Source organism: Deltaproteobacteria bacterium (assembly GCA_029860075.1).
Taxonomy (GTDB): Bacteria; Desulfobacterota; JADFVX01; order JADFVX01; family JADFVX01; genus JAOUBX01.
In genome coordinates this window covers 1-50,218 of the sequence record JAOUBX010000028.1, presented here as the reverse complement: position 1 = coordinate 50,218, position 50,218 = coordinate 1, and the positions used below count along the sequence as shown (strand labels likewise).

The window sequence follows — 50,218 nt, the reverse complement described above, 5'->3', positions numbered from 1 at the left end:
AAAATCAAAACTACTTTCTTCTTTACTCATGTCAATTCTCCTTTTTTAGCTGAATATATCAGCTTTGGTTAAATTGACACAGAATTTTGAACACCCTCCTTCCTGCCGGTAGACCCGATCAACGGTCAAGTTAAACTTTGAACCATAGGTGCTCCCTATAATTTCCACATAAATATTTGTACCCGACGGCACTGATGGTTCCGTAAGGCAATATTCATCAACAATACCGGTGTTATTCGATGTGCATAACAAGGCAGTATGACCAATGTCGTCATAAACATTGAGCGTAATATCACCACTAACGGTGGAAAGCCCGACTCGATACAGTTTACCGGTGTTAACAGGAATTTCATATTGAGAAGATGTATCATCAACCTGACCTGCATAGGGAGTGTCTTTATCGGGTGTTTCCAATAAAGTAGTGTTTTCTGCCGTATAAGCAGTGGAAGTGACATTTAGGAAATATTCGGTTCCAATTCCTCCATTAGGGGTCATTCTTATATATAAAGTCGAAGTTGTAGCGGGTTCGAATCGACAAACGACATCTTTTGTAGGATTGCTCCCGGAGAAATCACTGCAATCCCAGGAATTAAAATTAGAAATATTACCTGCATATAGTCCTAACTCACCATCGAGACCACTTCCCCGAACTTCATAAGACTGGTTTGGTGTCACATTTACGCTATAGTAGCTATTTATGCCTCCCACGTGTCCGTGGTAAGGCATTGATCCTGTTATGTCTATTGGTGATACGACTGTTCCTTCACTGATGTATGCCCCATGATCTTCAGTTACAGTCAAGGTATAAGAGGCGCCGACAAGAGTATTGACTTCATCAACACGGATATAAGCGGGCGTCCTTTCAGTCTGGAAAGAACATGCTTCATCAGCTGTCCCTGCATTGTTGGAAGCACACAAAACTTCGCTTATGGAAGATAAAACCACCATTTCTACATCACCTGTGAGACTGGTAATATTCACCGTATATCGTCCGGTAGGAGTAACCGGTATTTCATAAAAACTGATACCATACATCAATGGAGTGAATGCCTCATCATCGTACACATAACGCCCTATTTGGCCGTTATAGGGAGTATTTAAAGGAACAATTATATTATCTGAAGCAGGTTCATCCATGTAGCCGGGTCGAACCGTCAGTGTGTAAGAGGCGCCCCGGTCTGATGTGTCCCTTGTCCCGTTGCCATCGACAATAATATAGAAAATACCCGATACCGGCGCAATTGCAACGCAAAGCTCATCAGCAGTTCCACCCTTGTCTGATGTACATACCACGTTGCTAAAGGCTGCATCATCATAGATCTTAAGACTCACGTCTCTGCTTAGATTCTCAAGGAAGAAATAATAGGCATTATCGGGAGTGACATTTACCGTATAATAACTGTAACCATTAACAGACGGGCCACCGAAGTTTACCTCTCCATTGTGTGCCACATCTTCCGTAATGACGGCAGGTGAGTCAATACTGCCTTCCAGGCCGTAGCTTGACACGTAGACAAATTTGATATCTGAGAGTCCACTGCTGACATGCGTAGCGGTAATACGAGAACTGGAAAAAGTAGCAGTATGGGCAGTTACCAAGCCCGTGGGGGAAAAGGTAATTCCATTTAAAGTGCTGCCAAGCCATGTAACTTCACTCGTAAGATCTAGCTGACCACCATCACTATAATTACCTATGGCATATAATTGAAGGGTTTCGCCTACCTTAACAACAGAGCCTTGAGGCGTAATAGCAATTGATGTGAGCGTGGCTCCTGAGCCTGGTGGCGGATCAATTGAGGGTGGGGCAGGCCCTCCGCCACCCCCCCCCTCCGCCGCCACAAGCGGTCAGGTTTAGGGCCATAGCAATAGCCAGAAGGTAAAAGAATGTACTCAACTGTTTCTTTATCAAAGCGCGCTTATTCATTTTTTCCCTCCCAATCATAAAATTTTAATATGTAAAAACAAAAAAAGCCGCCAAAGGATTTATATTCCTTTGGCGGCTCGACTGGCTTGTCCTGAATGGATTTAGCCTCGTGGCTCTGCGCCCTCAGGTTTCCCGGAGTTTGCTCTTAGCAAAGGATCATTTATAAGCGATAAATATGTTTTTAACGTTTAATTAATGATCAGTTTATATTTATAGCACAAAAAATAAAGTTTGTCGCGATATATATTGCTAAATATGCAACATATATTGCGCTCTTAATACTTTTTTGTTTTGTTGATTGATGAAAAGAAATTGCTGATTCGCAGTTGAAAGTGACTACCTTTCATAGAAGGATGACATTGTTTGGTGCGTGAAGTTATATTTATTTAATTTAAAAGGTCGCTTTTTATTTGGATGCGGTACCGTTCTCTATAATTTGAATAGTTGCGTCAATTCTTTTTACAAAATTATCCCTATTAATAATGGTATCAAATAAGGGGGCAGATAAATTCTGGGATAGTCTAGGTTGAGAAGCGAGTTATCAGCAGCCGGGTTAAAGGCAGGCTTATGTTTTTGATAGTAATGCCGAACCGGTACCGATCATTACAGTGCCTGCAATTTTGTTTATGTTCTGATTGGCTTTTTTACTTTCAAACAGTTGTCTGGCATGAAATGCCGTATATGCATAAAACAGTAAAACTGAAGCAAGCACAAAGGAAACAATAATAGCAATATCAACAGTAGAGAGCTTATCGAGTTCAAGGAAAGTGGGAAGAAAGCCTAAGTAGAAAAGGATTACCTTTGGGTTTCCTAAGGTGATTGATAAGCCGCTCAGGAAGTTGAATTTACCTGACGAGGCGTTTAGGGGAATACCCGATTGTATAGAACCGGATTGCCATAATTTTAAGCCATACCATATTAGATATGCACTGCCAAAATACTTGATGACCGTGAATAAAGTACTGAATGTTTCAGCAATTGCATGTAAACCGTAGATTGCAATGAGAAGGAAGATTAAATCTCCTGCAATAATGCCAATTATGACAGGGATAGATAATTTAAAACCGGAAACAAGCGCTTTGGCTACAGTAGCAAAAACACCGGGACCAGGCGTTACCACTAATATAAACATTGCCATTGCAAGACTGAATATATTAAGTAGAGTCAAATTATTTATCCTTGTATAAATGATTTTGGTCATGCATAGAAACACAGCCAATAATTATAAAGATGTTAGATACTATTATTAATTTTCTAATTATAGTTAACATACAACCTTCCGCCATTGTCTTGAACTGTCCAATCTCTAATATCATCAAAATCAGCATTTAATAAAATGGTTAGATCAATAACGGTCGCTGTCCCTGGTTTCTCTGGTTTCTACCCAGCTGTTATTAATATCCTCGAGGCCGGCGGTAAGCCCACTTCTCAGCCACAACCACAGAATTATCAATAGTCCACGTAAAAAGGTTATTGCGAAATTTGTCCACCATAAAATGGATCTTTACCGTAGCAAACCGTTGCCATTTATCATATTTGTGGCGACGCCAGTAAAAATGTTGTGTTTCATTCCGTTTGGCAGGCAGACGCGGCTTATTTTTTTCCATTGCCTTTAGTACAAGGTTATGTGGGGTTTCTATATGGTCAGTAAATTGATCAGGCTTTTTGCTTCCTTTTACCCCAAGTACCCACACTGATTTGCCTACAGAAGTATTATTAAACTTAAAGTCATCACGGTCTATTGTTAATTTCTCAGTAATAAGTGTTCCTTTAAGACATTGTGCAGTTCCTCCCTTGGAAATCTTGAGCTTGTGTGTAAATTTCGCACCATAGCTCAAAAAGTTTTTTGAAGATGTGCTATCTATGCCAATTGGGTGGGTAAGGGCGCAAAGGAGAGAAATAGCATGTCCATGCGGAAAGCCGGCCTGTAAAGTTCCAGACTGCTCCACCTTTGACAAGGGCCATCCTCTATCTTTGAAAGAGTTGATTTGTGTTTCAGGTCCTCCTCTACGCATAATCATATCGGCAGAACGATCTACCTCCTTTTCATAGTTGTCATTAGGCTTACCAGATCCAAGCAATCGCCCCACAGCCTGATTGCCAACGGAACGTTGCAGGTTCATAATTTTGTCATATGGCTTATTGACGGTGCACTCAAAAGTTTTTTTGGTGCTATTGGATACAGAAGCAGATGATTTTGCGTCTGACCTTTTAGCATAAACAAAGGCTTGTTTTCCCATAATATTTTCTCTTGTCTTCCAGAAAACTTTACTCACTATATATCGTTTAGATTGTGTGGAGGTAACGGGATTTCGCCCGTTACCTCCACCCGATCCCGGCTAACCCCTATTTACCACATATTCTATTTCTTCCTTTTGATAACAAATGGCAAAGTTTCTCAGAGAAGAATATTAAGAAAATCCCGACTGCAATTTTCACAATATATTTTGTAATAAAACCTTTCGAGCCGGCAACCATTTGAGCTTTAGATACGGCATCTACTTCAAATGTGCTAATAGTACGATGATAGGCCACCATGTTTGCAAGAGCCGGGATAGAAACAGCGACCAGTATTACCCCGATAGTTGAAAAAATTAATGATTCTACCTGCCGGCCTTCAAGACCCTCTGGATGTTCAGATGAATTAGTTGAATCCTTAACCATGACTTTTGATAACCGTGGTGCGGAGAACCATAAAATGGTGGAAATGACAAACGTTGTAAATTCATGTGAAATTAAGAACATTACAGGATCAGCAGTACTGATTAAAACTGACATGGGTAAAATAGCAAGAGCCTGCAGCAGCATATATGCTGCTAAAACCCGGATCAGAATTATGGCAATATCTTGTTTGGTAATCATATTTTTAGCCTATAAACGTTTGAATTGTGGGACGGTTTTCTTTTAGGTCTTTTAAAGCTTTTCATATTGGAAAAACAAAAAGCGGAAACTGCTCACATCCGCCATTGACCTTTAAAAGGAACCAAAAGGACTAAACCATATTTGGAGAGAAATTGCAACTTTCTGGTTGTAAGCTGTTGCTTTTTAAGGAAGGTTAATTTTCGTAATTTGAGGCAGTAGATAACAAAAAAGAGAAATGTCCCCTTTTCTGTGCAGGAGTTAACTGATAAAGTACACAAGCAGCTAAATACATAGTTGCAAGCTGTCAATTTCGAGGCAAAACAAAAAATGAATAATAAAAAATCTCTCCCTTTGGCCGAAATGACAGTGTTATTACAAAAACAGGGACATCCATAAAGTAAAGTCAACCTGTAACAGCCCGAATGCGCTTGAAAAAACAGGTCTGCAAACAGGCAACATTGAAAACCATAAGCGAAAATATCTGCATTTTGTTGAACTGTCTGGAAAAGGGAGCTAGACTTATATGATGATGGCCTTTATTGGGGAAGGCAGAAACCGATAGGTTCATTTGGGTTGTTACACCTTAGGCCGTCTCTTCATCTACTATACCGCATCGAGCATCTTCCTGCGTGATTGCCGCCGGCGCCAAAACAGAGCACCTTTACCAAATTTAAAAACAACTAATTAAGTGGAGGTAATTATTATGCAAAAACGTTTATCTATTGTCGCTTTGCTCATAGTATGTATGACAGTGGCCGGCCCGGCTTATTCCATTAATCCCATAAGTGGCATAATCGTGAAAGATACGGTGTGGACATTGGAAGGGAGTCCTTACACTGTCGTCGGCAGTATTCAGGTAGCCCCGGGCATAACCTTGACCATTGATGGCGGGGTTGAAGTGAAGTTTATGGGTGTGCTTGTTCAAACCCATCAGACCCATTTTGATGCTGCCGGCAAAGGCCCGGGCATAACGGGATGCAGTACATGCCATAATTATTCCAAATTCGCCGATGGCCTGCCTTTCGAAACCACCACGGTTTGCGACCAATGCCATAGTCCGGAAGGCGCCTACAACGGCGTCGACTCTACCGGCCTCTCTCAGGGTGCAAAGGATAACTGGCGGGAAGGCGGGGTATATAATGCCGACAATACCCTCAAGCCGGGTAAAGAGATGTGGTGCCTGGGCTGTCATGATGACGACCCCGGCACAACAGAAATTAATGAATCTTCTTATATTCAGGGAATTTTTGCGCCGAACATTGCCGGCGGTTTCTATAATGGAAATAGCTATGGATATTTTGATAAGGGACATGGAAAAAGCCTTGGAAACTGTCTTGATTGCCATGATGCCGGAAAAAGGCATATCGATGGTAATGCGCGGACCTATGAGGTGGATGAATCATCATCCCCCCCTTATGTAACGGTCAATCCCTGGGGAGACAGCTACCGCTTAAAATCGACATCAACGGAACATACGAAAGACTTCTGTCTCGATTGCCATAATGGAAATGAAGTTTTGGGGACATCTTTAGAGGATAAGAGTCACACAAACCTCTGGGATATTAACGCCGATATCCAACCGCCAAGAAATGCCCACAGACAACATTTATCAATGAACTTCGTTACAGCCGATGGAGATTGGGATGGGGTCAAAGGCGCCGATGGTAAGGTCATTCCCGATTCAAAGATGAGCTGTGTTACCTGCCACAATCCCCACGGTTCGCCAACGGGACCGATGATCAGGCATGGTGAGCTTATCAGCGCCCCCGGCACAGTCGATAAAGTACCGGCCCTGAATTTTTCCTATATAGCCGGAAACCCTCCGCTAAGGGACCCTGACGCCACATTGGCTGAAAGTTCGGGAGCCAGTATTGACCCGGCAGGCCAGGGACTCACCAAAAATAATGTCTGCAATACCTGCCACATTTATAAAGACTATACAAGAACTCCATTCCTTGGACCCAAGGTCATCCTGTCAAATATCGAGTCTGCCACCGTTTTAAATGACGGCGCCGGATCAACCGTAATAACGGTTTATGTGGTTGATCCTGACAATGATCATAATAGCATCAGTGTTGAAATTGATCTTACCCCCATTGGTGGCAATTCTAACCAGGCCATGACCTATAATGGTGATAAAAGCTACAGCTACGAGGTAAACATCCCCGCCGGGAGCAGTGATACGTCCAGAGCCTTTGAGGTGACGGCATGGGATATTGACGGTAACATGAGTACCAATAGCGTAACTATCTTTGTGGCGGTTCCGGGCAGTCTCTATCTAAATGACCCGGAGGCAGTCTATGTTGACAGCTGGCCATCGGTTGAGGGGATTTCCAATGCCCATGGGGGTGATGAACATTACCGCACAGCCGGGGATGGAAGCGCAACGGCTACCTGGACGCCGGTTGTTCCGCAGACGGGCCTTTACAATGTCTACGCCAGATGGCCTGCCCATATCAACAGGGCTGACAATGCCCCTTTTAAGATCCAATACGATGGCGGTTCTGCCGTCGTGAGGGTGAACCAGGAAATCAATGACAACCAATGGGTGCTCCTGGAAACCTGTCATTTCACCGCCGGCACATCGGGTTATGTGCAGCTGAGCAATGATGCCAATGGGTATGTTATTGCTGACGCCATCAAGCTGGAACCGGTACCATAGGAGCCTGTCGGACTTAGGAAATGAAATAGAGAAATATCACGCATTCATTTTAATTTAAACATTGAGTTGGAAGACCCTGCCCGGAAGCGCTTCCGGGCAGGCTGTTTTCTTTTTTACGCACGCTGTTGTCATCGCCCTCCCCGACCATGTGCACGCGAAAAGCCTTTTATGAAAAAGGACTCTTCTTATCCTCTGTTGCTGTAAATTCTTTTCTGTTTATCCCGAAGCTGAATCTATATGACTTACTGACAGGGCATTATCGCAAAACTGCATACTCCCCTTTCAAATTGTGCTATTATAATTGGAAAAACCCCTTCTGAATGGAGTCCCCCATGCCATGTGAAGACAGCGCTGCCGAAATATCAATTACCATAGACAAGGACGAAAAAATCCGTTCCTATGAATATGAAAAAATAAGCTGCGGCAAAAACGTCGGCCCGGGGGAGAGCTATCGCAGTTTCTGTATCGGTAAAATTATTGACCACCTTTCGGAAGTTACTTTTGAAGCGGCCAAAAAGGCCTGCCCTTTTGAAAAGAGGGAAGAAGAATTTCTCCTTTACCTGGAGTGGAAGGCAGTGAGGGAAGCGTTGAGAGAATATCTCGGCAAGGAGAGAGGCCCTGATTCAAAGCGGTATAAAATGGCCGAGATCATTGCTGAAAAAGATTGTACCATCCTGAAAATGATTATCCTGGAACCGGATAATATGCCTGAAATCATTCCCTGCGGAGAACAGACACTTAACTGATTTTAACTCCAGTCAAATTGACAGTTTGAATCCTTAAGCCATTTTTTAAAGGCATTGCTCTTTAATGGCTTGCTGATGAAGTAGCCCTGGGCAACAGTACATCCCATATCGGCCAGCTTACCCAGTGATTCCTTGTCTTCCACGCCTTCGGCCACAACCTGCAAGCCGAGATTTTTTCCAAGATTAATGGTGGAACGGACAATGATAATATCATTATTATTGCCGCTCATACCCATGACAAAACCCTTGTCGATTTTTAGTTCATCAACAGGGAGACTGCTTAAATAAGAGAGGGATGAATATCCCTTGCCGAAATCATCGATAGATAGGGAGATCCCCATCCCTTTCAGCTTCATCAGCATTTCCGAGGCATAGAGGGGATCGCTCATGATAGCGTTTTCCGTAATTTCAAAGTTAAGCAAATGGGGATTAATGCGGGCTTCTTTGATGAGTTCTTCCAGTTGAGCAGGGAAGTTGGCGTCATGAATATTTCTGACAGATAAATTAATGGAAAGACGAAGCTTAAGGCCTTCTTTTTCCCATTTTTTTAACTGCTTCATTCCTTCTTTGATAACCCAGGCAGTTAATGAATGAATGACTCCCGTATTTTCCGCCAGGGGAATAAATTCATCGGGAGGAATTATTCCCCGCTCCCGATGCTTCCATCTCAAGAGCGCTTCTGCAGCTGAAACCTTTCCCGTTTTAATGTCAATCTTCGGTTGGTAGAGAAGATACAATTCATTATTATTAATTGCCGATCTCAGTTCCGTCATAAGGGTAAGGCGCTGTTTGCTGAAAGGGTCCCTGTCCGGATCATAAATGGCATAGAGGACGTTCTCCTGTTTTGCCAGTCTGTTTGCCACATCAGCTCGCTGAATGATCATTTCCGCATCGAGGCCATGTTCCGGTGAAAAAGCAACGCCCATGCTTATTTCAATGGTAATGCTGAAATCTTCCACAATAAAGGGAAGTTCAAAAGCATGGGTTATTTTCTTTATAATCGGTGTCAGTAAAACGCGGTCTACGGAGGGCAACAAAATCCCCAGACTCTCGGTGCTTAAACGGGCAACGGTATCGGTCTCCCTGAATTCTTTCTTTAACCTTGTTCCGATCTGCTGCAACAGAAAATCACCGTTACGGTGGCCCAGCGTATCGTTGATTTCATGGAGCCTCAGAATATCAAGAACAATGAGCCCGAGGCACTCTTTGCGGCGTTTGCAGACTTTTACAGCATGCTCTATCCTGTTATGAAGGAGATTTCTGTTGGGAAGGTTTGTATGTGTATCATGAAGGGCAAGATGCTCCAGCGCCCTGATATGCTCTTCCTGCATAACTTCCCTTCTTTCGGCTTCCTCCAGCAGTTTGTCCCGGGAACGTTTCATTTTCTTTTCTGTCCCGGCGGCGATGCCATAAAACAGGAGAATAAGAAGAAGCGCCAGCGTCAGACCCGTAACGGCATTGATCATGGTGGCATACTTTGCCGCTACATGCTGCTCTGTTATATTGTGAAGAGCAAGAATCTTTCCAACTCTTCTCTGCCCTGCATCATGAAGGGGAATAAAGGTGGCAAGATATTTTTTTTCCTTTATATTAAAGGCGAGGTCTTTTTTAATGGGATTCTTTTCCCACTCCGAAAGCCCTGTGGAGATGGCCTCAATCTCGTCATTGATTGAACGATTGATGAGAGCGTAGGAAGGTAAAAGGTCCCAATTACCCTGACGCCCCATCATCTGCATTCCCGCTTCCCACTTTTTGCGGGTTAAATATTCCTTATCAATGAGCACATAAATTTCCGTTTTGGTAATATGCTGAATCAGTTCGATAATATGCTCTATCTCTTCACCCAGTTCCATATAACCGGCCAGCTCAGTCTTGTAATATAAGGGCGTGACAACTCTCAAAGTGAAAGTACCCAGTGGACCAAGCTCAATACCGAAGGCCGTTTGATCCTTTCTCTCGGCATCAAGGGCAGTAAACCTGCTAATGAGATCTCCTGATTTTTCCGGTTTGTGGAGGCGGATAATATTAACGCGGTCCCGATCATGAAAGTAGAAATGAGTAATCCTGTGTTCCCTGCTCATTCGCTTGAAATGAGGCATGGTTATTTTGGCAAGTTCCCCGGAATCCCTGTTTTTAAGGGCAAGACGAAGGGACTCATCATATTCCAGGATCTCGATAACTTCATGCATGAAATCCATATCATTTAGCAGGGTTTGATTAAAAATGCGCTCTATTGTCGCTGATGTTTCCTTAGCCGCCTCATTGACCGCCTTATTATGGTAATAACGGAGAGTGAGCATGAAGACAGCCAGGAAGATTACCGCCGCAATACAAAGAGGGATGAGAATCCTGGCTTTCAGGTTTGGTATGTCACGATATTTGTAAGCAGTGTTATTTTGGCTTGAATCCATTGATCTTTATTAAAATGATAGCCACCGCCTTGCAGGTGGTCAGTCGCTCAGTCCTGAATTTATGTGTAAAAAAAAGAGCACAATAATTTCAGAAATTCGAAATCATTATAGCACAACCGCAATGTCAAATGCATCATAATAGCTTTTTAAAAGTAAAAATGTTTGCCTGCGGCATTTTCATGGAATTGCGGCGGCGCTGAAAAAAGGGGCTTTATGCCCGGTTTTCACAGCCGGTGACAGCGCAGACATAGTTGACACTCTGTCTGACAGGCAAAAACAGGCAGGCCGTGACTTCCGGCAGCGACAGCAGAAAATGGGTGAGAAATGCGGGCCGCGAGGTCCCTGAAAAGGGGGTGGAAATGCTAGATAGTTTTCATCGGTCAAGGGTGCTTTTTCGCAATCTCTGCGTCAATATTCAGATTTGCTTGTGCCATGTACAGTAGTACAATCCGGCGAAACCCCTGACTTCCTTGACCTTGCAAAAAACCCCTCCTTTCCGAATTGAAAACATAGTTTCATGTATTATAGTTTCTGGATGGACACTAGATAGTGAATTCCCAGCCTTCCCGTGCAAGATGACTTTCAGGGAACAGTTTTCTGGCCGGTTCAAGGATCTCTGTTTCAAGAAAATCATCGGAGTGCGTGGGATCATGATGAAACATGTGAAGGGCTTTTACATTTGCCGCTTTTGCCACCTTGACGCCCTCTTTATAGGTAGAATGACCCCAGCCAATTCTTTTTTTGTTCTCATATTCGTCGGGCGTAAAGTTGCAATCGTAAATAAGAAGGTCGGCATCTTTGGCAAGTTCTTTGAGCCGCCAGTCGAGAACGGAATAATGTTCCGTATCGGTAGCGTAAACGAGACTCTTGCCTCCTTCATCTATCCGGTAAGCATAAACCCCGCCCGGGTGTTGAAGTTTCCTGTTTGTTACTTTCGCATTCCCAATGTCGACGGATTCACCGTCTTTCAAGTCAAAGAAATTAAATGTGGCAGGCATTTCACCGAATTCTATGGGAAAATTAAGGGACTGCTGCTGATGGGCCAGAACCTCTTCCAGTGTCGTATGGACGTTAGGTGACCCGTAAAAGTCAAAATTATTCCCTTTAATATAAGCGGGAAGGAAAAAAGGAATGCCCTGGATATGGTCCCAGTGCACATGACTGAAGAAGAAGCTGCAACTGCCGCTTCCTTTGAGAAAACCGTTATCCATAAGATCGATACCGAGCAACCTGATTCCGGACCCGGCATCGAGGATGATCAGATTATGGCCAACCTGAACGCTGACGCATGAAGTATTCCCGCCATACCTGACGGTTGCCGGACCCGGTGTCGGTATAGATCCCCTTGTTCCATAATATTTGACCTTCATCCCCCTCAACCTCCCTTCATGATCAGATATTCTGCGTACAGGCTTATTTCGGTTCCGTCTCTATGGCCAGCCTCGTGACGCCTGATAACTTGGCCATATCCATAACAGATACGACGATACCATGTGAAGTATCTTCATCAGCGCTGATAATAACCGTCGATTCCTTGCTTGTCTTCACCATATCATTAAGGATGACTCTTAAAATATTCATATCGATCTTTTTGTCTTCTACATAAATCTCGCCATCCTTCGATATAGTAACGATAACCTTCTGCTTCTCCATCTTTATTTCTTCAGCGGAAGATTTGGGGAGATTAATATTAATGCCGGGATTGATGATAAAAGTGGTGGAAAGCATGAAAAAAATGAGCAGCAGGAAGACGACATCAATGAGAGGTGTTATATCGGGAGGGACGACAGCTCTTTGTTTTCTCTTGAATTCCATAGCGTAAAACCTTTACAAAAGGACCGGAAAAGTCATGCATTTTAATGAAAAAGCAGAGGAATGCTTTTTAAGAAGAGCCTGGCCTGTCAGCGGTACGGCCTCTGCTTTTCAGGTTTTCCTCTTCTTCTCCCTTTAAAAGTTCTACAACATCCGTTGAGAACTCTTCCATTTCAATAACGAGAATATCAGCCTTGCTCAGAAGAAATTTGTAGCCCACAAAGGTAGGGATGGCAACGGTCAGGCCCGACGCCGTCGTAATAAGCGCCTCCGATATGCCTCCGGCAAGAACGGCAGGATCACCGACACCGACTGAGGAGATAAGATTGAAAGCCTTGATCATGCCTGAAACGGTGCCGAGAAGCCCGAGAAGGGGAGTAATATTGGCAACGGTGCCCATTATTCCCGTATATTTATCCAAAAAGGCCACCTCTCTCCTCCCCACTTCTTCGATGACCTCTTTAACGGCTTCCCTCGACCTGCCGTAGTTTTTAATGCCTACCCTCAGGATCCGGGCCAGAGAAGAACCATTTGCATTGCAAAGTTCAAGCGCTTCATTTATCTTATGGTCAAGGATAAGGACTTTTGTTTCTTCAAAGAGATCAGCGGGGATGATTTTGTCTCTCTTTAATGCCAGCAACCTTTCAACAAAAACAGCAAATCCGATTAAGGAGCAAATGATAATGGGGATCATGACAATGCCCCCCTTGGACAGGAAGGCGGCAGATTCTGATATGTAGCTTATCATTGGTAATGGTCTCCTCTAAATTTGATCACAGTATAAACAGGAAAAGAGACTCATTGCAAGCGAAAGTATTGATTTAATCAGCCCAAAACAGCTTTCTTACCTTTTTTCACCTAAATTAATGAAACTTTTGTTCCCTCTCGTTGACAAAGAGAGGAGCTATGCTTACTTTTAACATAAGGCCTGCCGGCAGGGCCCATGGAAAAACATGATTTTTGAGAAGTTTTGCAACTACATTAAACAGGAAGAAATGATCTCCCCCGGTGAAAAGATCATTGCAGCTCTTTCCGGCGGTATCGATTCCATGGTAATGCTCCATCTCCTGCTCCGTTTTCAGGAAGATAAAGGCGGCACTCTTGTTATTGCCCACCTGAATCACGGCCTTAGAGCTGAAGAATCCGATAGGGATGAAAAATTCGTAAAAAAAACGGCTCTTCATCTTGGACTGGACTGTCATTGCAGGAGAATCAACCTCACAAATCCCCGGAAAACTTTACCCGGCAACCTGCAGGCGGCAGGAAGAGAGGAAAGATACGCTTTTTTCAACGCCATGGCAGAGACGGTAAAGGGAGACAAAATCGCCCTTGGCCACAACGCCGATGATCAGGCAGAGACTGTACTCATGCGCATTATCAGAGGAAGCGGCATCAGCGGTATGGGAGGGATTCCACCGGTAAGGGAAAAGATTATCAGGCCCATGCTCTGCCTGACAAGAAAAGAAATAGCGGCTTATGCCTCAAAAGAGGGGATTTTGTACGTTGAAGACAGCTCAAATCTCAGCAAAAAGTATTTGAGAAACCAAATTCGCCATGAACTGATGCCCCTCCTTAAAAGCTATAATCCCAATATAAAGGGAGAGCTGAATATGCTTTCACAGATCAGCAGGGATGTAAGCTCCTACCTGGACGGCAATGCCGCAGAGGCCTTTCAGAAAATTAAAATAGAGCCCGGTGAAGAGGTTCTTTTTCTTGACCTTGCACAATTTAACCTTCTGCCTGCCGCCCTTAAAGGCAAGGTGGTATCACTTGCCTGTCATGAACTTTCAGGTGCATCCGGCGGACTTTACTCCCGTCACATCCTGCAAGTGAACGTTTTGGCGGGGAGAGGAAAAAGCGCTTCTTCTATCGATCTTCCAGGGGGAATAAAAGTATTTATAGAATATGGAAAGCTTGCCTTTTCTTTGAATGAAGGGGAGGAAATTTCTTCCTTTTCATTTCCTCTCAATCTTGAAGGAGAAACGGCCCTTTCTCAGCTTGGCCTTACCTTTACATCCGAAAGGGTATCAGCCATAGAGGAAAAGGACAGGGATGATAAAAATGTTATCTATCTCGATATGGAACGAATAACAGCGCCATTAATCGTAAGAAACTTCAGGAATGGAGACAGAATAAAAATTAAGGGAATGGAGGGCAGGAAGAAGCTGAAAAATCTTTATATTGATGAAAAGGTGCCTGTCAGGTTTAGAAAAAAAATACCGCTCATTGCCGCAGGAGATGAAATATTGTGGGTCGTCGGATTGAGGCATGGCGGAAACGCCATTGCAGATTGTCGCAGTAAAGATATACTTAAAGTATCAAAAAACTGATTTCTGTTGTAAAAACAGGCTTTTTTATGTTATTTTTTTAGGAATTAGTACTTATAGAAACTTCAGGAGGAAATAGTGAATAATTTTTCGAAGAACCTCACCCTTTGGCTTGTCATGGGGTTAACTCTAATACTTCTTTTCAGTCTCTTCAACCAGCCTCAGCATAAGCCGGACGAGGCTCTGTTCAGTGATTTCATGATTTCAGTTGAACAGGGGGATGTGGCTGACGTTACCATCCAGGGAAGAAACTTAATGGGGAAATATACAGACGGAAGGGAATTTACTTCCTATGCGCCTGATGATCCCGATCTTGTAAGAACACTCAGAGATAAGGGTGTTCGCATCAAGGCAATGCCCCATGAAGAATCCGTGTCCATTTGGACCATATTTATTTCATGGTTCCCCATGCTGCTTCTTATTGCCGTATGGATATTCTTTATGAGGCAGATGCAGTCAGGGGGGGGGAAGGCCATGTCTTTCGGAAAAAGCAGGGCAAAGCTGCTTACCGAAGACCAGCAGAAGGTAACCTTTAAAGATGTTGCCGGCGTGGAGGAAGCAAAGGTCGAACTGGAAGAAATCATTGAATTCCTGAAAAACCCGAAAAAATTTACCAAGCTCGGTGGCAAGATCCCAAAAGGCGTCCTCCTCGTAGGTCCTCCGGGGACAGGAAAAACTCTTCTGGCCAAGGCAATAGCTGGTGAAGCAGGGGTTCCCTTCTTTACCATAAGCGGTTCAGACTTTGTGGAAATGTTTGTCGGCGTCGGCGCTTCAAGAGTAAGAGACCTCTTTACTCAGGGAAAGAAAAATGCGCCCTGCATCATATTTATCGATGAAATCGATGCCGTCGGCCGCCACAGGGGCGCAGGTCTCGGAGGAGGGCATGATGAAAGAGAACAGACCCTCAACCAGCTTCTTGTCGAAATGGATGGTTTTGAATCCAATGAAGGCGTTATTCTTATTTCTGCCACTAACAGGCCGGACGTTCTCGATCCTGCATTGATGAGGCCGGGAAGATTCGACAGGCAGGTCGTTGTGCCAAGACCTGACGTAAAGGGAAGAGAAAAAATCCTGGAAGTTCACACCAAGAATATACCACTGGATGGGCAAATCGATCTTGCCATCATTGCAAGAGGGACACCGGGATTTTCAGGGGCCGATCTTGCCAACCTCGTTAACGAGGCCGCTCTTTTGGCGGCAAGAAGGGACAGAGACAAGGTCAGCATGGTAGAACTGGACGAGGCCAAAGACAAGGTGCTCATGGGTGTTGAAAGAAAGAGTATGATCATCAGCGAAGAAGAGAAAAAGAGCACCGCTTATCATGAAGCCGGTCATACGCTTGTAGCCAAGCTCATTCCCGGTTCCGATCCTATTCATAAAGTATCCATCATTCCCAGGGGCATGGCGCTGGGAATTACGCAGCAATTGCCCATTGACGAAAGGCATACCTACAGCAGAGACGGACTGCTTGCCAGAATTGCCATCCTTATGGGGGGCAGGGTTGCAGAAGAGATTGTTCTCGATGAACTCTCAACAGGAGCGGGCAATGACATTGAAAGAGCGACGGACCTTGCCAGAAAGATGGTTTGTGAATGGGGAATGAGTGATAAAATGGGGCCTCTTGCCTTTGGAAAAAAAGAAGAGCAGATTTTTCTCGGCAGAGAATTTGCCCAGCACAAGGATTATAGCGAAGCAACCGCTATCAGTATAGATGAAGAGGTAAAGCGCATTGTTACCGAAGGCTATGAAAGAGCAACGAATCTGCTAAAGAAAAACATAGACTATCTCTATCGCCTTACGGAAGAACTGCTTGTCAAGGAATCACTTGAAGGTACTGAGGTTGAGGAGATAATAAAGGGCGCCAAGCCTGAGCCTGCCAGAAAAAAGACTGTTGTAAAAAGCAGAAAAAAACCGACGCCTCCTGAACCGGCAGGCGCTATGGCATAAATCGATAATGCTGTTATTGTTTTGCCGGAAGAAGCCTTGCGGCCGGTTTCACAACTGCCCATACCCTTTTCACAGGAACAAAGAGTCAGGAAATGGCTGTCCATAAATTAAAGGAGGTCACCAGTTCTCAAATAAGGAAAAAGGGCAATGAAACTATTTGCCCCCTTAAAAGAGAAAACGTCGACCTTGATTACGGCGGCGGCATATTGCCGCTGGGCGACAGAACCCATATTATGGGGATACTTAATGTGACGCCCGATTCTTTTTCCGACGGGGGAAATTATCTCGATCCCTTTAAGGCCATTGACCAGGCTGCCAGGATGATTGATGACGGGGCTCATATTATCGATATGGGAGGAGAGTCGACAAGACCGGGCGCCGCGCCTGTTTCCGGGGAAGAAGAATTAAAGAGGATTCTTCCCGTCATCAAGGTTCTCGCAAAAAGCGTAAGCGTCCCCATCTCTGTGGATACTTATAAAGCTGAAGTGGCCAGGAGGGTTATAGATGCAGGGGCCCATATCATCAACGATATAAGCGGTCTGCGATTCGACCCCCATATGGCCCGGGTTGCAGCGGAGGCAAATTGCCCTGTCATAGTGATGCATATTAAGGGGAAACCGGGAAACATGCAGATAAATCCTCAGTATGACTCACTTATGGATGAGGTTAAAGGCTACCTTGAAGAATCAATTTTTCTGGCCGAAGAAGCGGGGATAGCCTCTGAAAAGATCATCATCGACCCTGGAATAGGATTTGGAAAGCGCTTTGAAGATAACCTGCAGTTGATTAACAGGCTCGGCGAATTCAACGTTTTGGGTAAGGCAATCCTCATTGGTCCATCAAGAAAATCCTTTGTCGGGCAAATTCTTGACGCTCCACCTGAAGAAAGAGTCGAAGGAACCATAGCAGCTTCAATACTTGCCATTGAAAAAGGCGCCCATATCATAAGGGTCCATGATGTCAGGGAAGCAGCAAAGGCTGTGAAAGTCGCTGATGCAATACTAAAATCTAACTAACGGCAAAGAAGGAGAAGGTCTTGCCCGAACTGCTGAAGGAATTTTCATGGTGGAGGGACACACTGGACATACTTGTTGTCGCCTTCATTATTTACAGGGTACTTCTTCTTATACAGGGGACAAGAGCTGTGCAGATGCTGAAAGGTTTTTCAGTTATCTTTCTTGTCTACTTTATTTCACAAAAAGCAGAGCTTCTGATCCTTCACTGGATCCTGACTAATTTTCTCAGTTCCATAATCCTCGTTATTATCGTCATATTCCAGCATGACATCCGGAGGGCGCTAACCCGCGTAGGAACGGTTCCCTTTTTTACCTATTCTGAAACCGTTGATGAATCGAGGGTTATTGATGAAATCATGAAGGCGGCAGTTTCGCTTGCAAACAAAAAAATAGGCGCCCTTATCGTTCTGGAAAGGGAAATCGGCCTCAAGGATTATGTCGATATTGGGGTAAAGCTCGATGCAGCCGTCAATAAAGAGGTTTTGCACAGCATATTTCTGCCCAACTCTCCCATACATGACGGCGCCATTATCATTCAGGATGGACGCATCACCGCAGCAGGCGCCCTCTTGCCCCTGACGGCAAACCCTGTTTTTGACAAATCGCTGGGAACAAGGCATAAAGCAGCCATGGGACTTACGGAGGAGACAGATGCCGTTGTCATCGTCGTTTCAGAAGAGCGGGGAAGGACCTCCATCGTAGAGGGAGGCATCATCACGCAAGACCTCGATACGAACATATTGAAAGAAAACCTCTTACGGCATTTTAGAAAAAAGGGTCACAAAGGATTGGCAAGTGGCGAAAAATAATCTTACGGCAAGCATAGGAAGGGTCTTTACGGAAAACCTTCACCTCAAGATACTTTCTTTACTTATCGCTATTTTTCTATGGGCCATCGTATCTGGTGAAAGAAACGCAGAGTGGTCATACCTTCTGCCCCTTGAAAAACTCAATCAACCGGAAGCGCTTATTATAACCAACAACATTCCCAATTTTCTTGATGTGCGGCTCCAGGGTCCCCACAGCTTTATAAAGAACCTCAATCCTAAAAACATGGCCATCAATCTTGATCTTGGCGAGCTTAAAGTGGGGAGTAATATCTATCCCCTCACAGCGGACCTCGTTAATACACCAAGGGGGGCAACGATAACGAGGATAAACCCTTCCTACATTACCATTGAGGCGGAAAAACTTATGCGCAAAAAGGTAAATATCAAGGCTGATATTAAGGGAACCCCTGCTAAAGATTTTTTTATCGAAACCATTGAACTTATTCCCTCAGTGATGGAAATAATAGGCGCAGAAAGTGAAGCAAAGGAGGTAGGTTCTCTTAAAACGATACCTGTCCAGGTAGAAGGTATCAAAAGCGATATTCAGTTTGACGCAGCGGTCGATACACGGGGGAGAAAAATAATCCTCACCAGTAATGATCCTGTAAGGGTCAATATTTCCATAAAAGAAGTTATGTCAAAGCTTGAAATAAAAGGCGTTATGCCCGAAATCATCAATGCGAGCTACAAAACAACGCTAAAACCCGGGAAGGTAAACATTCGTATTGAAGGTCCCAAGAGTCTTGTTGCCAAGCTCGGTGAATCAGGCGTGAGGGCAAACGTGAATGTGTCCGGCCTGCGGCCGGGAGTTCACAAGAAAGAGGTTGAACTTATTTTACCTGAGGGAGTAAGGCTTCTTCAGGTTTACCCAAAAACAATAAAAATAAAAATTTCTAAAATCAAACTGTAGAAGGGCATATTCGGGAGGAGTAAATTGAGAAAGTTATTCGGCACTGACGGCGTGCGGGGGGTTGCAAACGTTGAACCCATGACATCGGAAACAGCATTAAAGCTCGGACGAGCCGCAGCGCATATCTTTAAAAACAGTAAGGGCCGCCACAGGATTGTCATCGGTAAAGACACCAGAATATCAGGATATATGATAGAAACGGCCCTGGCTTCGGGGATATGCTCCATGGGAGCAGACGTTCTGCTCGTCGGCCCTCTGCCGACACCGGGCATATCTTTTATAACATCGAGCATGAGGGCAGATGCAGGGGTAGTCATTTCCGCTTCCCATAATCCATACCAGGATAACGGCATCAAGTTTTTCAGCAGGGATGGCTTTAAACTCCCCGACAGCTTGGAAAAAAAGATGGAGGAGCTTATCATTTGTGAGGAACTTCACAAACTGAGACCAACAGCCGATGAAGTGGGTAAAGCCTACAGAGTTGAAGATTCCATCGGCCGCTATATTGTTTTTCTAAAAAACACATTCCCTAAAGAACTGGACCTGACAGGCCTCAAAATAGTCCTCGATTGTGCAAATGGTGCAGGCTACAGGGTAGCGCCGGCGGTTCTTCAGGAACTCGGTGCAGAGGTTATCGCTCTGGGTGTGACTCCTGACGGGAAAAATATCAATGAAGGTTGCGGTTCGCTTCATACAGGGGAAATGTGTGCTAAAGTCAGGGAAACAGGTGCTCACCTGGGCATATCGCTTGACGGCGATGCCGACAGGGTCATTATGTGTGATGAGAATGGAAAGGAAGTTGACGGTGATACGATTATGGGAATATGCGCCGTCAACCTGAAGAAGAAGGGCGCCCTTAATAAGAACACCCTCGTTACTACCATAATGAGCAATATCGGCCTTGATATTGCCATGAATGAGGCCGGTGTGAACCTGGTAAAGACTGACGTTGGGGACAGGTATGTCGTAGCCGAGATGCGTAAGGCCGGCTACAACGTGGGAGGAGAGCAATCGGGCCATATTGTCTTTCTCGATCATAATACAACCGGTGACGGAACCCTTGCGGCCCTGCAACTTTTAAGTGTGCTCAAAAGAGAAGAAAAACCGCTTTCAGAACTGTCGAAAATCGTCACAAAATATCCTCAAACGCTGGTTAATGTGAGAGTAAAGGAAAAAAAATCGCAGGAAGAAATACCCCGCTTCTCAGAGGCTGCATCAGAAATTAAATCAAAGCTTGCAGGTAAAGGAAGGATCCTCATCCGGTATTCGGGAACGGAACCGATCATGAGAATTATGATTGAAGGGGAGGATGAATGCGGCATTCGTCAAATGGCCGACTCTCTTGCCGCTATCGTCAAGGAAGAGATCGGCGCATAAATTTAACAAGATAAAAGCGGAGGGTTTTTTGGCAAAATTAGGCGTTAATATCGATCATGTGGCAACAGTCAGGCAAGCAAGAGGAACTATCGAACCGGAACCCGTACTGGCAGCTTCCATTGCAGAGCTTGCCGGGGCCGACGGCATTACTATTCATCTAAGAGAGGACAGAAGACATATCCAGGATAGAGACCTTGGCATTCTAAGAAAGACGGTGCGGACGAAACTTAACCTGGAGATGGCCGCAACCGATGAAATGGTCGCAATCGCCCTGGAGGTCAGACCTGATACGGTAACGCTTGTACCGGAAAAAAGGCAGGAACTGACGACCGAGGGAGGGCTTGAAGTGAAAAAGGCGGGACCGCAACTAGCCCAATCGATCGGGAAGTTGCGTGATGGAGGCATCCTTGTCTCCCTTTTTGTAGATCCTCTGCCGGATCAAATCGAGGCGGCCTGCAAGACAGGCGCAGAGTATATTGAAATCCATACGGGGAGTTATGCTGAAGCAAAAAGCGGGCAGGAGACAGAGGACCGGTTTGAGGCTATCCTTAAGGGAGTAAAAGCAGCAAATAAGCTCGGTCTGGGTATTAACGCCGGTCACGGCCTTGATTACTGGAATATAAAAAGGCTTCTCGCCATAAAAGAGATAGAAGAATATAATATCGGCCATTCCATCATTTCAAGGGCCCTCATTACAGGCCTTGAAAAAGCGGTAAAAGATATGGTTAATTTAATTGAACAAGGCAACAAATAAGCGTGCCATGATATTGGGAACAGGAATAGATATCGTTGAAATTGCCCGGATAAAGCGCGCTTATGATCGATGGGGAATTCGTTTTGCAGAAAGAGTGCTTACTGCCCCGGAAAGAGAAGCAATGCTTGCAAGAAAGGATGAAGCAACCTATCTGGCATCGAGATTTGCTGCAAAGGAGGCCTTTTTGAAAGCATTGGGAACAGGCTATGCTCATGGAATAAGCTGGCATGACATGGAAGTCCGTCGAAAAAAAGGAGAGAGACCGCATCTGACAATAGGGGGCAGAGCGCATGACTTAATGAAAGAGATGAATGCTGAAACCGTTCACCTCTCTTTGAGCCATGAAAAAAAATTCGCCATTGCCCAGGTTATTCTTGAAAAGCAATCCTTTACGTGAAATGTCCTCCTGAAAAGAAAATACGCATACCTTTAATATTTATTTTTATCTCTTCTAAATAATTGTTATTATATTAAGAGAGCTTCCTTTAAAATTTATCCGCCGCAAGGGGCCGGCATATGAGAGCAATTCGTGAAAAAGTATTGAAATTTCTTTCAGAGTTTGCTGACGAGGATGATAAGCTCATAGATTCTTTGAAAAACCTTGTTGATGATTGCGGAATCGATGCCTACTCTGTAATAATCCATGTATTAACCCATCTTGATTTAGATCCTGAAGAAGCCCGTCATAGCTGGAAAAATATCCTCTCTCACCGTGAAAGCCTTATTAAATCACTTGGCAGAAGCGTTAACCTGAGAACAGCCATTTGCGACTATTTCTGCTCTGTCAGCAAAACAATGAAGAGCCCCATTGTTGTTGAAATCAAGGTTTTTGAAGACAAGCTTAAATCCATTAAATACGACAGCCTTACCGGTCTCTTTAGCAGGGGGTCCTTCGACGAAACCCTCGCCCAGGAAGCGGCCCGCGCAGAGCGCTATGAAACGGATTTGTCTCTATTATTTTACGACCTCGATAATTTCAAACAAATCAATGATACTTATGGGCACTTTGCAGGTGACATGGCCCTGAAAAAGGTTGCGGAAATCATCCTGAAAGAAATCCGCGCTGCTGATTTTGCCGCCAGGTATGGAGGTGAAGAAATTGTGGTGCTCCTTCCAAAAACGGGGAAGGTAAATGCCCTTATGCTTGGAGACAGAATCCGAAAAAGAATTGAAGAGACGAAACTCAGACACAACGGCAAATCATTTAATCTCACCATAAGCGGTGGTCTTGCCTCTTACCCTATTGACGCAATAAACCTCATTGAGTTAATCCAGTTTGCCGATAAGGCATTGTATCGCGCAAAAAACTCCGGTAAAAACAAAATCGTACTCCATTCACCTGATAAACGCCGCTATGTGAGATTGCATTTTAGTACGGAATTTGTGGTACAAAAGATAGGTTTTGAGGGGCATATCGGCACTGTAGCTGTTAATTGCAAGGATATAAGCAGGGCAGGTATTCTCATCGAAAGCAAAGAGCCTTTCGAGATCGGCACAAAGCTTCAGATACAGATCCCTCTTAAAAAAGGGGATGAAAACATATTAATTTTGGGAACAGTTGTCAGGATCGAAGCTTTTGGTGATGAGCAGTACGATATCGGTGTCTCTTTTATAGAAATGAAGGAAGAACTCGATCATTTTATTTCAACCCGTCTGGAAGGGCTGACAACGACATAAACCGGCAACCACCGGATGTGAAGCTTTCCAAAGCCTATGGTCTTTTCCCTGATTATCATTCAGGTCCGCATCAACCTGCCTTTTCATAATTCTCCGGCTGTTTATGGCAATTTACGTTAAATCGAACTTCAGCCAAAGTTAACAATAAGTCCTCCACAAAGACAAAGACCGGATGCAATGCCCTTTCTTCGCAAGTTTGTATTTTCCTTCAAAAATATGATCCCAAAAATAAATACTATTAACAAATCAAGCTGACATATGGCAATAACACCGCCTAATGTGCCCAACTTTAGCGCTGTAATGAGGGCCAATGAAGAAACTATTTTTAAAATGGGAACTAAAATTAACATCCCTTTGCTTTTGACGACCTCCTTCGGAACGCCTGATGCTTTTTGGGGATAGAGAGCAAAAAACATAAGGCCCGAAAAAAAGAATCCCATAAAAGAAATATCCGACACTTCGGCTTGTGAACTCAGCATTTTTTCATTAGCTATTGCAGCCGTATTGGCAAGAACAGCGAGGATTTTCAGTATGGAGCCTTTTTTAACCAAACGGCAATTAAGGTCACAGCTGCTTAAAGAAGCAATAATTATAAGCAAAATCCCGATAAAATCTGAGGAGCTTAGGCTTTCATTGAAAATAATGATGCCGCATAGAGTAAGAACAATGAATTTAAATTTACCGATAATAGCTGACGTATTGAGATCCAGGCATTCTGATGATTTCAGGTTAGCCCAACCGGCAATCCCCCAAAAAAATCCTCCAATGGCGAAAAATAAAATGGTGTAAAGCGAAAAGGAGGAAAACTCGGGAAGTCCGAAGATGGCGGCAAGAAAAAGGCAGGCAAAGAAATCATTAAATATAATAAGCGCATAAACATCTCCCCGATCTCTCATAATAGCTCTTTGAATGGTGCCGCTCGTTACGGCGCAGAGCGTACTTAAAAGAGCAAAAAGAATCGGATAAGACATTACCGGTCTCCTTCCTTATATTTGACAAGCTAAAACAAAATCCATCACATAATCCTTACTAATTCTCAGAATAAATACTTATTTCACAAAATTATGAAATTATTGAAAATATACGTTCTTTATTCATTAATCCCGGAGCATGGGACATGCCACTTTTGTTATACATCCATCAAGCCTGTCTTTTACCGGGAAACATATGGTCCTATCTATTTGTTATAAAAGGACATTAACGAGCTGATAAGGCATGAAAAGATAAACAGCAATTGACATAAGAAACAATAGCCCTAAAAAAGCAATTCCGAAAACAATGAAAAAAATTCATTGCACTACGCTATTAGGCGCAACAATAGATCACGTTATTTCTACTTCAAAGGATATAAAGAAACAAGAAGCCTCAGCTGTACAGGAAGCTTGTTAACAACCGCATCCAGCAGGGACATAATGAAATCAGTCTTTTTTGTTTTGATAAGAAGTAAAAGAACCTTAATCTCACCCCAACTAAACAAGGCTGCGAAAAAAACCTTTAAAACTTAATAAAGTAAAAATATTCAAAAAAAATGCAAAATAAGACAATTCAAGCTAAATAATCTTTCTTTTGTGGACAGAGGAGAGTACTAAAGAAGCATCTTGCAGTTGAACTATATAGAAAATGAGATTCCCTTTATCACCAACCATATTAACTGCCGACTATAGTCCTGTGGCTAAGCATTGATCACTTAAACACTATAAATAACTATAGCAAGAAAATTAACTTTCACAAGGAAGAGGCAAAAAAAAATGGAAAATAACAATATCTGTCGTATAAAAAGCAATATACGTCGCGTCGGGACAGAAAAAAACGAAAAAGAATTGACAAGACAGACCGGCAATATCCCTTAATAAACTTAACGGGGCAAGCGCTGCCATTTCAAAAAAAGGCATTTTAAATTTTACGCTGAAGAAGGTTTTATGAATAGGCGCTGTTACGGTAGAAAGGAAATTTTATAGTAGCATTACAAAGCAAAAATGCTTTGTATTATTAAGGCAGGGGGTAGGATTTCAATGATTATAGGTCACTATGATCTGCAATCCGTCACCTCTAAACTTTCCCGCATTTTCTTGTGGGCCTGAAAAAGCAAGGGCATTTATTCGCCAATCGTCATAGGTTCGCTGCCATCCTAAAAAACTTTGACTTTTATAATTGAACCAGTCATAGGTAATGATTGTATTTACGCTATCCAGTATGTTAACGGCGTAATCAGCGGAAAAGGCCGAGATTGAATTGACGCCGGCCGTCTCGTCCCAGTCAGGCCCGGCAGCCATGAGGAAGTGCTCTCCCAACAAATGTATGCCTGTACCAAAGGTGTAGTCTGCCCCGACAGTTAAGAACTCGGACCAGAGACTTACCCCCCCATCAACCGCTGTTCTTCCTGCAACCGACTCGAACCATAAACCAACACCTATATCCCTGAAGCCGTCACAAGCAATACGGTCTTCCCTGGCGCTTTCCCTTGCGGGCCCCCTGTCGGTAAGCCACACTTTTTTCTCTATTTTTCTGTGATGGTAAGAAAAAGCCAGCTCTCCCTTTTCTACAGGGAACTGATAACGCCCTCCATACTCAGGCGTCTCTTCATCGGTTTCAATGTCTTCGAGACCTTTAACTTCATCGTTCCCATAGAGCCCCCACAACCAGATATTGGAATTGTCCACAAAATAGCGCCGCATTAGGACCCCCTTTACACCTTCGGTGAGACCGAAAGGGTCACGGGGGTCAATCCTGTCAAACCACATGAGTGAACGAAGAATCCTGGCCGGTCCGAAATTAATCTTCTGAAGCCCTCCTCTTGCCTCGAACTGTTTTGTCGACCAGCGTCCCCAGAGCCGGTAGAACTCAACGTCCGAAGTATCGTCATTGACAACAAGCCTGTCTGTGGGCGCTTCAAAACCGGCATTGACAGAGGCCATGAAGTCGAGCTTGCTATTATGAAAAAGTGACGGCGAAAGTGTCACTTCCGGGATGTAACGCATACCGAGGAGATAATCGTCGGGCACATTATCTCTCCAGGTAAGCCAGCCCGAAAGTTCACCTCTTATCTCAAAGGATTGAGCGGTACCGGCATAAGGGAGAGAAAGCATGACCGTTATGATAAATAGAAAAATCTTCATTTTTTCATTCAATGAAATCCCCTTGGACAGGTTAAGGGAACCCTTTAACCCGGAAAGGGCAGCCGGACATGAATTTATAGTGTTCTCTGTCGGTTTTCCGGTGTTTTCAAATAACCTCAGTTCACCCATAGCTTAAGCGGGCATTTTTAAAAAGTGTTGAGGAATCATGAGCTTGTGCCGGAAACCATGATCCAACTGCTGTTTTTAGGTTTAAAGCAAAAAAAGACCGTTAAAACTATTATGGCAGAGTATAAGGGCAAATCAAGGAAGCTTGTCCCCGCAGGCAAAGAAGCCTTAAAAAGGAAAGCCCGGCTTAGCCGGGCAGTTAAGATTATAATAGACAGGTATACAATAAAAACAGGCCAGGAGTCTGTCTGACTCAGGAAATTGTAGCGAAAAAAAGCCCTTTTGAGTCCGTTTTTTTGATTAAATGAGGCGAATATTGAACATATTTAATGAATTTAACCGGATAATCCGGCCAGGAGGCTTTTTCACGGTAGATTTGCCCTAAGTTCGACAGGCTCCTAGTCTGACAAACCGCCCTTAACAATATTTACAAGGGCATCACAACAGCCATGCACCTCCATAGAGAGGTCGTCAAAATTCGGTCCGTAGCAGACAAACCTGGGTGCTTCATCATGATGGGGACAACGAAGGCCTCCCACCTTGCCCGATACGGATTCAACGATTTTTTCGATCTTTGTTTTCATCTCCGGATCAGTGACTTCTCTGGGGTCCACCTCTTTTCCGTCAATTTCAAATGCAAATGCCACTTCGAGCTTGCTCATTTAATTCTCCTGACTTATCTTTGGTGTCCACATTAAACTACATCAGGCCTATTTTATCAAGCCTCTTGGGACATAAGAAGCCTTTCAACCCTTTATGAGGCCAAGAGGCCTTAACCTGACCACTTTTTTTGCAATACCTGCATTTTCTACAACATCGATAACATCCGATATATCTTTATAGGCCTCAGGCATCTCTTCTGCCAGCGTGCTTCTGCCGTGGGCCCTGACAATAATTCCCTTGTCTTCCATCTCCCGGTAAATAGCCCGCCCCTTCGCTTTCTTTACGGCGGCATGCCGGCTCAAGAGCCTCCCTGCGCCATGACAGCAGCTGCCGAAGGTTTCTTCCATGGCTCTCTCAGTTCCTGCCATAACATAGGAGCTTCTCCCCATATCACCGGGAATCAGGATGGGCTGACCGACACTCCTGTAAGCGTGCGGCACTTCGTCATGGCCCGCCGGGAAGGCACGCGTAGCGCCCTTCCTGTGAACACAGAGTGTACGCTTTACACCATCGACGAGATGCTCTTCCTTTTTTGCAATATTGTGGGCAACGTCGTAGACAAGTCTCATCTGCAGGTCTCTTGGAGCCATACCGAGATAGCCTTCAAAAACTTCTCTTGAAAGATGCATGAGCGCCTGACGGTTGGCCCAGGCATAGTTTGCAGCACAGGCCATTGCCGAAAAATACGCCTCCCCCTCAGAGGAATTGAGATAGGCACAGGCAAGCTGCCTGTCGGGAAGGTCGAGAGAGAGGCTTTTTACATGGCGTGTCAGTTTGTAGAGAAAATCATCACAAACCTGGTAGCCGAACCCTCTCGAACCGGAATGGATAAGGACGGTAACCTGCCCTTCATGCAGGCCGAAGGCCGTTGCCATGGAGGAATCGAAAACCCTGTCGACAAGGCCCACTTCGAGAAAGTGGTTGCCCGATCCCAAAGTTCCCAACTGGTCCCTCCCTCTTTCATAGGCCCTTTCACTCACTGCCGAGGGATCAGCCCCGGCAAGCATGCCGCCCTCTTCAGTATGCTCTATATCCTCAGCGGCGCCAAGACCGTTTTTTACGGCCCATTTCGCTCCTTCGAGACAGACCTTTTTTTCATCTGCCACTGAAAGCCTGATCTTTCCCCTCGATCCAACACCCGTCGGTATCTGGTTGAAAAGGGCATCGACAAGACCGCCCATGTGCCCTTTCACATCATTGACCTGCAAGGCTGTGGAAACGAGCCTGCAACCGCAGTTTATGTCATAACCGACACCGCCGGGAGAGATAATACCCTCCTCCGCATCGAAGGCTGCCACGCCGCCGATGGGAAAACCATAGCCCCAGTGCATGTCAGGCATGGCGAGAGAGTATTTTACAATGCCCGGCAGATGGGCCACGTTTGCCACCTGTTTTGGTGATTGATCGAGACTGATATGACGGAGCATCTTTTCACTGCTGTAAATCATGCCCGGCACCCGCATTCCACCGGTACGGGGGATAAGCCACCGGTAATCATCGAGCTTTTCCAGCCTTATCTCCTGCCCCCCGCCGGGGGAACTCTTTTGTCTATTCCCGGAAGTCCTCTCGGAAACAAAGGACCCCTTTTTTTTCTTCTTCATAAATCAAATACCACCCTGGCCATCCACTGGCCATCCTTTTCTTCGATCGCTACATCATGGTAGGTAACAGCCTTGATTTCTTTCTTTATGACATGCCTTTTTTCATCAAAAAACTCCCCCTTTGCATAGCCCTCAATGGAGGTCGCTTCCATACGGGTGATAACAAATTTTTTTAGGAGCATCCCCTTCACCTGATGAAAATAAAGAAGCTCCCTAAGCCAGTTGACGAGGAGGTCCTCTCCATCGATGCCTTCGGCGCTCACGCTGACCTTCTCTACGGCCTTTACCTTTTCAAGATCGGTGATAACATCAAAAAGCCCCGTGGCAGCAGATAAAAAGAGTTCTTCCCCGCTGCCACCGAAAAATTCCATGCCCAGGTCGGCCGTGTGGTCAAATAAATTGTAGCGCATTATTTATAAATTTAGCAGAATAGAGAGGCAAGAACAAAAAAGAGCGAAGATATTATGCCCGATTAACCTTTAAACTGGTCGATAAGGGCAAAAACCCTTTTAATCTCTTCTTCACTGTTGTAAAAGTGAGGTGAAAACCTGATGCCTCCACCTCTCGGCGCGGCAAAGACATCATTTCTACCGAGGTATTCAAAGAGGCCGGCATCTTTTTCACTGCTGCCGGCGCTGAAAATGAGTATGCCCGATTTTTCACTGCACCCTCTCGGGCTTAAAATTTTATACGCCCTTTCTTCAAGGCCTTCTGCCAGGCGATCGGTAAGGAACAATATCCTTTTACCGATTTCCTTCACTCCCATGCCAAGAAGCAACTCCAGGGAGGCGCCGAGGGCGTATGTACCTAGCAGGTTCGGGCTCCCTTCCTCATACTTCCTGGCGTCTTTTCTGATTTTATCAAAATGATAAGGGAGATAATTGGATGGATCATCAACACTATGCCACCCGACAAAGTGAGGATGCAGATTATCGATGACCCTTTGGGAGACATAAAAGATTCCGATTCCTTCGGGAGCAAGGAGCCACTTATGACCGTCCGCCGCAAGGAAATCGATATTGCAGGCCTTAACGTCAATCTCAAAAATGCCGAGTCCCTGAATGGCATCGACACAAAAGTAGATATCATGCTTTTTGCATAGTTGACCGAGCGCCTCGATGTCATTCATAAATCCTGTGGCAAACTCAACCCAACTTGCCGATATCAGCCTCGTTCTTTCATCGATAAGCGCCTCAAAATCCTCCGGGTACAAACGCCTGTCTCTCTCTTTTACAATACGGACCTCGACGCCGCGATCTTTAAGATTAAACCAGGGATAGGCATTGGCCGGAAACTCCCCTTCCGGGATAATCACATTGTCTCCGTCTCTCCACTTGAGTCCCTGGGCAACCATGGAGATACCGGTGGAAGTATTTTTCACAAGGGCAATCTCGGAAGGCCTGCCGCCAAGGAGTTTTGCAGCAAGGGATCTCGTATTTTCCTGATACTTTATCCAGTCCATATAATTTAGACAGCCATTGCTTGTGTAATCGCTCAAAAATTCCCTCACCTTTTCCGAAGTCGACAGGGGGAGCGGCGCTACGGCGGCATGATTAAAGTAGATGAGTTTATCTGTAACGGGAAAGTTTTCTCTTATCTTTTCAATATCCATTTTTACCTGCCTGCTCTTTTAATTTATGGAGAAAAAACTTTAACATGTCAGTCTGAAAAAAACAAATTCAAATCCTTTTTATAAGTTCATTTATCCAGTTTCAACTTGTTAATAGCCTTTAAGATAGTGTAAAGTATAACATTACAAATTATCAGGAGGAAAAACAAATGAGCATGTTTCTCGGGCCGATTCATCAGTGGCTCTACAACAAAATCCAGATTGGAGCCGGAAGGGCGACAGCAATTGAGGAAGCATTTAAAACAGTATTCAGCGCAGAGGCAGAGCAAATTATTGCGGAAGTCGATGATAAATACCCTGCTTTTCCTATCGGCATCGACCTGGAGGACATTATTGGTGATGCGCCGATCCACGGTTTTCTCTCCGGCCTTATAAGAATGGTTGAAAGCAGGGAAGGGGCTCTTATAGGCGCTTTTGCAGGCAAATTTGGTGAAAAAGCCAAAGCGACTGCCATCGCTGCCTCTGAGGATTACGGAAAAAGAACAGGCGAAGGGGCCAGGGATGCTATTGCAGCCGGCAATAAGGAATCCCTGTTCAAGGCGCTCTATGATCGTCAGCTGGACGGCATGCCCTGTGATCAGGGAGCCAGCCCCACCTTTCAAGAGGGGAAGATCACCATAAGACAAAGCGACTGCCTGCACAGCGTTAACTGGCAGGAAGCAGGGGCGCCTCTTGATGTTATGTGTCAGGTAACAGGCGCCTGGATTAAAGGTTTCCTCAAAGGTGCTGCACCTTCCATGAATTTCAATATGGAGGCATCGATCATCGCCGGCGCCGGTGAATGCCAATACGTTATAAACAATTAAAGGAACCTCTAGTATTACCTCTTAGAAGCCCCCTTTTAGCGGGGCTTTCCATCTCATCAACAAGCCCGCAAAAATAAACCATTTGACAGAAGGGGCTTAATCTCATAGAATGTGGATGCGTTTAAGAATCCCATCTCTGAGAAACCTGAACATAAGCCCTTGTCTGAATAGGCAGGGGATAAATAATTCCCATCTGAAGAAATAAATAATGACAGTCGGAAGCTTTTGAGAGCATTGACCGTTAAGGGAGTAAGCAAACTCAACCTGAGGAATGATGCAACGACAGGGGGTTGCTATTTCCGGCACCAGGAGATCGTCTTTTGACTTGATTAATAATAGTTGATATACTTTTATAATGAATTATTTTGGAGGGAGGCATGCTGAAAACATTTAACACAGGGGATATAGCAGTTTATCCGGCTCACGGCGTGGGGGTAATTGAAAATGTAGAAAAAAAGAACATCCTGGGAAAAGAGCAATCATTCCTGATTATGAGGATCTTTGACAATGATATGACCATCATGGTGCCCACAGAGAATATTGGCAAGGTAGGCATCAGGGAACTGATTAACAAAGACCAGATCACCCAGGTCTTCGACATTCTCAGGGAAAAGAGCCCCCAACTGGATGGAAAAACCTGGAACAAGCGCTTCAGGGAATATTCAGAAAAGATCAAGGTAGGCCAGCCAAACGACATTGCAGAAGTAATGAGAGACCTGATGAACCTGAAAAATGAAAAGGGCCTTTCATTCGGCGAAAGAAAGATGCTGGACAATGTAAAGCATCTCCTTTCCCAGGAAATAGCACTGGCCACCAATGACCAGGTTGATACCGTTTTAAATAACATAACAAAGGTCTTCGACAACTAACTCAGATAATCATATCTTTAATCTAAAGCCCGGGAAAACCCTGGGCTTTTTCTTTGATCTTATGCCACATGTAACAGCCGTCATACCTGCCGCAGGCTCGGGAAAAAGAATGGGAGGAAATAAGAGCAAGCAGTACCTTGAAATTGCCTCCAGGCCGATTATTGCTCATACCCTGCAAGTCTTTCAGGAAGCCTCTTTTGTGGATGACATTATTCTTGTTTCCCCTGCCGCAGAAATTCCTTTCTCACGTGAGCTTGTCAGCAACTACGGTATTAGCAAGGTAGTCAGCATCGCCGAAGGCGGAGCAGAGCGGCAAGACTCCATAAAAAAGGGCCTTGAAACCATCGAATCATCAACAGATATTGTCATCGTCCACGACGGCGTCCGTCCCTTTATTAAAAGTGATATATTGAAAGCGTCTGTTAATGTTGCCCTGGAATATGGCGCGGCGCTTGTTGCCGTCCCCGTAAAAGATACGGTTAAAAAAGTTAATGGCGGCTCCGTCATTGAAACGGTTCCCAGAAATAAGCTCTGGCTGGCCCAGACCCCCCAAACTTTCAGCTACGACCTTATCATGGCGGCTTATAAAAACGCCTTTCTTAAAGGAATTATAGGAACTGACGATGCATCTCTCGTGGAAATTCTGGGCAAAGAAGTGAGAATAGTCATGGGCTCCTACGATAATATCAAGATCACCACACCGGAAGACCTTCTCTTTGCAGAAGCCATCTTAAAGGAGAAACAATTATGAGAGCAGGAATCGGCTATGATGTTCACAAGCTTATTGAGGGAAGAGACCTTATTCTAGGCGGCGTAAAGATACCCTTTAAAATGGGCCTCCTCGGCCACTCGGATGCCGATGTTCTCCTCCATGCCATATGCGACGCGCTGCTTGGTGCTGCCGGCGAAGGAGACCTGGGCAGGCACTTTCCCGACAACGATCCTAAATACAAGGGCATTTCCAGCATCAAGTTGCTGGAAGAAGTAAAAATGCTTCTTAAGAGCAAAGGTTACAGCCTCGGCAATCTCGACGCATCCATCATCTGCCAGAAACCGAAGCTAAGCCCCCATATCCGTCGGATGGTGGAAAATATCGCATTGGCGCTTGAATCAGAACCAGACAGAATCAACGTGAAGGCGACAACGACGGAAGAACTCGGCTTTGCCGGGCGAGGCGAAGGAATTGCTGCTTACTGCGTTGTCATAATTGAAAAGAATTAAAGGCGTATTTGACACGGATTTACACAGATTATCTATGATTAAAACCCCTGTTTTCCCCTTGAAGATCTCTCACATGCCTTCGAAATGAAATTTTTAACCGGACATTACTGACTGTAAATTACCGTTCATCAATGGTCATCAGTGTTTAAAGAGAAGCTTTTCTCAAAATAATTGGCGGGCGATGGGGGATTCGAACCCTCGACCTCAGGCTCCGGAGGCCTGCGCTCTATCCAGCTGAGCTAATCGCCCTTGTTTTATATAAACCAGAGACTAAAGATACAAAAAGAGACGGAAAAAGTCCAGTCATAAGGTAAAGTTTAACGTGACCGGTCCTTTAATTCCCGCTCCATATCCTTTCCCATGGCTTTTTTCTTGAGCGTTTCCCGCTTGTCGTGAAGCTTTTTCCCCTTTACCAGGGCTATTTCCACTTTCACCCTTCCTCTGCTGAAATACAGCTTTAAGGGAACAATGGAAAGTCCGCGCTCTTTTGTTTTTCCGAGAAGCCGCTGCAATTCCTTTTTGTTGAGAAGAAGCTTTCTTGTCCTTGTGGGGTCATGATTGTCTCTCGAAGCATGACTGTAATGGGAAATATGGGCATTGAGGAGGAAAAGCTCTTCACCCTGAAAAACGGCATAACTGTCCACAAGCTGGGCCTTCCCGGCGCGAAGCGACTTGACTTCCGTACCGACAAGAACAAGGCCGGCCTCGAAAGTCTCTTCCACAAAATAGTCATGAAATGCCTTTTTGTTCTGGCAGATAATCTTAATTGACATGGCGCTAGCAACCAATTATACGGATGACCTGAGGCTGGTATTCTTTCTTCTTTTCCAGGCTCTTGTTCCAGAGCCTGATCAGGAGAAATGACAAAACGAGACAGGCAATACCGACAGCGCCTGCAACGAGGTCGGGGTCTGAAGCGGGCATATTATTCCGGGCATAATTATCACCGAGAAGGCCACCTGCGATCATGACGATGAGAGGCAAAACGTATACAAGAAAAGAAGATTTTAATAAGACGATGCTGTCTATGGCGACTTTCACCCTGTCACCCACTTGTGCGCCCACACTGTTGATGGCTCTCATTTCCATCAGCCTCCCTCCGGAATCACTCATGGTGTGGCATGACGATTTAGCGCTGCAGCCGTCACAGGAGCTCCCTCTTTCCGTGTGGATGATTGCATAACCACCTTCCAGCTTGACAACTTTTCCTTCTTCTTCAAGCATATAAACTGTTTCCTTTATTCATTCTTCTAAAAAAACCATTTTAAATCAGTATAGTATAAATTCTCAAGCCTTCCATATTCGCCCTTTCTGTTTCCGCCAAAGGTTTGTACTCCAAGGCTTAGATCAATATTCTCAAAAAGGGATGAAACGATCCGGGGAGTAAAGAAAAAGCTCCTGTCGTCAAGATTAACAATAAAAAAATTGTTCCACTTTGTAAGTGGGGTCAAATCATAGCTTGCCTGAAGGCCTGCATAGTCCTCTCCGGAATAATCAATTCCCATCCATGGCGCGCTCCAGCCTCCATTGTGGAAATACTCTAACATAATATAGAGTGAACTTTCAAAGTTATAGTTCCCTGACAGAAGAAGGTTTACCTTCTGATCTCCCCGGTAATCTTCTATGGAAACAAGTTCTCCGTAGACCCCTCCGTCACCTATGTAGCCGGCAAAGTCAATTCCTGCAAAGGTCCTCTCCATATGCCTGCCTGCTGAAAAAGCAAGGTCATAGCTCCCTGCCTGACGAACAAGACGTAGGGCGACAGACTCAGGCGCCTCCCTCTGCGGCAGATAAAGGAGAGAATAAGAAGCTACCCTGCCACTGCTAAGGGTCAGCAGCGCGCCATCGACGCCTTTCCTGTCTTCTCTCTCTACAGCGGTAGAGGCTATAGGGTTGAACATGTCCAGGGGGCTCCAGAACCAGCCCTTCCCCCAGGATACCCTCTGTCTGCCAAGTTTCAGATCAAGGTTTTTATAACGGAGTGTTGCATAAGCCCTGTGTATGGAATGATTCCATCTCAACTTATCTTCTTTTTTTATGTTATGATCCAGTATCCAGCGGGTGCTTTCGGGCATGGCTGCCGAAAACGCTTCATAGGCCATAAATTCACGGCTGGTGAGATAATCACCAAAAATCACATTATTGTCATATTGGATATTATAGGAGAAGGATTCCCAGGGCCCGCCTTTAGCTTCGATTCTCAACCTGTTATTGTCTAAATAGTATTCTTTATTTTCAAGGCGCGTTTTTGAATAAACAAGAAAGTTCCTGTAATGGCCTGAAAAAGACAGCGAAAATGCCTCCGGAGAATAAGAGCAAATGACGAATATAAGTAATAAATAGAGGAATTTAGCTTTCATTACTTTCAAAAATTCGAATTACTTGCAAAATTTGGCAAAACCAAATAATTCCAAAGGTAATTTTAAAAAAAACAGGCCCCGGGCGATCAGATACCTTCCTGACGGTCTGGAGCCTTAAAGACTTTAAGCTTCAGCTGTTTACTTGCACTTACCGTCCATCATCAACAACCTTGCCATCCTGAAGTTTAATCACTCTCCGGGATTTATCCATGACCATCTTTTCATGAGTCGATAAGAGAAAGGTAATTCCATGTTCCTCATTAAGACCAAGCATCATCTCCATCAATGCCTCCCCCGTTTCCGAGTCGAGGTTTGCCGTCGGTTCATCGGCAAGGATGATATCGGGCCTGGACACGACGGCCCGCGCAACGGCAACGCGCTGCTGCTGGCCACCTGAGAGTTCACCGGGCCTGTTATTTTCTTTTCCCTCAAGCCCCACTTCTCTTAACACCTCCAGACTCCGCTCTCTTCGTTCTTTTTTAGAAATACCTTGCAAAAGCATGACATATTCCACATTTTCAAGCGCCGACAGAACGGGGATGAGGTTAAATTCCTGGAAGATAAAACCGATATGCCTTAACCTAAGGTCGGAAAGTTCCCCCTTTTTCATACCCGTAATTTTCATATCGCCAATAAAAGCATCACCGGAACTTGGGCTGTCAAGACCTCCAATAAGATTGAGCAGTGTCGTCTTCCCCGAACCGGAAGGGCCCACAAGCGAGGTAAACTCTCCCTCTTTAACTGAAATGGAGACATCCTTAAGCGCCACCGTTTCCACCATGCCGCTCAGGTAAATTTTACTTAACTTTTCTGTTCTAACCAGTTGCATAATAGCATCACTTTCTGTGGCCAAATGATTAAACATACCTGATCGCCGTCACCGGTTCAAGCCTGCTCGCCCTCACTGCCGGAATAAAGGCCCCGAAAAATGAGGTAATCATAATGGACAGCGCTGAATATAAAATATCGATAAACGCAATGTCAAAATAGATGGTAGCGCCGATACCGAACATTTCCAGCCCTTCAGAAAACATGGTAAGACTGAGGCCTTTCACGGAAAAATAGAATATAAAGGGACAGGAGACTAAAAACCCCGCCGCAAGACCGACCAGCCCGAGGAAAAAGGTCTCCATCATTATCATGGAAAAGATGAAAAAAGGCCTTGTCCCCATGGCTTTGACAATACCCAGTTCATGCATCCTCTCATAAACAGCAATATTTTGCGTATTGATAATGCCAATGGAAAGGATAATAAAAATGGCCGCAAAAAAGATCATGTTCCATCGTTTGCTGATACGCACCATTTCCGCAATGAGCGGTTCCAGTTCAGCCCAGGTAAGGGCATCTATCCGGTGTTGAGGAAAGGTCTCTTCAATTTCCTTTTCCAGCGTTATCATTCCTTCGCCGATATCGGTTCTCACAGCAATGCCGGTAATCCCCCGTTCCATTTCCAGCAGTTTTCTCGCCTTGCCGATGGGGAGGTAGACCATATATTTGTCAAAATCCGATGAAATGGTTTTATAAATGCCCACAACCCTGTAGGCATCGGAAGCAAGTTCATTATTAACAGTCTGCACCGTAAGCACGACCTTGCTCCCAAGGTCAACCTTGAGCTTATGAGCCATTTTTTGGCCAATGAGAATTTCATGCTCACCGGCAGTTTGGAGATAGCGTCCTGAAATAAGGGACCGCTTTACCAGGGTAATATTACCCTCCCGGCCGGCATCGATACCAATAATTCTTACGCCCGACGATGAGTAACCGCTCGATATGAGCCCCCTCCCCTCAATTCTCGGCGCATAATTCCTCACCTTCTCCGACTTACCGAGAAAGGTCAGAATCTCCTCAAAATGGGGAATATTCTTTTTAGGGTCTTTATCATCATAAAATCCTTTTTTGTAGATCTCCATCTCCCCCATATGAAAATCGACGGAATTCCTCACCATCTGCCGTAATATGCCGTTAATATAGGAAAGGGTGATGAGTAGCGCAAAGATACAGACGACAATAGCCGAAATAAGAATGGAAGAACGCCTCGGATTTCGCCAGAGGTTGCGCCATGATATACGGATGAGAAGTCCCATTTAATTCCTTGAGTGAAAGTTCACTCTAAAAGATTACCACAGCTTTTTTATGATTAACACAGATATTCTGGAAAAGAAGATAAGCTTCCTTGTCAAGGGAGGGTTGGAGGGTTGATATTTCAGAGGCTGCTACCCAAAACGTATAAACGCTTCGACAGGCTCAGCACGACAGGATTGTTGTATCTCTGATAGAAAAAAGCCGGTCACTCCGAGCCTGCCGGAGGACCTCTCTCATTTAAGGTTTGGGCACAACCATCACCGAAACAGAGCTACTTCTTCCCTCTGGAAAGAATCTCCACCCCCACAGCAGCCTTTCCAACCTCCTTCACCTCTACCTTATCCCCCACCTTCAGGTCTTTCGGTATTTCCGCCGTTTCAGGGATAAAATAGATTTTCTTCGTTCCTTCATGGTGGAGCACTTCCAGCTTTTTCCCCCCTTCATAGGCCAATACCTTACCTGTCGTATAGCCCGTAATATATTGCGCGCTCTCTGCCTGAATTGCAGTTGAAAAAGAAAAGGCGAATACGAGGGTAATAATAAAAAGTTTAATTCCTTTCATGTTTATCTCCTTTAAAAAATGAAATCCCCGATGAGAACCCATCAAGGCTACTTATATTAATATTTTTTTACCGGAAAGTGAAGTCTCTCTTTGAAAAGGGGGATTTTTATAAATACTAGCCGATCTTCTTCACAAACTCTGATTTCAACTTCATAGCGCCCATGCCGTCAATCTTGCAATCAATATCATGATCACCATCAACAAGGCGGATATTCCTGACCTTGGTACCCACCTTGACTACTGATGATGAACCTTTGATTTTGAGGTCTTTAATGACAGTAATCGTATCACCGTCATTAAGCACATTTCCGTTGGCGTCTTTAATGACACGGTCTTTATCGGTATTTTCCGGAGCGTCATCTTTTGCCCACTCGTGGGCACATTCGGGACAAACATACATAGCGCCGTCTTGGTAGGTATATTCCGAACCACATTCCGGGCAGTTGGGTGAATCACTCATGTTTATTTATCTCCTGATTATATTTGGCTGACAATAAAAGAGGGGCGTAAGGTCCCTGAATGCAGTTCAGCTAATTTAAGGTTTAACATGCCTCTTTGTCAAATTTAAGTTAATGTGAGGTTGGAATCCGGCGTTTAGGAGAAAAGGAGACCATTAACTTTGGGTTAAATATTACGATTTTTTTCTGTATGTGATTAAAAGCTTGAATTACAATCCTGTAGCCTGGATGAAGCAATGCGAAATCGGCGACTCCCATTTCTCCTTAATTTTAACCTCTCTGAGATTCCTTTTTTATCACCCAACGTATAATGAGCCAGATTGCCAGAACGATTATTATTAAGAAAGGTAAAAGCCATAACCAGCTTGACCACCCCCATTGAGAGTCGGGCTCTTCCAGAATTATGCGCACAGAAATTTGAAACAGTAACTCAAAAAGAAAGTCAATAAGTTGGATAATACCATCACCTGTAGATACGCCTATCATTGACGGTTATTATTGCAAGCTCTTTGGAAAGAATAAAGAGGAAAAAAACCTGGAACAATCTTTCAGTACTAAAAAGAGTCCTTTAAGAACTAAAAGAGGGGCTTTTTCAAAGCATTTCCCTTTAATATGAGCCCCTTGACTTGGTCCGACCCGAAGAAGGAAGAAGGGGGAGCTTAAGTGCATTGTGAGGTGATAACTTCTCATGACTTTCTACACTCTGCGCTATCTTTATAAATCAAACTTGTAAGCCACAATAACTGACGGCAACTCTATTTTAAAATCAATGCCGTCAATTGTGGCGCCAGGAGTATATTCTTTAGCCTGGATGACCCAGTTTTTATAGGTATACTCCATTATTATGCCAAATGATATATCATGATCTTTACCATCAATGGATCTGGCAGGTAATCCCGGCCCCTCATCCATCTTCACAAGGCCATCTGCTGTTATATACCCTATGCCAAGTCCCGCACCCATTTTCAATGACCAATCGTTAGGATTCCCTTTGAATAAACTATAAAAAAGAGTGGGTGTTAAGTACAAATAATACCCCTCAAGTTTTGTGTGAACTACTTCTGATCCTGATGTCACATTCCTGTCGACAGCGTATGAATCTATGCCTAATTCGATAAAATAACCAAATGAACTGTTTGCAAAATAGTTATCCATTGATTTTACAGCCAATACAAGCCCCTGGTCTGTATCGCCGGTCATATCCACCACCTCATACCCTGTTGACCGTTCTTTCCCTTTAAGGTGCACCCATTTCGTTGAGACTCCGATAAAAGTCTGTGCTGCATATGTGCAGTTTGCCTGTAAAGAAAATACTATGCCCACAATTAGGGGTAAGCGCCTAATAGCAAGAGGGGAAACTGTTCTCATTAAAGCAGATATCACAGCCATATACGTAAATTTTAAATTGTGCTTTCAGATCAATTATTCCATTGTCCGCATCGAGCTGATAGAAGTCCAGCATATTGTTTAAATTAATGATTGCTAATGGCCTCCGCTGCACCCTGCCGGATGTCCCTTTAGGGATTAATTGCAAGCCCAATCGGTTGGGCGCCTACGCTAATTGTATTAACGACAGTGTTACTGGAGGTATCAATCACCGATACGGTGTTACTGCCTTCATTACTTACATATGCCATATCAGTACCGGGATCAATAATAATAAAGAAGGGATTTGTTCCCACTGTTAACGTATCTGTCACAGTCCCGGTGCTTATGTCGATGACTGAAACTGTTCCGTCACCCTCGTTGGTTACATAGGCCTTCGTACGCGATGAATTAAGAGCCACCCACTGAGGAGCGGTTCCAACGGTTATCGTATCCCCAATGGACCCTGCAACCACATCAATGACTGAAAGGGTATCGCCATCGACTTGAGTGGTATAGACAATATTTGCCGTCGAATCGACGGCAAGCCCGTGAGGGCTATCAGCCACAGCAATGGTGTTGAGGACGGAATTATCAGACAAATCGATAAGCTTCAGGCCCTCAGTAAAATCTGTTACATAGGCTTGACCTGCTGTGGAATTGATGCGGATGTCCTGCACATTGGTGCCAATTGTGACGTCCGCCGTCTCTGTATTGCTTGATGCATCTATGACGTGCATGTTGGTTCCCGGTGAATCCAGAAAATACACCTTTTCATTGGCCGCATCAACGTCGCCCCCTCCGATGGTCGTCGAAAGGGTTATGGATGTCTCAACCGTTCGTGTAATCGTGTTGATAACATGGATTCTGCTTTCACCAAGATCACCGACATATGCCCTGTTAAGTGAAGGAATAATGCTTATATGCCCCGGATTTGTTCCGACATTTATCGTATCGATAACAGAACCACTTTCAGTATCAATAACCGAAATAGAACCATCTCCCATGTTGGTCACGTAAAGCTCAGGACCATCCGACAAAAGGGTGTCATCACGACATGCAATTAAAAATGCTAAAAGCAACACAGTAGATATTAACATTCCCGTAAATGTCAGACTACTTTTCATTATGATTTCCTATTTTCGCAATGTATTATTTGTAATGGATGACATGAATAATCCCACCTGTTTCTTTAGCAATAATCGCTTTAGCTGTACCGCCCTTCCAACCTTTTTTCTCATACTCCCTGGGACTCTTTGTAACAATTTCCTATTTCAACTGTACAGTAACACTTTGATCCCTACCTTCAAGCAGGAGGTCAGTATCATACTTCAAATCCTTTAGTACAAGCTTCATTTGCTGGTCATTTCTACTATAATTAATCAAATCAAATCAAAGCCTGCCAGCTCATCTGCAAGAACCTTCTTCAACGTTATCTCATCAGGCCACTCTCCCGTCATTGAATAATGTTTTATCAATTTGAAGCGTATGGGGGTTGCTCGGCTAAGGCTACTTGCTTTCACAACAGTTGCCAAAGCTGTCAGGCTTATAGATAGCTGGTCAAGGCGCCTGTTTATTTCAAGCACACGTGTCGGGTTGTTACTGTTATCCGCGAGAATCTGCCTGTAGAGATGGCTAACCTGTTTCATTTTATCCCTTATGCTCAATGGGTCTCCCATATTGTTCTTATAGAGAAGGTTGTCAGCTTCAAAAAGGGGAAGCCCATACCTTAATTCATCAGTCGCCATATTGTGCCACTGTTGCTCTGCCTTTGAACTCTCTTTAACGACAATTTCAAAGAGAACACGAGATTCACGGTATTGCTCCTTGCGCTTTAATTGCTGTGCTTCATTAAATATTGAAAGAATTTCCGAATTTGGCTTTGGGCTCTTTTGCTCTCTTTGCCGATTGTCCCCATTCAGCATAGCTATTTTCGTATTTAGACGTTTAGCTGCTTCGGTACCAACATGTTCAAAGGCATCATAAATACCCTGATAGTCCATGCCATGGAGATCTACCGAGACCGTTGAGACATAGGTAACACCATTTTTCATTTGCAAGGTGACCGTCAGTTTCACAACCTCTGCCGTACCGATAAGTGCAATATTAAATTTCAAGCCTCCATCCAGTTGAGAGAGCTTACCTTCCTTATCTTCAATAATTTTGAATTGTCCATTTTCAGTAAATTCAGACAGGGCCCTATCAATAACGGCAGACTTCATCTCTTTTTCCGAGAGTGGATACCCGTTCCCGCTGCTAATAGTGGTTTCACTGGTAATCACATATGGCTTTGCAGAAGCCGAAATTGAACTCAAAAAAAGAATTAAAAAAATGATACTAATACGCATGCTGTTTCCTTTTTATCATCTTGTAAGCATCTTCTCTATAACAACAATTTGTATGATATCAAAAAATGAAGTGAACGCACAATTAGGGCTATTATTTTATGCAAAGCCTTTCTATATCACAAAGCTCTTGTTTTTGTCGCGACATATATTGCTCATTTTTACTTTTTCTCAAGACAAAAGATTGGCCCTGTAGAATGGGTCAAATCAGCTACATGTTCTATGCAATCTAAAAAGTCGCTGTCCGTTCGCAGTAACAACTGCTTATCTAGCGGGTTAAAGTCCCGTCCAAGGAATTATCCGTACGCCTTGGTAGCTCAAGGGAGCGGCGTCTGAGTAATCAGGGGTCGTAAGTTCCCAATTGGCAAAGTTGCAGGCCGCAACGAAAGTGAACCTACATGTAGCCTCGTTAGACTATATTGGAGATGCCGACTCTGTGGACAGAAGGGGAAGGCCGTTGCACACAGACTTAGACAACGGGAGCGGTCTGTGAAATCTCCCGGGGTAGCAGGGGTGGCATGTAACAGAAGATAAACAGTCCAGTGCTGGAGACCCGGTGCAGTGATGCTGGAGGTGCATCAACCTATTCGTATAAGGAGACGAAATCGCATGGGTCTGCATGGGGAGTCGGAGGGGTTCATAGTACCGCTTAGAGGCAAGGGACAACATAACCCTGCCTGAGGGAAGGAACCCCGCTTTGTTCACGCAACTAAAGAGTGGAGGGAGAGGGGATTGCAGATATGCTAACAACCCCTGAAAGAATCAGGACACTACAGAGGAAGCTGTACCGTAAGGCCAAGCAGGAACCAGCCTTTCGTTTCTACGCTTTGTATGACAAGGTTTGTCGTGCGGACATCCTCAGTCACGCCTATAACCTTGTTCGTTCCAAAAGAGGGAGTGCCGGCGTTGACGGTATAACCTTTGAGGATATCGAGGCAGACGAAGGTTTATCCGCCTATCTGGCGGAGCTGGAAGAGGCGCTTAAGAGTAAGACTTATAAACCTGGCCCTGTAAAACGTGTGATGATACCAAAGGACGATGGCAGTGAACGCCCCCTGGGTATCCCAAATATACGTGACAGGGTAGTCCAGATGGCTGTAAAAATGGTCATCGAACCGATCTTTGAAACTGATTTTTGTGGGAGTTCATACGGTTTCCGGCCGAAGAAGTCGGCTCATGATGCAATTGATGATATAGCATATACTCTGAATAAAGGGTACACAAAGGTCATTGATGCCGACTTGTCGAAATATTTCGATACAATTCCCCATGACAAGTTGCTGATAGTGGTGGCTGAGCGTATATCAGATGGAGAAATACTTCGTCTGATAAAGATGTGGCTAAAGGCCCCTGTTGCGGAGGAGGGTAGAGATGGCAAAATTCGATATGTTGGTGGCGGCAAAAGGAGCCGGAAAGGGACCCCGCAAGGTGGTGTCATCTCTCCGCTGTTGTCCAACTTGTACCTGCATCTTCTGGACAGGACATGGGAACGACAGCACGTGGAGAAGAGGTTGGGCGCCCGACTGGTTCGTTATGCCGATGACCTTGTTGTATTATGCAAAGATGGGACACAAAGGCCGCTTGAAGTGGTAATCCGGATATTGGAACGCTTGGAGCTTACTCTGAACGAAAACAAGACGGGTGTAGTGGATACTCATCAGGAAAGTTTTGACTTTCTGGGTTTCGAAATGCGTATGAGAAAGAGTTGGCGGACGGGCAATATCTATCCCCATGTTCAACCCTCAAAGAAGTCTCTGAAGAAGGCAAAAGATCGTATAACTGTGTTAACGCACAGGCGGATGACACCACTACCCATGGATATATTAATGGATCAGGTTAATACAAGCCTGAGAGGATGGACAGGATACTTTCATCATCTCCATTGCGGTAAGGTCTTTGCCCAATTGAAAGAACACGTGCATCAACGCTTGTGTACGCATCTACGGAGAAGGCATAAGATCAGGGACAGGGAGGGAGGTTTTATAAGGTTTCCGAGACGTGTGCTGTATGAAAAATACGGACTCTATAAAGTGCCGATAAAAGCAGGTTGGACAAATGCGCATGCCTTACGGTGAAGAGCATCGGAAAGCCGTGTGCGGGAAAACCGCACGCACGGTTTGATGAGGGAGGGCTGGTCATGGCGGCCAGCTCTCTACTCTACCCGGTTATTATTAAGATATTTGTTTTTAATTCAGGCCGAGTGTAGCGCGGTCTGGGTAGTGGCGGTTTATGGTTTTAATATCTTGCAGCACTTATTATGTAAATATGTCAGTGCCACACATTAAAAGGATTTGCTTTTACCAATAACACCCATATGAGTGCTGGCACAAACATTACCCAGAAAAGACAATGCATGTATTTAATTTTTCTAGCCATCCATGGTTTTGTTGCTCGAAAAAATGCCCAAAAAAATATAGGGGCAAATAATGTTAAAAAAACAAAACTGGATATTTGACGTGCTTTAATAATAGACCACCAAAATAAAAAAATATTGGATAAATCCAGGCAGAAAGAAAATAACGAAAATAGACCCTTGCTGAGCCGATTAAAGAAAGACTGTCTTTTTGAGATGCTCCCATTTTTTTGAACCATCGTTTAAGCTAAGTTTTTTAGAAGGATGGGCACTGCCCATCATTAATACATTACAATTATCAAATATTTTTGTGATGGACGGTACCCATCCCACCCGGTTTGGGGGGTTGGTAACGGGGTGGCTTTTTATTCTTTTAATGTATGAATGACAAATTCGGTATTTCACTATCAGGCCTATCTTTATTTGGAGTATGAGAAGTATCAAATGTTGGGTCCACCGATATCCCATTGACTATCAACAACGCATTCTCGATGTTCATGACAGCTTTTTTAATATATCTGCACCCTTCCGGGCAACTACCATTCCATGAGAGATTTATTTCAAAATGACCGTCCAATAAAAAACTCCAATCAGGCCAGCCAGGTTTGAACAAGACTTCAAAGTCCACTTCATTCTGAAAAGAACCGGATAACTTCTCAAATTTTGCAAACGGCGTAAGTAAGTTTCCAGTAGCCGGCTCAAATCTGTCCGCGAGTTTTATCTTGAATGACACAGGCATTTCGATAGACAGATTTCTTCCATCAATTGATTGGCCTTCTCCCGACTGCGCGAACCCTGCCAAAGAAATTGACACATAATTAATTTTCTGGAAAGAAGTGCCGAGATAGATTGGGAATGTTATTGTTCTATCTGTATTCTTCACTTCTAACATCAATTCTTTGACTTGGAACTTATATTCTTTTCCAGCAACTAGAGTAGGAATTAATATCATAGAAAAGACTAGTAACTGGAAAAATCTTTTATATTGCATTGCTTATCTCTTGGCTTAATTAAAGTATAACGAGTCTGTAGAAAAACTGTTTTGACAAGGGAGGTTTATCGAGGGATGAACAGATTTTTCAAAGTTTTGTTAAAGGTTACATTCTATAGTCATTTTGTCAATTACTTTGACCTTTAATAAAGGGATTCTCTTTTAGGTCTGGCCTCTTCACTGCAACACTATAAACCATTGATATAACGATACTAATTGATTTCATTTGATGAAGCAAAGCGTTAAAGAGAAAAGCCTTAAAGAGAACCGTTTTAATCCTCCTTTTTATCCTTTAGTTTTTATAAATCGCCTTTAACATTTTCAGAGACTAACCTTTCCTTTGCTCTCCTATATGTTGGGATGTCATAAAGGAAGGTATTTTTAGATCTTTGAAGGAGAAAGGAAAAAAGCATTAAAGCCATTCGTGCATTTTTATACTTTCTATAATGTTTAAGCGCCTTTTTCAAAATGGCTAGTGGAGAATTTATTTTTTTTAGCATATCAATATAGAAACAATAAAAATTAAACGGATCACATTTTTTTGGAGAGAACACCAGGTTGCCGGTATCGAAAAAACACCATTCTTTTTCGAAAATTCGCTTGCCATTTTGCATCTGGTCCCAAAGTGGGGTCCCAGGAAAAGGGGTAAGGATATGAGGAACCAGAGAGTCTGCCTCTGAGAGTTGATGGAACTTTACTACAGAATGAAAGGTTTCTTCAGTGTCGTCATCCAGTCCAAAAACTATGTTCACTTGAACTAATGGAATATATTTCTTGATTTTCATTATTTGCCGCATAGTACTTTCTATAAGATTCTCATCTCCCTTAACTGCATTTTTCTTAAACGTTGTTGATAATGACTCGATACCTACTTCAACAGCGATGCAACCACTATCACGGAGAAGTTCCAAATATTCGTCTTCACAAAGAAATGCCAGACTACTTTCCATAACATATCTCTTTTTCAAGGGAACCATCTTTCTGAGCAACTCACTAGTAATTTTTTTGTTAACCCCGAAGTTTGGGTCGCAGAATACAAAGAGACTTTTATCAATATTGTGAACATCCTCAATTACTTCATCAATACTTCTTTTGTAGTATTTTGAATCCCAGTCAACACAAAAATCGCAAATATGGGGACAACCAAGGGAGGACAGGAGCATAGGTATTTTTTTCTTGTCATAAAATTTTTTGTATTCTATATACGGTGGTACAGTTGACATTTCCTGGGATGGAAAAAAAATCCCTCTATCGCGAGATGGTATGATTTCCCTGTATTCAACTGCCCTCAAAAAATTGTGCCATGATTCCTCATTGCAACGATCAAAAACAACATCTACGTGATCTCTTGATTCCTCAACACAGCCTCTCGTATGTGGCCCACCAAGAACGACAATTTTACCTCTTTCCCTGAATCTTTTTGCAATAAGGAAATTTTGGGATGCGAGGTGAGTATATGCACTTAAGCCTACTACATCGCACTTTTTATCATAATCAATGTTATCAAAATCAGTGGAAGCTACCTCTGCTTTCCATCCTATGCGCTCTGACCAGGCAGAAAGAACCGGCAACATTATGCCATTCACCTTTTGGGAAGAAAGACCTTTTCGACTGTCTTTTAGTTCAATAAAGTAGATAATCACTTTTAACAAGTCCTTTCAAAGAAACGACCAAGCATTTATTATAGTTCTTTCATTCTAATTGCTTTTCTTGTAAAAATTAAAAGGAACGGTTGAGAACAACATATGACATCCTCATTGACCCTTCTGGTCATTTCACTACTTTAAGGTTTAATCTCTACCCTATGAGATTTTACGGAGCAAACACTTTGTTTACAGAATACGGCATAATACAGGGCCACATCTTAACAGGCTGTTGTCCAAAGCTAAAGTGCCCCTTCAACAAGCTCAGGGTGGCCGGTTTTTTCTATTAAATATAACCATAATTCTGTCGTGCTGAGCTCGTCGAAGCACTTATCCGATTTGGGCAACAGCCCGTTTAATCTTGAATTCTCAATTCCTTCTATAAATAATACTCACCGTTGAATAGTAAATTCCAAGTGTAGTGCCATTCGGGAGGGTTCTCTTTTAGGTCTGCCCTCTTCACTGCAACACTTTAACCCATTGATATAACGATACTAATTGCTTTCATTTGATGACGTAAAGCGTTAAAGAGAAATATCCCCTTTTCTCCTTCCTGGTTTTTCCGTCTTTTCAGCTTCTGTCTCTTTACCTTTGACCAACCCTTCTTTTGTTTCCAATCCTGCTTCTATATTCTTTTCTTTATCAACTTTAACATCAAGGTCTAGCCTCTGTAATAACCGAGATAAGTAACGGCTGCAATCAAAACAATATAAGCAACAGCCATTAAAATGTATTTGAATTTTGAAGTACTAACATCATCTGGATTCTGACTCATTTACTTTTATCCCTTTCTTAAACAAAAAGCCCGCAACCTGTATCAACAGGCGCGGGCTCTAATATCATTAATTGTTTTTAAGTCCCCCATTTCCCCCTCCTAAAAACTATTGGGTGATATTCTTATCAAATTTTAATTGCGTTTACAAGAAAATAATAACTAAAGAGCTTTGCCAGGGGGTAATGAGGGAAGTTGACACGTCTACAGGCGAAATAATAGAAACTAGCGAAGCTCCTCTTATAAGACCACTTAGAAAAAACGGCTTAGAGGGTAAATATTGGTGAATAAATGGGACGTGAATAAATGGGGTTCTATAACCTATTGATATATCTATATATAACGGTTCTCTTTTCTTAAGAATTTGCTTTATATCTCCCTGTTAGCTATTAACGGGTCAGCAGACTAAATCATATTTGGCTGGAAAATGCAACTTTCTGATGGAGGGTGCTCTTATTTTAAGAAAATTGATATTTAGAGGTGTGGTAAGAGTCGTATAGAAGGAATAGCAATGACTTATCCTGGAGTTTTTCAAACGGCTTCAGTGCACTCGGGTGTATCATTAGCAGGTGAATTAACGAGAGGGGAGACCTGGTAGCATTCCATATCTTTTGATGGACATGGTTCAAGTATGGATTGCAATTCCTCAAGATTTTGGTTGTCGGGATTTAGCCATTCTTTTTCTTTCTCCTTTGGAAGAATGACAGGCATACTGTCCCGAAGCAATATTAAAAGAGGGAAACAAATCCCCGGATACGGGAGAAACATGAAATCTCTCAAAGATATGGGCGGTGCTGACTGTCATTGTAAAAGGACCACACATAATAAAAATGTAGCTTATTGAGGCTGATTAATCAAAAAAAGGAAGAGCCCTATATAGAAAATTGGTTCTGCAGCCTGGATAGAGCCCAGGCGAAACCCGATATTTTCAGGAAGAAATGATAGGTGAATTTTAAAGGTTGCTGTGAGCCCAACTAAAAAATGGTTAGACACTCTCCTTTTATCAGAACAGAAAGGGGATGAAGCGCTTGCTTCTTTTTAAGTATTCGACGTAGGGCGCGCCGAAGTATTCCCTGCACTCGGCTTCTTCGCGAAGTGCGGCAAAGAAGATGGCAATGCTCGCTACGACCACTAGTGCAATGCTGAGCAAAGAAATATCCTTCAGGAAAGCACCCCAGGCAAGAAAGAGCAGGGCCGCGTACATGGGGTGTCGGATGTAGCGATAGGCGCCCGTTGTAACAAGGGTCGACGTTTTTTCGAATGACAGCAGTTCCGGGTCGGACCGGTCTTCGTTGGGGCGGCCCCTACTGCTCAGCAGGCTGACGGCATGTACTGCAAGGATGAGGGAGGCCATTATCAGCATCCATGATGTGGCCTGACGCAGGATGATGGTCTCAAACGTTCGCATTGGGAAATTGAGCAGTGCCAGCACAAGCATGCATTCCCATGCAATAAACCTGTAGAAACCATGCGAAAGCGGCTTGAGCAGTGAGTGCCGGGAGATCCAGACAAATACTGCGGTGCCAACAAGAAAAAGGATCGACTCGTTCATGTTCATTAGTATATATAGGTGTCAATGAAGATAATTGATTTCCTGCACTGTTGCCGCTTCCTAACCTTGGATTATAGGGACATTGTGTCCCTATCCTTTTTATATAAATTAAAACCATAAGCTTATGACTTGTCAAATGAAACGTCCTGTTCTGGCAAAAGTAATATGCGTGTTGTAGGTAGAAAAAACGGGAAAAATTGTTTACCTATTAAAAAATATCCCTATATCATTATTTGACCTTGATAAGATAAGTCATATAAAAATCATTTAAAAACAGAGATATACAATCTTTGTAGATGGTTGTGTCGTAATATATATTCCGAAAAAACGGACAATAGGGGGGTGATATGAAGTTGCTTGATCAGGTTAAAATCACAGTTAAAAGAAGAAAAGGGATATAGCTTAAGCAAATTATCTGAACCAATGAAAAGAGAGCTACCTGTTATAT

The 50,218-nt window shown here is 43.9% G+C and carries 45 protein-coding genes, 1 tRNA gene and 1 riboswitch; of the genes, 16 read left to right on the top strand and 30 right to left on the bottom strand.

What is annotated here, in order from left to right; all coding sequences use genetic code 11:
* Positions 1-45: 45 nt before the first annotated feature.
* The 5 genes from OEV42_10305 to OEV42_10285 form a co-directional block, all read right to left on the bottom strand.
* Positions 46-1,839 (bottom strand): Ig-like domain-containing protein, encoded by a 1,794-nt coding sequence (locus tag OEV42_10305; GenBank protein MDH3974656.1) that lies wholly within the window; start codon positions 1,837-1,839, stop codon positions 46-48.
* The gene (locus OEV42_10300) at positions 1,790-1,924 is read right to left on the bottom strand and encodes a hypothetical protein (GenBank protein MDH3974655.1); all 135 of its coding nucleotides are present in this window, start codon (positions 1,922-1,924) and stop codon (positions 1,790-1,792) included. Before OEV42_10300 ends, OEV42_10305 begins: the two co-directional genes overlap by 50 nt.
* A gap of 68 nt (positions 1,925-1,992) precedes the next feature.
* A riboswitch (cyclic di-GMP riboswitch) is annotated at positions 1,993-2,078 on the bottom strand.
* Between the two features lie 411 nt (positions 2,079-2,489).
* Positions 2,490-3,062: a LysE family translocator gene (locus OEV42_10295; protein MDH3974654.1), complete on the bottom strand. Its 573-nt coding sequence runs from the start codon at positions 3,060-3,062 to the stop codon at positions 2,490-2,492.
* A gap of 256 nt (positions 3,063-3,318) precedes the next feature.
* Positions 3,319-4,164, bottom strand: a complete 846-nt coding sequence (locus OEV42_10290) for a hypothetical protein (protein MDH3974653.1) — start codon at positions 4,162-4,164, stop codon at positions 3,319-3,321.
* Positions 4,165-4,270: 106 nt separating this feature from the next.
* Positions 4,271-4,786, bottom strand: coding sequence for a hypothetical protein (locus tag OEV42_10285; GenBank protein MDH3974652.1), 516 nt, complete (start codon positions 4,784-4,786; stop codon positions 4,271-4,273).
* A 703-nt stretch (positions 4,787-5,489) separates the two neighbouring features.
* Here OEV42_10285 and OEV42_10280 point away from each other — a divergent pair.
* A complete protein-coding gene (locus tag OEV42_10280) occupies positions 5,490-7,448 on the top strand; it encodes a hypothetical protein (GenBank protein MDH3974651.1) in 1,959 nt (652 codons plus the stop codon).
* 332 nt (positions 7,449-7,780) lie between these two features.
* Positions 7,781-8,194: a hypothetical protein gene (locus tag OEV42_10275; GenBank protein ID MDH3974650.1), complete on the top strand. Its 414-nt coding sequence runs from the start codon at positions 7,781-7,783 to the stop codon at positions 8,192-8,194.
* Between the two features lie 2 nt (positions 8,195-8,196).
* Here the strand turns inward: OEV42_10275 and OEV42_10270 are convergent, their stop codons facing one another.
* The 4 genes from OEV42_10270 to OEV42_10255 all read right to left on the bottom strand — a co-directional run bounded on the left by OEV42_10270 (position 8,197) and on the right by OEV42_10255 (position 13,165).
* Complete coding sequence (locus OEV42_10270; protein MDH3974649.1) at positions 8,197-10,605, bottom strand: EAL domain-containing protein; 2,409 nt, start codon at positions 10,603-10,605, stop codon at positions 8,197-8,199.
* 542 nt (positions 10,606-11,147) lie between these two features.
* Complete coding sequence (locus OEV42_10265; GenBank protein ID MDH3974648.1) at positions 11,148-11,975, bottom strand: MBL fold metallo-hydrolase; 828 nt, start codon at positions 11,973-11,975, stop codon at positions 11,148-11,150.
* A gap of 43 nt (positions 11,976-12,018) precedes the next feature.
* Complete coding sequence (locus OEV42_10260; GenBank protein ID MDH3974647.1) at positions 12,019-12,420, bottom strand: biopolymer transporter ExbD; 402 nt, start codon at positions 12,418-12,420, stop codon at positions 12,019-12,021.
* Between the two features lie 67 nt (positions 12,421-12,487).
* Positions 12,488-13,165 carry a MotA/TolQ/ExbB proton channel family protein gene (locus OEV42_10255; GenBank protein MDH3974646.1) on the bottom strand — a complete coding sequence of 226 codons (678 nt, stop codon included), beginning with the start codon at positions 13,163-13,165 and terminating at the stop codon, positions 12,488-12,490.
* A gap of 205 nt (positions 13,166-13,370) precedes the next feature.
* On the opposite strand from OEV42_10255, the gene tilS reads away from it, so the two are divergent.
* The 9 genes from tilS to OEV42_10210 all read left to right on the top strand — a co-directional run bounded on the left by tilS (position 13,371) and on the right by OEV42_10210 (position 23,255).
* Positions 13,371-14,747, top strand: coding sequence for a tRNA lysidine(34) synthetase TilS (gene tilS / locus OEV42_10250; GenBank protein MDH3974645.1), 1,377 nt, complete (start codon positions 13,371-13,373; stop codon positions 14,745-14,747).
* A gap of 75 nt (positions 14,748-14,822) precedes the next feature.
* The gene (gene ftsH / locus OEV42_10245) at positions 14,823-16,691 is read left to right on the top strand and encodes an ATP-dependent zinc metalloprotease FtsH (GenBank protein MDH3974644.1); all 1,869 of its coding nucleotides are present in this window, start codon (positions 14,823-14,825) and stop codon (positions 16,689-16,691) included.
* Between the two features lie 92 nt (positions 16,692-16,783).
* Positions 16,784-17,707: a dihydropteroate synthase gene (gene folP, locus OEV42_10240; GenBank protein MDH3974643.1), complete on the top strand. Its 924-nt coding sequence runs from the start codon at positions 16,784-16,786 to the stop codon at positions 17,705-17,707.
* A 20-nt stretch (positions 17,708-17,727) separates the two neighbouring features.
* Positions 17,728-18,516, top strand: a complete 789-nt coding sequence (cdaA, locus tag OEV42_10235; protein ID MDH3974642.1) for a diadenylate cyclase CdaA — start codon at positions 17,728-17,730, stop codon at positions 18,514-18,516.
* Positions 18,503-19,447, top strand: coding sequence for a CdaR family protein (locus OEV42_10230; protein ID MDH3974641.1), 945 nt, complete (start codon positions 18,503-18,505; stop codon positions 19,445-19,447). Before cdaA ends, OEV42_10230 begins: the two co-directional genes overlap by 14 nt.
* Positions 19,448-19,471: 24 nt before the next feature.
* Entirely contained in the window at positions 19,472-20,824 is a 1,353-nt protein-coding gene (glmM, locus tag OEV42_10225) for a phosphoglucosamine mutase (GenBank protein ID MDH3974640.1), read from the top strand.
* 28 nt (positions 20,825-20,852) lie between these two features.
* The gene (locus tag OEV42_10220; GenBank protein ID MDH3974639.1) at positions 20,853-21,578 is read left to right on the top strand and encodes a pyridoxine 5'-phosphate synthase; all 726 of its coding nucleotides are present in this window, start codon (positions 20,853-20,855) and stop codon (positions 21,576-21,578) included.
* Positions 21,559-21,975: a holo-ACP synthase gene (gene acpS, locus OEV42_10215; protein MDH3974638.1), complete on the top strand. Its 417-nt coding sequence runs from the start codon at positions 21,559-21,561 to the stop codon at positions 21,973-21,975. The genes OEV42_10220 and acpS overlap by 20 nt, the downstream gene beginning before the upstream one ends.
* 119 nt (positions 21,976-22,094) lie before the next feature.
* Positions 22,095-23,255 carry a diguanylate cyclase gene (locus OEV42_10210; GenBank protein ID MDH3974637.1) on the top strand — a complete coding sequence of 387 codons (1,161 nt, stop codon included), beginning with the start codon at positions 22,095-22,097 and terminating at the stop codon, positions 23,253-23,255.
* Between the two features lie 128 nt (positions 23,256-23,383).
* Here OEV42_10210 and OEV42_10205 read toward each other — a convergent pair whose 3' ends face one another.
* The 6 genes from OEV42_10205 to OEV42_10180 all read right to left on the bottom strand — a co-directional run bounded on the left by OEV42_10205 (position 23,384) and on the right by OEV42_10180 (position 30,373).
* Positions 23,384-24,226, bottom strand: a complete 843-nt coding sequence (locus tag OEV42_10205; GenBank protein MDH3974636.1) for a hypothetical protein — start codon at positions 24,224-24,226, stop codon at positions 23,384-23,386.
* A 1,038-nt stretch (positions 24,227-25,264) separates the two neighbouring features.
* Complete coding sequence (locus tag OEV42_10200; protein MDH3974635.1) at positions 25,265-26,383, bottom strand: hypothetical protein; 1,119 nt, start codon at positions 26,381-26,383, stop codon at positions 25,265-25,267.
* Positions 26,384-26,895: 512 nt separating this feature from the next.
* The gene (locus tag OEV42_10195; protein MDH3974634.1) at positions 26,896-27,159 is read right to left on the bottom strand and encodes a hypothetical protein; all 264 of its coding nucleotides are present in this window, start codon (positions 27,157-27,159) and stop codon (positions 26,896-26,898) included.
* Positions 27,160-27,243: 84 nt separating this feature from the next.
* The gene (locus OEV42_10190) at positions 27,244-28,677 is read right to left on the bottom strand and encodes an RtcB family protein (GenBank protein MDH3974633.1); all 1,434 of its coding nucleotides are present in this window, start codon (positions 28,675-28,677) and stop codon (positions 27,244-27,246) included.
* Positions 28,678-28,757: 80 nt separating this feature from the next.
* Complete coding sequence (locus OEV42_10185) at positions 28,758-29,171, bottom strand: archease (protein MDH3974632.1); 414 nt, start codon at positions 29,169-29,171, stop codon at positions 28,758-28,760.
* A 62-nt stretch (positions 29,172-29,233) separates the two neighbouring features.
* Positions 29,234-30,373: an aminotransferase class V-fold PLP-dependent enzyme gene (locus OEV42_10180; protein ID MDH3974631.1), complete on the bottom strand. Its 1,140-nt coding sequence runs from the start codon at positions 30,371-30,373 to the stop codon at positions 29,234-29,236.
* 167 nt (positions 30,374-30,540) lie between these two features.
* Between OEV42_10180 and OEV42_10175 the strand changes: the two genes are divergently transcribed.
* From OEV42_10175 to ispF, 4 genes are all read left to right on the top strand, one after another.
* Positions 30,541-31,197: a hypothetical protein gene (locus OEV42_10175; protein MDH3974630.1), complete on the top strand. Its 657-nt coding sequence runs from the start codon at positions 30,541-30,543 to the stop codon at positions 31,195-31,197.
* A gap of 377 nt (positions 31,198-31,574) precedes the next feature.
* On the top strand, positions 31,575-32,066 hold the full coding sequence (locus OEV42_10170; protein MDH3974629.1) for a CarD family transcriptional regulator: 492 nt from the start codon (positions 31,575-31,577) through the stop codon (positions 32,064-32,066).
* Between the two features lie 61 nt (positions 32,067-32,127).
* Positions 32,128-32,817, top strand: a complete 690-nt coding sequence (gene ispD / locus OEV42_10165; GenBank protein ID MDH3974628.1) for a 2-C-methyl-D-erythritol 4-phosphate cytidylyltransferase — start codon at positions 32,128-32,130, stop codon at positions 32,815-32,817.
* Positions 32,811-33,287: a 2-C-methyl-D-erythritol 2,4-cyclodiphosphate synthase gene (ispF, locus tag OEV42_10160; GenBank protein MDH3974627.1), complete on the top strand. Its 477-nt coding sequence runs from the start codon at positions 32,811-32,813 to the stop codon at positions 33,285-33,287. Before ispD ends, ispF begins: the two co-directional genes overlap by 7 nt.
* Positions 33,288-33,459: 172 nt before the next feature.
* Here the strand turns inward: ispF and OEV42_10155 are convergent.
* The 11 genes from OEV42_10155 to OEV42_10105 form a co-directional block, all read right to left on the bottom strand.
* Positions 33,460-33,536: transfer RNA gene (locus tag OEV42_10155), tRNA-Arg, on the bottom strand.
* Positions 33,537-33,604: 68 nt separating this feature from the next.
* The gene (gene smpB / locus OEV42_10150) at positions 33,605-34,060 is read right to left on the bottom strand and encodes an SsrA-binding protein SmpB (protein ID MDH3974626.1); all 456 of its coding nucleotides are present in this window, start codon (positions 34,058-34,060) and stop codon (positions 33,605-33,607) included.
* A 4-nt stretch (positions 34,061-34,064) separates the two neighbouring features.
* Positions 34,065-34,511, bottom strand: coding sequence for a SoxR reducing system RseC family protein (locus OEV42_10145; protein MDH3974625.1), 447 nt, complete (start codon positions 34,509-34,511; stop codon positions 34,065-34,067).
* A gap of 26 nt (positions 34,512-34,537) precedes the next feature.
* Positions 34,538-35,647, bottom strand: a complete 1,110-nt coding sequence (locus OEV42_10140) for a hypothetical protein (protein MDH3974624.1) — start codon at positions 35,645-35,647, stop codon at positions 34,538-34,540.
* Positions 35,648-35,795: 148 nt separating this feature from the next.
* Positions 35,796-36,512 carry an ABC transporter ATP-binding protein gene (locus OEV42_10135; protein ID MDH3974623.1) on the bottom strand — a complete coding sequence of 239 codons (717 nt, stop codon included), beginning with the start codon at positions 36,510-36,512 and terminating at the stop codon, positions 35,796-35,798.
* A complete protein-coding gene (locus OEV42_10130) occupies positions 36,505-37,731 on the bottom strand; it encodes an ABC transporter permease (protein ID MDH3974622.1) in 1,227 nt (408 codons plus the stop codon). Before OEV42_10130 ends, OEV42_10135 begins: the two co-directional genes overlap by 8 nt.
* Positions 37,732-38,000: 269 nt before the next feature.
* The gene (locus tag OEV42_10125) at positions 38,001-38,291 is read right to left on the bottom strand and encodes a hypothetical protein (GenBank protein MDH3974621.1); all 291 of its coding nucleotides are present in this window, start codon (positions 38,289-38,291) and stop codon (positions 38,001-38,003) included.
* A 115-nt stretch (positions 38,292-38,406) separates the two neighbouring features.
* Complete coding sequence (locus tag OEV42_10120; GenBank protein MDH3974620.1) at positions 38,407-38,751, bottom strand: zinc ribbon domain-containing protein YjdM; 345 nt, start codon at positions 38,749-38,751, stop codon at positions 38,407-38,409.
* Between the two features lie 712 nt (positions 38,752-39,463).
* Entirely contained in the window at positions 39,464-40,138 is a 675-nt protein-coding gene (locus OEV42_10115; GenBank protein MDH3974619.1) for a hypothetical protein, read from the bottom strand.
* Positions 40,139-40,266: 128 nt separating this feature from the next.
* Positions 40,267-41,241 (bottom strand): YncE family protein, encoded by a 975-nt coding sequence (locus tag OEV42_10110; protein ID MDH3974618.1) that lies wholly within the window; start codon positions 41,239-41,241, stop codon positions 40,267-40,269.
* A 255-nt stretch (positions 41,242-41,496) separates the two neighbouring features.
* Positions 41,497-42,396 (bottom strand): hypothetical protein, encoded by a 900-nt coding sequence (locus tag OEV42_10105; protein ID MDH3974617.1) that lies wholly within the window; start codon positions 42,394-42,396, stop codon positions 41,497-41,499.
* Positions 42,397-43,199: 803 nt separating this feature from the next.
* On the opposite strand from OEV42_10105, the gene ltrA reads away from it, so the two are divergent.
* Positions 43,200-44,534 carry a group II intron reverse transcriptase/maturase gene (gene ltrA, locus OEV42_10100; protein ID MDH3974616.1) on the top strand — a complete coding sequence of 445 codons (1,335 nt, stop codon included), beginning with the start codon at positions 43,200-43,202 and terminating at the stop codon, positions 44,532-44,534.
* A gap of 651 nt (positions 44,535-45,185) precedes the next feature.
* Here ltrA and OEV42_10095 read toward each other — a convergent pair.
* The 4 genes from OEV42_10095 to OEV42_10080 form a co-directional block, all read right to left on the bottom strand.
* Positions 45,186-45,803, bottom strand: coding sequence for a hypothetical protein (locus tag OEV42_10095; GenBank protein ID MDH3974615.1), 618 nt, complete (start codon positions 45,801-45,803; stop codon positions 45,186-45,188).
* Between the two features lie 299 nt (positions 45,804-46,102).
* Positions 46,103-47,446, bottom strand: a complete 1,344-nt coding sequence (locus OEV42_10090; protein MDH3974614.1) for a radical SAM protein — start codon at positions 47,444-47,446, stop codon at positions 46,103-46,105.
* A 1,303-nt stretch (positions 47,447-48,749) separates the two neighbouring features.
* Positions 48,750-48,986, bottom strand: coding sequence for an SOS response-associated peptidase (locus tag OEV42_10085; protein MDH3974613.1), 237 nt, complete (start codon positions 48,984-48,986; stop codon positions 48,750-48,752).
* A gap of 235 nt (positions 48,987-49,221) precedes the next feature.
* Positions 49,222-49,776, bottom strand: coding sequence for an isoprenylcysteine carboxylmethyltransferase family protein (locus OEV42_10080; GenBank protein ID MDH3974612.1), 555 nt, complete (start codon positions 49,774-49,776; stop codon positions 49,222-49,224).
* Between the last annotated feature and the right edge of the window lie 442 nt (positions 49,777-50,218).

What these genes read in the sequence shown, in the direction of transcription:
- OEV42_10300 (MDH3974655.1), bottom strand. Translation starts at nt 1,924, where the DNA reads ATGAATAAGCGCGCTTTGATAAAGAAACAGTTGAGTACATTCTTTTAC.
- OEV42_10295 (MDH3974654.1), bottom strand. Translation starts at nt 3,062, where the DNA reads ATGGCAATGTTTATATTAGTGGTAACGCCTGGTCCCGGTGTTTTTGCT.
- OEV42_10290 (MDH3974653.1), bottom strand. Translation starts at nt 4,164, where the DNA reads ATGGGAAAACAAGCCTTTGTTTATGCTAAAAGGTCAGACGCAAAATCA.
- OEV42_10285 (MDH3974652.1), bottom strand. Translation starts at nt 4,786, where the DNA reads ATGATTACCAAACAAGATATTGCCATAATTCTGATCCGGGTTTTAGCA.
- OEV42_10280 (MDH3974651.1), top strand. Translation starts at nt 5,490, where the DNA reads ATGCAAAAACGTTTATCTATTGTCGCTTTGCTCATAGTATGTATGACA.
- OEV42_10275 (MDH3974650.1), top strand. Translation starts at nt 7,781, where the DNA reads ATGCCATGTGAAGACAGCGCTGCCGAAATATCAATTACCATAGACAAG.
- OEV42_10270 (MDH3974649.1), bottom strand. Translation starts at nt 10,605, where the DNA reads ATGGATTCAAGCCAAAATAACACTGCTTACAAATATCGTGACATACCA.
- OEV42_10265 (MDH3974648.1), bottom strand. Translation starts at nt 11,975, where the DNA reads ATGAAGGTCAAATATTATGGAACAAGGGGATCTATACCGACACCGGGT.
- OEV42_10260 (MDH3974647.1), bottom strand. Translation starts at nt 12,420, where the DNA reads ATGGAATTCAAGAGAAAACAAAGAGCTGTCGTCCCTCCCGATATAACA.
- OEV42_10255 (MDH3974646.1), bottom strand. Translation starts at nt 13,165, where the DNA reads ATGATAAGCTACATATCAGAATCTGCCGCCTTCCTGTCCAAGGGGGGC.
- tilS (MDH3974645.1), top strand. Translation starts at nt 13,371, where the DNA reads ATGATTTTTGAGAAGTTTTGCAACTACATTAAACAGGAAGAAATGATC.
- folP (MDH3974643.1), top strand. Translation starts at nt 16,784, where the DNA reads ATGGCTGTCCATAAATTAAAGGAGGTCACCAGTTCTCAAATAAGGAAA.
- OEV42_10210 (MDH3974637.1), top strand. Translation starts at nt 22,095, where the DNA reads ATGAGAGCAATTCGTGAAAAAGTATTGAAATTTCTTTCAGAGTTTGCT.
- OEV42_10205 (MDH3974636.1), bottom strand. Translation starts at nt 24,226, where the DNA reads ATGTCTTATCCGATTCTTTTTGCTCTTTTAAGTACGCTCTGCGCCGTA.
- OEV42_10195 (MDH3974634.1), bottom strand. Translation starts at nt 27,159, where the DNA reads ATGAGCAAGCTCGAAGTGGCATTTGCATTTGAAATTGACGGAAAAGAG.
- OEV42_10185 (MDH3974632.1), bottom strand. Translation starts at nt 29,171, where the DNA reads ATGCGCTACAATTTATTTGACCACACGGCCGACCTGGGCATGGAATTT.
- OEV42_10180 (MDH3974631.1), bottom strand. Translation starts at nt 30,373, where the DNA reads ATGGATATTGAAAAGATAAGAGAAAACTTTCCCGTTACAGATAAACTC.
- OEV42_10175 (MDH3974630.1), top strand. Translation starts at nt 30,541, where the DNA reads ATGAGCATGTTTCTCGGGCCGATTCATCAGTGGCTCTACAACAAAATC.
- OEV42_10170 (MDH3974629.1), top strand. Translation starts at nt 31,575, where the DNA reads ATGCTGAAAACATTTAACACAGGGGATATAGCAGTTTATCCGGCTCAC.
- ispD (MDH3974628.1), top strand. Translation starts at nt 32,128, where the DNA reads ATGCCACATGTAACAGCCGTCATACCTGCCGCAGGCTCGGGAAAAAGA.
- smpB (MDH3974626.1), bottom strand. Translation starts at nt 34,060, where the DNA reads ATGTCAATTAAGATTATCTGCCAGAACAAAAAGGCATTTCATGACTAT.
- OEV42_10145 (MDH3974625.1), bottom strand. Translation starts at nt 34,511, where the DNA reads ATGCTTGAAGAAGAAGGAAAAGTTGTCAAGCTGGAAGGTGGTTATGCA.
- OEV42_10140 (MDH3974624.1), bottom strand. Translation starts at nt 35,647, where the DNA reads ATGAAAGCTAAATTCCTCTATTTATTACTTATATTCGTCATTTGCTCT.
- OEV42_10135 (MDH3974623.1), bottom strand. Translation starts at nt 36,512, where the DNA reads ATGTTTAATCATTTGGCCACAGAAAGTGATGCTATTATGCAACTGGTT.
- OEV42_10130 (MDH3974622.1), bottom strand. Translation starts at nt 37,731, where the DNA reads ATGGGACTTCTCATCCGTATATCATGGCGCAACCTCTGGCGAAATCCG.
- OEV42_10125 (MDH3974621.1), bottom strand. Translation starts at nt 38,291, where the DNA reads ATGAAAGGAATTAAACTTTTTATTATTACCCTCGTATTCGCCTTTTCT.
- OEV42_10120 (MDH3974620.1), bottom strand. Translation starts at nt 38,751, where the DNA reads ATGAGTGATTCACCCAACTGCCCGGAATGTGGTTCGGAATATACCTAC.
- OEV42_10115 (MDH3974619.1), bottom strand. Translation starts at nt 40,138, where the DNA reads ATGGCTGTGATATCTGCTTTAATGAGAACAGTTTCCCCTCTTGCTATT.
- OEV42_10110 (MDH3974618.1), bottom strand. Translation starts at nt 41,241, where the DNA reads ATGAAAAGTAGTCTGACATTTACGGGAATGTTAATATCTACTGTGTTG.
- ltrA (MDH3974616.1), top strand. Translation starts at nt 43,200, where the DNA reads ATGCTAACAACCCCTGAAAGAATCAGGACACTACAGAGGAAGCTGTAC.
- OEV42_10095 (MDH3974615.1), bottom strand. Translation starts at nt 45,803, where the DNA reads ATGCAATATAAAAGATTTTTCCAGTTACTAGTCTTTTCTATGATATTA.
- OEV42_10085 (MDH3974613.1), bottom strand. Translation starts at nt 48,986, where the DNA reads ATGTTTCTCCCGTATCCGGGGATTTGTTTCCCTCTTTTAATATTGCTT.
- OEV42_10080 (MDH3974612.1), bottom strand. Translation starts at nt 49,776, where the DNA reads ATGAACATGAACGAGTCGATCCTTTTTCTTGTTGGCACCGCAGTATTT.